42 protein-coding genes, 15 tRNA genes and 1 rRNA gene (1 of these 58 only partly in view) are annotated in these 42,058 nt (G+C 42.0%); 39 read left to right on the top strand and 19 right to left on the bottom strand.

All coding sequences use genetic code 11. The features are described 5' to 3' along the window. The 16 genes from E0485_RS16215 to E0485_RS16140 form a co-directional block, all read left to right on the top strand. A 23S ribosomal RNA gene (locus E0485_RS16215) occupies window positions 1–759 on the top strand; the annotation flags it as partial. Between the two features lie 146 nt (window positions 760–905). Beyond that, window positions 906–981 (top strand) — tRNA-Asn (locus tag E0485_RS16210). Window positions 982–984: 3 nt separating this feature from the next. Next, window positions 985–1,077, top strand: a tRNA-Ser gene (locus E0485_RS16205). Between the two features lie 36 nt (window positions 1,078–1,113). After that, window positions 1,114–1,188, top strand: a tRNA-Glu gene (locus E0485_RS16200). A gap of 17 nt (window positions 1,189–1,205) precedes the next feature. After that, window positions 1,206–1,281 (top strand) — tRNA-Val (locus tag E0485_RS16195). A 13-nt stretch (window positions 1,282–1,294) separates the two neighbouring features. Continuing rightward, window positions 1,295–1,368: transfer RNA gene (locus E0485_RS16190), tRNA-Met, on the top strand. Between the two features lie 41 nt (window positions 1,369–1,409). Further along, a tRNA-Asp gene (locus E0485_RS16185) sits at window positions 1,410–1,486 on the top strand. A 20-nt stretch (window positions 1,487–1,506) separates the two neighbouring features. Then, window positions 1,507–1,582, top strand: a tRNA-Phe gene (locus E0485_RS16180). A 21-nt stretch (window positions 1,583–1,603) separates the two neighbouring features. Further along, window positions 1,604–1,688, top strand: a tRNA-Tyr gene (locus E0485_RS16175). 4 nt (window positions 1,689–1,692) lie between these two features. Further along, window positions 1,693–1,766 (top strand) — tRNA-Trp (locus tag E0485_RS16170). Window positions 1,767–1,792: 26 nt separating this feature from the next. Next, window positions 1,793–1,868 (top strand) — tRNA-His (locus E0485_RS16165). Window positions 1,869–1,881: 13 nt separating this feature from the next. Next, window positions 1,882–1,953, top strand: a tRNA-Gln gene (locus tag E0485_RS16160). 6 nt (window positions 1,954–1,959) lie between these two features. Beyond that, a tRNA-Gly gene (locus tag E0485_RS16155) sits at window positions 1,960–2,034 on the top strand. 10 nt (window positions 2,035–2,044) lie between these two features. Then, a tRNA-Cys gene (locus E0485_RS16150) sits at window positions 2,045–2,118 on the top strand. Window positions 2,119–2,129: 11 nt separating this feature from the next. Beyond that, window positions 2,130–2,218 (top strand) — tRNA-Leu (locus E0485_RS16145). 21 nt (window positions 2,219–2,239) lie between these two features. Next, a tRNA-Leu gene (locus tag E0485_RS16140) sits at window positions 2,240–2,319 on the top strand. A 71-nt stretch (window positions 2,320–2,390) separates the two neighbouring features. On the opposite strand, the gene E0485_RS16135 is transcribed toward E0485_RS16140, so the two are convergent. Further along, complete coding sequence (locus E0485_RS16135; protein WP_132419095.1) at window positions 2,391–2,738, bottom strand: hypothetical protein; 348 nt, start codon at window positions 2,736–2,738, stop codon at window positions 2,391–2,393. Between the two features lie 157 nt (window positions 2,739–2,895). Here E0485_RS16135 and E0485_RS16130 point away from each other — a divergent pair, with 157 nt between their 5' ends. Continuing rightward, on the top strand, window positions 2,896–4,350 hold the full coding sequence (locus E0485_RS16130; protein WP_165921207.1) for a copper amine oxidase N-terminal domain-containing protein: 1,455 nt from the start codon (window positions 2,896–2,898) through the stop codon (window positions 4,348–4,350). On the opposite strand, the gene E0485_RS16125 is transcribed toward E0485_RS16130, so the two are convergent. The 5 genes from E0485_RS16125 to E0485_RS25540 form a co-directional block, all read right to left on the bottom strand. Further along, window positions 4,304–4,513, bottom strand: coding sequence for a DUF1450 domain-containing protein (locus E0485_RS16125; RefSeq protein ID WP_235857598.1), 210 nt, complete (start codon window positions 4,511–4,513; stop codon window positions 4,304–4,306). The genes E0485_RS16130 and E0485_RS16125 overlap by 47 nt on opposite strands. A gap of 146 nt (window positions 4,514–4,659) precedes the next feature. After that, a complete protein-coding gene (locus tag E0485_RS16120; RefSeq protein ID WP_132419093.1) occupies window positions 4,660–5,268 on the bottom strand; it encodes a superoxide dismutase in 609 nt (202 codons plus the stop codon). Window positions 5,269–5,406: 138 nt separating this feature from the next. Beyond that, a complete protein-coding gene (locus E0485_RS16115; protein WP_328591321.1) occupies window positions 5,407–6,051 on the bottom strand; it encodes a helix-turn-helix transcriptional regulator in 645 nt (214 codons plus the stop codon). Window positions 6,052–6,266: 215 nt separating this feature from the next. After that, the gene (locus E0485_RS25950; RefSeq protein WP_407944855.1) at window positions 6,267–6,371 is read right to left on the bottom strand and encodes a YjcZ family sporulation protein; all 105 of its coding nucleotides are present in this window, start codon (window positions 6,369–6,371) and stop codon (window positions 6,267–6,269) included. A gap of 31 nt (window positions 6,372–6,402) precedes the next feature. Next, window positions 6,403–6,495 (bottom strand): sporulation protein YjcZ, encoded by a 93-nt coding sequence (locus tag E0485_RS25540; protein ID WP_132419092.1) that lies wholly within the window; start codon window positions 6,493–6,495, stop codon window positions 6,403–6,405. A 322-nt stretch (window positions 6,496–6,817) separates the two neighbouring features. Here E0485_RS25540 and liaF point away from each other — a divergent pair, with 322 nt between their 5' ends. From liaF to E0485_RS16075, 7 genes are all read left to right on the top strand, one after another. Further along, entirely contained in the window at window positions 6,818–7,492 is a 675-nt protein-coding gene (liaF, locus tag E0485_RS16105) for a cell wall-active antibiotics response protein LiaF (RefSeq protein ID WP_165921206.1), read from the top strand. A gap of 47 nt (window positions 7,493–7,539) precedes the next feature. Beyond that, window positions 7,540–8,637 carry a sensor histidine kinase gene (locus E0485_RS16100; protein ID WP_132419090.1) on the top strand — a complete coding sequence of 366 codons (1,098 nt, stop codon included), beginning with the start codon at window positions 7,540–7,542 and terminating at the stop codon, window positions 8,635–8,637. Then, complete coding sequence (locus tag E0485_RS16095; RefSeq protein WP_132419089.1) at window positions 8,603–9,253, top strand: response regulator; 651 nt, start codon at window positions 8,603–8,605, stop codon at window positions 9,251–9,253. Before E0485_RS16100 ends, E0485_RS16095 begins: the two co-directional genes overlap by 35 nt. A 310-nt stretch (window positions 9,254–9,563) precedes the next feature. Next, a complete protein-coding gene (zwf, locus tag E0485_RS16090) occupies window positions 9,564–11,060 on the top strand; it encodes a glucose-6-phosphate dehydrogenase (RefSeq protein ID WP_132419088.1) in 1,497 nt (498 codons plus the stop codon). A gap of 30 nt (window positions 11,061–11,090) precedes the next feature. Continuing rightward, the gene (locus E0485_RS16085; RefSeq protein ID WP_132419087.1) at window positions 11,091–11,723 is read left to right on the top strand and encodes a cyclase family protein; all 633 of its coding nucleotides are present in this window, start codon (window positions 11,091–11,093) and stop codon (window positions 11,721–11,723) included. A 58-nt stretch (window positions 11,724–11,781) separates the two neighbouring features. Next, window positions 11,782–13,368 (top strand): peptide chain release factor 3, encoded by a 1,587-nt coding sequence (locus E0485_RS16080; protein WP_132419086.1) that lies wholly within the window; start codon window positions 11,782–11,784, stop codon window positions 13,366–13,368. Window positions 13,369–13,537: 169 nt separating this feature from the next. Next, window positions 13,538–15,040: an FGGY-family carbohydrate kinase gene (locus tag E0485_RS16075; RefSeq protein ID WP_132419085.1), complete on the top strand. Its 1,503-nt coding sequence runs from the start codon at window positions 13,538–13,540 to the stop codon at window positions 15,038–15,040. Window positions 15,041–15,115: 75 nt separating this feature from the next. Here E0485_RS16075 and E0485_RS16070 read toward each other — a convergent pair whose 3' ends face one another. Beyond that, complete coding sequence (locus tag E0485_RS16070) at window positions 15,116–16,276, bottom strand: YhgE/Pip domain-containing protein (protein ID WP_132419084.1); 1,161 nt, start codon at window positions 16,274–16,276, stop codon at window positions 15,116–15,118. A gap of 29 nt (window positions 16,277–16,305) precedes the next feature. Next, entirely contained in the window at window positions 16,306–16,827 is a 522-nt protein-coding gene (locus E0485_RS16065; RefSeq protein WP_132419083.1) for a PadR family transcriptional regulator, read from the bottom strand. Window positions 16,828–17,000: 173 nt separating this feature from the next. On the opposite strand from E0485_RS16065, the gene E0485_RS16060 reads away from it, so the two are divergent. After that, window positions 17,001–18,170, top strand: a complete 1,170-nt coding sequence (locus E0485_RS16060; RefSeq protein ID WP_132419082.1) for a glycosyltransferase family 4 protein — start codon at window positions 17,001–17,003, stop codon at window positions 18,168–18,170. A gap of 2 nt (window positions 18,171–18,172) precedes the next feature. Continuing rightward, window positions 18,173–18,937 carry a YheC/YheD family protein gene (locus E0485_RS16055; RefSeq protein ID WP_165921205.1) on the top strand — a complete coding sequence of 255 codons (765 nt, stop codon included), beginning with the start codon at window positions 18,173–18,175 and terminating at the stop codon, window positions 18,935–18,937. On the opposite strand, the gene sspI is transcribed toward E0485_RS16055, so the two are convergent. After that, entirely contained in the window at window positions 18,924–19,145 is a 222-nt protein-coding gene (gene sspI / locus E0485_RS16050) for a small acid-soluble spore protein SspI (protein ID WP_132419080.1), read from the bottom strand. The genes E0485_RS16055 and sspI overlap by 14 nt on opposite strands. A gap of 141 nt (window positions 19,146–19,286) precedes the next feature. On the opposite strand from sspI, the gene E0485_RS16045 reads away from it, so the two are divergent. From E0485_RS16045 to E0485_RS25945, 7 genes are all read left to right on the top strand, one after another. Beyond that, entirely contained in the window at window positions 19,287–19,949 is a 663-nt protein-coding gene (locus E0485_RS16045; protein ID WP_132419079.1) for a potassium channel family protein, read from the top strand. Between the two features lie 24 nt (window positions 19,950–19,973). After that, on the top strand, window positions 19,974–20,774 hold the full coding sequence (locus E0485_RS16040; RefSeq protein WP_132419078.1) for a TrmH family RNA methyltransferase: 801 nt from the start codon (window positions 19,974–19,976) through the stop codon (window positions 20,772–20,774). Between the two features lie 233 nt (window positions 20,775–21,007). Next, window positions 21,008–22,645: an Rqc2 family fibronectin-binding protein gene (locus E0485_RS16035; RefSeq protein ID WP_165921204.1), complete on the top strand. Its 1,638-nt coding sequence runs from the start codon at window positions 21,008–21,010 to the stop codon at window positions 22,643–22,645. A 552-nt stretch (window positions 22,646–23,197) separates the two neighbouring features. After that, complete coding sequence (locus E0485_RS16030) at window positions 23,198–24,232, top strand: Cfr family 23S rRNA (adenine(2503)-C(8))-methyltransferase (RefSeq protein ID WP_132419076.1); 1,035 nt, start codon at window positions 23,198–23,200, stop codon at window positions 24,230–24,232. 185 nt (window positions 24,233–24,417) lie between these two features. Beyond that, on the top strand, window positions 24,418–24,681 hold the full coding sequence (locus E0485_RS16025) for a CD3324 family protein (RefSeq protein ID WP_132419075.1): 264 nt from the start codon (window positions 24,418–24,420) through the stop codon (window positions 24,679–24,681). A gap of 322 nt (window positions 24,682–25,003) precedes the next feature. Next, window positions 25,004–25,627 carry a 50S ribosomal protein L4 gene (gene rplD, locus E0485_RS16020; RefSeq protein ID WP_132419074.1) on the top strand — a complete coding sequence of 208 codons (624 nt, stop codon included), beginning with the start codon at window positions 25,004–25,006 and terminating at the stop codon, window positions 25,625–25,627. A 64-nt stretch (window positions 25,628–25,691) separates the two neighbouring features. Next, window positions 25,692–25,895 (top strand): aspartyl-phosphate phosphatase Spo0E family protein, encoded by a 204-nt coding sequence (locus tag E0485_RS25945; RefSeq protein ID WP_132419073.1) that lies wholly within the window; start codon window positions 25,692–25,694, stop codon window positions 25,893–25,895. Here the strand turns inward: E0485_RS25945 and E0485_RS16010 are convergent. From E0485_RS16010 to E0485_RS15995, 4 genes are all read right to left on the bottom strand, one after another. Continuing rightward, window positions 25,881–26,498 carry a TetR/AcrR family transcriptional regulator gene (locus E0485_RS16010; RefSeq protein WP_132419072.1) on the bottom strand — a complete coding sequence of 206 codons (618 nt, stop codon included), beginning with the start codon at window positions 26,496–26,498 and terminating at the stop codon, window positions 25,881–25,883. The genes E0485_RS25945 and E0485_RS16010 overlap by 15 nt on opposite strands. Before the next feature lie 143 nt (window positions 26,499–26,641). Then, complete coding sequence (locus tag E0485_RS16005; RefSeq protein ID WP_132419071.1) at window positions 26,642–27,949, bottom strand: multi antimicrobial extrusion protein MatE; 1,308 nt, start codon at window positions 27,947–27,949, stop codon at window positions 26,642–26,644. 119 nt (window positions 27,950–28,068) lie between these two features. Beyond that, on the bottom strand, window positions 28,069–29,019 hold the full coding sequence (locus tag E0485_RS16000; protein ID WP_407944857.1) for an L-lactate dehydrogenase: 951 nt from the start codon (window positions 29,017–29,019) through the stop codon (window positions 28,069–28,071). A 25-nt stretch (window positions 29,020–29,044) separates the two neighbouring features. Then, the gene (locus tag E0485_RS15995; RefSeq protein WP_132419069.1) at window positions 29,045–30,385 is read right to left on the bottom strand and encodes a sodium-dependent transporter; all 1,341 of its coding nucleotides are present in this window, start codon (window positions 30,383–30,385) and stop codon (window positions 29,045–29,047) included. A 253-nt stretch (window positions 30,386–30,638) separates the two neighbouring features. On the opposite strand from E0485_RS15995, the gene yunB reads away from it, so the two are divergent. Beyond that, the gene (gene yunB, locus E0485_RS15990; RefSeq protein WP_132419068.1) at window positions 30,639–31,454 is read left to right on the top strand and encodes a sporulation protein YunB; all 816 of its coding nucleotides are present in this window, start codon (window positions 30,639–30,641) and stop codon (window positions 31,452–31,454) included. Between the two features lie 22 nt (window positions 31,455–31,476). Here the strand turns inward: yunB and E0485_RS15985 are convergent, their stop codons facing one another. After that, window positions 31,477–32,535 carry a M23 family metallopeptidase gene (locus E0485_RS15985; RefSeq protein ID WP_207910996.1) on the bottom strand — a complete coding sequence of 353 codons (1,059 nt, stop codon included), beginning with the start codon at window positions 32,533–32,535 and terminating at the stop codon, window positions 31,477–31,479. Between the two features lie 181 nt (window positions 32,536–32,716). On the opposite strand from E0485_RS15985, the gene lipA reads away from it, so the two are divergent. Both lipA and E0485_RS15975 read left to right on the top strand, forming a co-directional pair. Next, window positions 32,717–33,613, top strand: coding sequence for a lipoyl synthase (gene lipA / locus E0485_RS15980; RefSeq protein WP_132419067.1), 897 nt, complete (start codon window positions 32,717–32,719; stop codon window positions 33,611–33,613). Window positions 33,614–33,651: 38 nt separating this feature from the next. After that, window positions 33,652–33,969, top strand: a complete 318-nt coding sequence (locus E0485_RS15975) for a YutD family protein (protein WP_132419066.1) — start codon at window positions 33,652–33,654, stop codon at window positions 33,967–33,969. Window positions 33,970–34,042: 73 nt separating this feature from the next. Here E0485_RS15975 and E0485_RS15970 read toward each other — a convergent pair whose 3' ends face one another. Both E0485_RS15970 and ylbJ read right to left on the bottom strand, forming a co-directional pair. Further along, window positions 34,043–34,855 (bottom strand): NAD kinase, encoded by an 813-nt coding sequence (locus tag E0485_RS15970; protein ID WP_132419065.1) that lies wholly within the window; start codon window positions 34,853–34,855, stop codon window positions 34,043–34,045. 45 nt (window positions 34,856–34,900) lie between these two features. Next, complete coding sequence (gene ylbJ / locus E0485_RS15965; RefSeq protein ID WP_132419064.1) at window positions 34,901–36,187, bottom strand: sporulation integral membrane protein YlbJ; 1,287 nt, start codon at window positions 36,185–36,187, stop codon at window positions 34,901–34,903. A gap of 187 nt (window positions 36,188–36,374) precedes the next feature. Between ylbJ and E0485_RS15960 the strand changes: the two genes are divergently transcribed. Continuing rightward, window positions 36,375–36,764, top strand: coding sequence for a globin domain-containing protein (locus E0485_RS15960; RefSeq protein WP_132419063.1), 390 nt, complete (start codon window positions 36,375–36,377; stop codon window positions 36,762–36,764). Between the two features lie 31 nt (window positions 36,765–36,795). Further along, window positions 36,796–37,497, top strand: coding sequence for a DUF2225 domain-containing protein (locus E0485_RS15955; protein ID WP_132419062.1), 702 nt, complete (start codon window positions 36,796–36,798; stop codon window positions 37,495–37,497). A gap of 4 nt (window positions 37,498–37,501) precedes the next feature. Here the strand turns inward: E0485_RS15955 and E0485_RS15950 are convergent, their stop codons facing one another. Next, a complete protein-coding gene (locus E0485_RS15950; protein WP_132419061.1) occupies window positions 37,502–37,681 on the bottom strand; it encodes a YycC family protein in 180 nt (59 codons plus the stop codon). A 93-nt stretch (window positions 37,682–37,774) separates the two neighbouring features. On the opposite strand from E0485_RS15950, the gene E0485_RS15945 reads away from it, so the two are divergent. Beyond that, complete coding sequence (locus E0485_RS15945) at window positions 37,775–39,577, top strand: M3 family oligoendopeptidase (RefSeq protein WP_132419060.1); 1,803 nt, start codon at window positions 37,775–37,777, stop codon at window positions 39,575–39,577. 31 nt (window positions 39,578–39,608) lie between these two features. On the opposite strand, the gene E0485_RS15940 is transcribed toward E0485_RS15945, so the two are convergent. Both E0485_RS15940 and E0485_RS15935 read right to left on the bottom strand, forming a co-directional pair. Further along, window positions 39,609–41,450 carry an ATP-binding protein gene (locus E0485_RS15940; RefSeq protein WP_132419059.1) on the bottom strand — a complete coding sequence of 614 codons (1,842 nt, stop codon included), beginning with the start codon at window positions 41,448–41,450 and terminating at the stop codon, window positions 39,609–39,611. Between the two features lie 89 nt (window positions 41,451–41,539). Then, on the bottom strand, window positions 41,540–42,058 hold the final stretch of the coding sequence (locus E0485_RS15935; protein WP_132419058.1) for a methyl-accepting chemotaxis protein. 735 nt of this gene lie beyond the right edge of the window; the window shows 519 of its 1,254 coding nt (coding positions 736–1,254); its start codon lies off the right edge, out of view; its stop codon occupies window positions 41,540–41,542.

Genomic DNA, 42,058 nt, shown 5'->3' with positions numbered 1-42,058 from the left:
GAAGCATGAGCGCCAGCTTGTGTGGAGGCGACGTTGGGATACCACCCTGATCGTATTGGAGTTCTAACTCTCTACCATTAGCTGGTAGGAGGACCGTGTCAGGTGGGCAGTTTGACTGGGGCGGTCGCCTCCTAAAGAGTAACGGAGGCGTCCCAAGGTTCCCTCAGAATGGTTGGAAATCATTCGAAGAGTGCAAAGGCATAAGGGAGCTTGACTGCGAGACCAACAAGTCGAGCAGGGACGAAAGTCGGGCTTAGTGATCCGGTGGTACCGCATGGAAGGGCCATCGCTCAACGGATAAAAGCTACCCTGGGGATAACAGGCTTATCTCCCCCAAGAGTCCACATCGACGGGGAGGTTTGGCACCTCGATGTCGGCTCATCGCATCCTGGGGCTGAAGTAGGTCCCAAGGGTTGGGCTGTTCGCCCATTAAAGCGGTACGCGAGCTGGGTTCAGAACGTCGTGAGACAGTTCGGTCCCTATCTGTCGTGGGCGTAGGAAATTTGAGAGGAGCTGTCCTTAGTACGAGAGGACCGGGATGGACGTACCGCTGGTGTACCAGTTGTTCCGCCAGGAGCACCGCTGGGTAGCTATGTACGGAAGGGATAAGCGCTGAAAGCATCTAAGCGCGAAGCCCCCCTCAAGATGAGATTTCCCAATTAGTAAGACCCCTTGTAGACGACGAGGTTGATAGGCTTGAGGTGGAAGCGCAGCAATGTGTGGAGCTGACAAGTACTAATAGGTCGAGGGCTTAACCTACAAGCTTTCTGGCAGTAGTTTCGTAAGAAACTGCGAGAAGAAAGCTACTATGTAAGCATAATATGCATAAGGATGCATTTGTAAACAATTACCTTCGTTTTGCTACTAGTTTTCAGGGAACAAACCCTGTATAATGTATAAAGTATTCCCTGATAGCTCAGTTGGTAGAGCACTCGACTGTTAATCGAGTTGTCACAGGTTCGAGTCCTGTTCGGGGAGCCATATGGAGAGGTGTCCGAGTCTGGTCGAAGGAGCACGATTGGAAATCGTGTAGGCGCCACAAGCGTCTCAAGGGTTCGAATCCCTTTCTCTCCGCCACTATTTCAATAATATACATTATTGCAAAACAAATAAGGCCCGTTGGTCAAGGGGTTAAGACACCTCCCTTTCACGGAGGTAACAGGGGTTCGAATCCCCTACGGGTCACCATAAAGTTTACATGGTACGGAGGCTTAGCTCAGCTGGGAGAGCATCTGCCTTACAAGCAGAGGGTCAGCGGTTCGATCCCGTTAGCCTCCACCATTATAGATTACGACGCGGGGTGGAGCAGCCCGGTAGCTCGTCGGGCTCATAACCCGAAGGCCGCAGGTTCAAATCCTGCCCCCGCAATTAAATTTTCTTGAAGCTAATTTGTTTCTAGAAAAAAGTGTGGAGCCGTGGTGTAGAGGCCTAACATGCCTGCCTGTCACGCAGGAGACCGCGGGTTCGAATCCCGTCGGCTCCGCCATTATAATATAATAGTAGTATGGCTCGGTAGCTCAGTCGGTAGAGCAGAGGACTGAAAATCCTCGTGTCGGCGGTTCGATTCCGTCCCGAGCCACCATTCACTCTTAACAGTGAACGTGGAGGCTTAGTGAAGTGGCTAAACACGGCAGACTGTAAATCTGCTCTCTTCGAGTTCGGTGGTTCGAATCCATCAGCCTCCACCATTATAGGGGCATAGTTTAAAGGTAGAACAAAGGTCTCCAAAACCTTTGGTGTGGGTTCAATTCCTGCTGCCCCTGCCAGTAAAACTGTAGGACATTTGAATATGGCGGTCGTGGCGAAGTGGTTAACGCATCGGTTTGTGGATCCGACATTCGGGGGTTCAATTCCCCTCGACCGCCCCATTATTATCTTTAATGGGGATTAGCCAAGCGGTAAGGCAACGGACTTTGACTCCGTCATGCATAGGTTCAAATCCTATATCCCCAGTTTTATGCGGAAGTGGCTCAGCGGTAGAGCATCGCCTTGCCAAGGCGAGGGTCGCGGGTTCGATTCCCGTCTTCCGCTCCAATTATTTTATGGCGCCATAGCCAAGTGGTAAGGCAGAGCTCTGCAAAAGCTTTACCCCCAGTTCGAGTCTGGGTGGCGCCTCCACAATCTTTCGAGCCGGAGTGGCGGAATCGGCAGACGCACAGGACTTAAAATCCTGCGGTAGGTGACTATCGTACCAGTTCAAGTCTGGTCTTCGGCACCATGTAATCTTTATCCTGAATAAGCCGGTGTGGCGGAATTGGCAGACGCGCGCGACTCAAAATCGTGAGGGAAACCGTGGGGGTTCGAGTCCCTTCACCGGCATAATGGAAACACATGCGTGTAGCATAAGGATTTGCTTATAATGAGCAAGTCCTTTTTGCATTTTATAATGGTTATTTTTGCTTTACAAGCACCACACCGACTGCGATAAAGCCAAGACCGATCCACGTTTTCCACGAAGGAACCTCTTTTAGAAACCAATATCCCATCCATAGCGCGATCAGAATCTCCAGACACTTGGAAAAAACCAATACATAGGCTAGATTATGTGTTGCTTTTGAGCCGAATTTGACTCCATAGCCAATGCACATATTTGCTACGAAAAAAATGGGGATCATTGTGAGTTGAAAGAGAAAAGTAGTCCAAAATTGAGGATCTATATGTTTGCTTTGATAAGAAAAAATCAGATTGATAGCTGTTAACCCCACGAATAACAAAGCAAGACTGTATAAGTAAAGCATGCATACCTCCAGGATTGTGTGATATCTATAATGTTTCCTGAAGCCAATTTTTTTACCATAAGAAAACTTAACAACTTTTTTGTCGTATAAAGGAATATTATGGGGTTAAGTAGAATGGTTAGATAAGATTATAATGCTTAGGAGGTTGTTTATACGTATGAAGAAGATCAAACTAATGTTAAGTCTTCTGGCCGTGGTCTGCATGTTCTCTTTATTCAATTCTCAAGTTAAGGCAGCTGACAAGATTAACATTTTAGTATTTGGGGAGAAAGTTAATTTTTCAAATAAGCCAATGGAGATTAACGGAAGGATATTAGTCCCATTAAGGTCAGTATCAGAAGCCCTTGGTGCAGATGTATTTTGGGATGAGCAGACACAGAAGATCACGCTTGTTAAGGGCAATGTACAGAATGAACTATATCTGAATAATCTAATTGCGAACACATATGTAGCGGATAATCATTTTGATGCACCAAGTCCATTTACAAAATCGAGTACAACACTTGATGTGGCGCCTCGGGCTTATGATAATGTGACTTATGTGCCGCTCAGATACATCGCAGAAAGCTTTGGTATCGAAGTTGCGTGGAATGCAAACACTTCTACCGTTAGTTTAGGATTATATACTGTTCCAGGTACAGGTAAATATAGTTCTTGGAAGCTTCTTAAAGGACATGCTTTAGAATCCAAGTATAATTTATTTGTGAAAGAAGAGGTCAATGGTACGAATAAGAGCATTCAATTTACTTATGAGGATTTAAAGCCAGCCAATCTGAATGAAACGATAAAAATTACATACAACGGCAAAAGTTTTAAACTGACTAGACAAAAGATGTATGAGTATTTTTCTGATTCATTGGATTTTGCTACTGTGATGGAAAAGTTAGGTGATTCAAAGGCAATTAATAAGCAGTTAGATGAACATGATGAGGTATTTGGCAAGTATTTTGATGAATGGTTCAATCGGAAAGCGGATGAGAATAATCTACCGAGGTATTATGATGTGTTTGAGAGACAAGAGCAAGCACGGCAAGTAAAGATTACTAACATATCACCACTTGATTTTGACCAAATATTTGATGAACAAGCAAGAATGGAACAAGAAGAGCAGTTATATGCGAAAATAGAAGAACAGCTTAAGAAGCTGAATGATCAAGTTACAAACGAATGGGTACGATTGATGAATCAGAATACGAAACGAATTACAAAAGAATGGGTAGATGCAGAGGAGCTAGATAAAAAAGCGGATGGACTCTTCGTTGCTAGTGGAGACGGCCCTAGAACATGGAGATTCCAGCGAGTATACACACCAATTTACGAGTTTTCAATGACTGCCCAGCAGTACGAACTAGCCAAGACGGAACCAGTTGATATAGATGGTATTCGGATCAAAAGATGGGATAATTGGCTGACGTTTAATACGAGTGATCTTCTGAAGAAGAATATTATTCGCGCGGAGCATGTGAACATCCTTCCGGAGTGGGAGGAGATGTGGGATCAAGCGGTTAAATTGTTCCTGAATACGCAATATCCACAAGTGGATTATATTCAAATCAAGGAGAAGTTCAGAGCGCGTCAAAAGTCTGCAATTCCGACTCAATTGTGGCCTTAACGAGCTGCATGCATTCTTCTACAGTCTTGGCATAGATTTGTTTGCCGTTGACAATGACATAGGGTCTCGCTTTACAAATGCGGCAGAAGCTGAGGCAATAAGTACGGAGGACAGCCACACCCGGATATTCGTTCTCTAGCTCTTCTAGATCGACCTGACTCATTAGATTACTATCACATACTTCTACGACTACGATTCCGATGGTGAACACCTGCCTTTGGTGGGAAAGTTGAAGGGTTACGAATAAATTCGTAACCCTACTTGAGTTTTATAGAATGCTTAATCGATATTCTTCTGTATATCTACAGCTTACTTAGCTGCTTCGTAACGCTTGCCAACTTCAGTCCAGTTCACAACGTTCCAGAAAGCTGCAATGTAGTCAGGGCGTTTGTTTTGGTAGTTAAGGTAGTAAGCATGCTCCCATACGTCTAAACCAAGAATAGGCGTAACGCCTTCCATGATTGGGCTGTCTTGGTTTGGAGTGGAGGATACAACTAATTTGCCATCCTTCACGCTTAGCCATGCCCAGCCAGATCCGAAACGTGTAGCAGCTGCTTTAGCAAAATCTTCTTTGAACTTAGCGAATCCGCCTAGCTCATTGTTGATTGCTTCTGCAAGTGCACCAGTTGGCTCGCCGCCAGCGTTAGGTCCAATTACTTCCCAGAATAGGGAGTGGTTCGCATGTCCGCCACCGTTATTGCGCACTGCTGTACGGATTGACTCAGGAACTGCATTCAGATCTGCAATTAGATCTTCAATGGATTTAGCTTGTAAATCTGCATGTCCTTCAAGTGCTGCATTGAGGTTAGTAACATAAGCATTGTGGTGACGATCATGGTGAATCATCATCGTAGTTTCGTCGATATGTGGTTCCAAAGCGTTATTCGCATATGGTAATGCTGGTAATTGATGTGCCATCGTATAAATCCCTCCTAGGAATATGTAACTACAATTCTTATTATTACTCATTTTCATCATTAAATCAACATTGTTGTATATAAAGTATGTGAAGTTCTATACCTGTAAAAAAGCAGCCAGCTCTATAAGCTTGCTGCTTTAAGTAAGAATATGCTCTTTTTTGATTAAATAGGCGCATTTGTTGCCGTTCTTGGCTAGACATTCCGTGCGTTCTACCTCAGTATTTAATAAGGTTTGGAATAAGTTCAGCTCACATTGACAAGCGTAGCTATATTCATTGGCAACCTGCGCAATGGGACAGTTATGTTCTTTAATGAGATAATCCCCATCCGTTGTCTGCTCCCAGTCTGCCATATAGCCATTCTTTTTTTGAATTTCGGTAAGAGCGGCAACTTTGTCATGTAGGCTTTTGCCTTCTAGACTCGACTGATATTTATGAATAAGTTTATCATTGCGACGTTTAAATAATCGCTCAACTAGCTCTTCATCCACTTCATCTGCTAATTCCTGCAGCAGGTCTAGTGTAAGCGTGTGATAGTTTTTGGTAAAAACATCATCTGCCAGTTCAGTTAAATTAAATTGATATAACGGGCGCCCCATAGGCTGTCTAATCATTCGGGATTCGACCAAGCCGTCTAGTTCAAGTGATTGCAAATGTCTACGAACGGCCATTTCAGTAATTTCTAGATGTGCTGCAAGTTCTTTGGTGCTTTGAGGACCTTTTATTTTTAAGAAAAGAAGAACATTCTTACGTGTAGACGTGTTTTCATTCGGATTCATCATTTCACCACCTAGTGAATTCTGGTTTTATCGATAGTTTAACTGATTCTTAAAGATAAGTAAATTAATATACTAAAATGTATAAAAAAGAAGTAAAAAATAATCGCATATCTGAAATAAGTATGGGATAATGTTCAAGTATGTAAATGTATATAACCCCAGACCTAATGGTACTGGGGCTGATCATAGTTGTCATATCAATGGACAATTCTTGGGTGCTAGATGCAGAACGCCGAAAGAATGATTACAAGAAGGATAAAGAGTACAAGAATTTCTGTAGTACCCCAACCACATCTTACACCAGCTACTTCACCACATGACATATGAATTCCTCCTTATACAGTGATATGCTATTTAAATTACAAATAACCCGGAACGAAGAATTATAACTAGCAAAATGAAAAGTACCAGTATGGCACCAGTTGAAGTGAATCCGACACCACCCATAGTGACATCCTCCTTTCCGATGATATGTAGTAGTTTATGATGTAGAGGTATTCATTGATTGGACAATTGACCCGGTTATCATACGAAGTGGCAAACATCTATAAATGATACTGAATAGGGAGTGATCCATATGGAATTTCGGAATATTAGAGAAGATGTGAATAAAGTGGTTACAAAACCACCTTATTGATGATATACTGCCATTTATGTTTCCCTCGACTAAAGTAGGGGGGACTTGTAGCCCTTAGACTGTATCGAGTTTTGGTGTAATCGGCTACAATAGAATAAGCTATATAAAATGAGAAGGATCGGAGGTGGCAACATGGGGGAAGGGACACGCAATAATTACAATCGTAATCGCAATACTGCCTATTTACTTATTGGAACAGGTGTATATCTCTTAATTGAACATATAATCGGTCTATACCTTGTGATTGCCATTTTACTGATTGCGCTTGGGATTTATCAGATGCGAGTGGATCATAAACGCAAGGGCTATATATTGATTGGCATTGGTGTAATCTTTGTGTTACTGCGTGATGTATCCATATTGTTAGCGATTGTGCTTATCATTGGCGGTTATTTTTATTTTCAGTCGCGAAAGGTTGATAATCGGAATCCATCCGTACAGAAGAAGCATTCGATCATTGATAGCATCAAGTGGGGACATGAGCCTTGGCCGCTGCAAGACAGCTCGGTATGGTTTGTATTTGGAGAAGTCAATCTTGATCTAACGACAGCCATATTCGTTCAGGAGGAAACTACAATCCTTGTACAAGGCGTGATAGGTGATATCGATATTACGATACCTGAAGAAATAGGCGTGTGGATTGATGCCTCTTTGGCCATAGGGCCAATAGATGCTGTGAATCACAATGAGCATGGCATGATGAGCAAGGTAAATTGGCAATCATCCAACTATGCTACGAGCTCGAATCGTGTGAAACTAATTATTTCCTTTATCGTAGGAGATATTGATATCAAAATTCTAAATTAACGATATGCCATATAGGATGAAGACTACTCGTAGGAGGTTTACGGCTCATGCAAAGCAACAATAATACGAAGCTGACGAATATGATGTGGCGCAGCATGGGCGAAGGCATCGTCTTCAGTTCGATATTCGTTTGTTTAATGATCTATGGCTTACAATATTTTGGTCTTTTATTTAAAGTAGATACTTGGGATCGCATCTTAATACTGGTTATTTTAGCCGTGGTGCTAGTGCTGGTGTTAGGCAGTATATATGGATATTGGACAAGCGCACGAATAAAGAAGCGACTTGATCCGATTATGGCAAGAATGCAGCTATTAGAGAAGGGTAGCTTTGTTCGCAGCCAAATGAATTTGGGAGAAGATGAGATTGGCCGTTTAGGTGACCAGTTAGAGCGGATTATCAAAAAATGGGAAGAGCAGGTGACGTCTTTACAACGACTATCCAATCATAATGCAGAGTTAGCCGATAAAGCGAGATTCTCTGCCATTGTAGAAGAGCGTCAACGGCTTGCACGCGAACTGCATGACGCGGTATCCCAGCAATTATTTGCGATCTCGATGACAGCAACTGCTGTTGGGCGAATTATGGATAAAGATTTTGATAAGGCGAAGCGTCAAATATTTCTTATTGAAGAGATGGCCTCTGTAGCACAATCTGAGATGAGAGCGCTGCTAATGCATCTGCGACCTGTCCATCTAGAAGGTAAACGATTGTCTCAAGCAGTTGGAGATCTACTGCAAGAGCTGCGTGCCAAAGTGCCAATTGAGATCGAATGGGAAATGGATGATGGAGTTGCTCTTCCGAAGGGAATTGAGGATCATCTATTCCGGATCGTTCAAGAGGCATTATCGAATGCGCTTCGTCATTCCAAGGCAACGAAATTGGAGCTCAAATTAAAACATCTACATAGTCAAGAAGGTGTTAGACTATATATACGAGATAATGGTGTTGGATTTGACATGCAGGATAAGAAGCAATCTTCATATGGTCTTGCGACAATGCAGGAACGAGTCAGTGAAATTGGTGGATCTTTATCACTTGTAGCTGCACCAAATCAAGGAACCCGTATTGATATACGAGTACCTATTCTAGTAGAAGGAGGAGTATCAGATGGAGGAATCAGTCATCAAAGTACTTCTAGTTGACGACCATGAGATGGTAAGAATCGGTCTTGCCGCTGTTCTTGGAACTGAGGATGATATTGAGGTTGTAGGTGAAGCTAGCTCTGGAGAGGAAGGTATCCGGTTAGCTCAAGAATATGAGCCAGATGTCGTGCTGATGGATTTGGTAATGGAAGGCGGCATAGATGGAATTGAGGCGACGAGGAAGCTGCTTCAATTACGGCCTGATTGCAAGGTGATTGTGCTGACAAGTTATTTGGACGATGAGAAAATGTATCCAGTACTTGAAGCGGGAGCTATTTCGTACTTATTGAAAACTTCAAGAGCAGGGGAAATTACAGGGGCGATTCGTGCTGCCTCTAAGGGGCAATCCATTCTGGAATCGCAAGTTGCATCCAAGCTGATGAATCGCTTCCGTCAGCCTAAGCCTAAGGCCGCTCCTCACGAGGATTTGACAGAACGTGAAATGGAAGTATTACGACTGATCGCTGGTGGTAAGTCTAATCAAGAGGTAGCAGATGCTTTGTTTATTGGGATCAAGACAGTGAAATTCCATGTAACGAATGTTCTAGCCAAGCTGGGTGTGGAAGATCGTACACAAGCGGCAATTTATGCCCTTAAGCAAGGTTTAGTTGAGTGATGATAAAGGAGTCAAAGTAATGGAGTTATCAAATATTATCCTAATCATTGCAGTTGTGATCGGTTGTCTATGGTTCATGTGGCAGATGATTAAAAAATATCGTTCATAGAGGCTGTGCAAGAATAAGGTCTTGCCTTAACGAGTAGATATTAATCTGCTTGTCAGAGGTAAGACCTTGTGATTCGTTCATGACATGATTGTGTCAGATATTGGGTTATTGTGTAGTGCTCTTTGGAGAAAGAGTTGAATACATGAAATAATTTCGGTATGCTTAACATAACAAAATTCACATAGAAAGAATGATGTATAGATGATAGGAGCAGTTTTTCTGATATTTGGAGCGACTGGTGATTTAGCGAAGAGAAAGCTATTTCCCGCGATCTACAGTATGTACAGAGAAGGTAAACTTGGAGAGAATTTTGCTGTAGTTGGTTTGGCTCGTCGACCAAGATCGAATGATGAGTTCCGCAGCGATGTACGTGAAGCAATTGTTGAGTTCGCAAGACATGATGCTGCTGAGAATGGGGAATGGAATAAATTCGCTGAGCATTTCCAATATATGTCACTTGATATACATAATGTGGAGGGCTTCCGTCAGCTTAATGGTCTTGTGAATGAACTGGATCGTAAGTTTGATACGAATGGTAACAGGCTGTTCTATTTGGCGCTTGCACCTGAGTTATTTGGCGATGTATCGTTCAACCTGCGTGAAGGTGGTCTGCTTCAAACTACAGGCTGGCATCGTCTTGTAATCGAGAAGCCGTTCGGTTACGATTTACCGACTGCACAGAAGCTCAATGGACAGCTACGTCAAGTATTTGAAGAGTCCGATATTTACCGAATCGATCATTATTTGGGCAAAGAAATGGTTCAGAATATTGGCGTATTCCGTTTTGCTAACTCCTTTATTGAGCCTTTGTGGAATAACAAGCATATCGCGAATATCCAGATTACTTTAAGTGAGACAGTTGGCGTTGAAGAACGCGGCGGCTACTATGACCATGCTGGAGCTTTGCGCGATATGGGACAAAACCATATGCTGCAAATGATCGCCATGATGGCAATGGAACCGCCTAGCCGTATGCATCCAGAAGATATTCGGGATGAGAAGGTGAAGGTTCTTCGTTCACTTCGTGCTTTTGAATCAGATGAAGCGGTAAAAGAGGACGTAGTACGCGGCCAATATGTACAAGGTGAAGTGAATGGCAAAATGCTGCCAGCTTACCGTGATGAAGATAAAGTAAATCCAGATTCGCATACAGAGACTTATTTCATGGCTCGTGTATTCGTTGATAATTTCCGCTGGGCTGGAGTTCCGTTCTACATTCGTACAGGTAAGAGATTGCCATCCAAAACAACTGAAGTTGTTGTTGAATTCAAAAACATACCAGATGGCGTTTATTTAGCTGAGAAACAGAAGCTGGAACCGAACCTGCTTGTATTCCGCGTGCATCCAGAAGAAGGTATATACTTCAAAATGAATGCCAAGGATCAAGGTGCTTCTGGGGGTATTACGCCAATTGCACTTGATTTTAGCCATAGCAGTGAAGTGGGCTTTAATACGCCTGAAGCGTATGAGCGCCTGCTATATGATGCTGCTCGCGGTGACTCTACTTACTTTACCCGCTGGGATGAAGTTGCTCATGCTTGGGAATATGTCGATCGTATTGCACAAGCATGGAGAAATGCTGAAGAGGATCCAGAATTCTATGCTGCAGGCAGCTGGGGACCAGAACGTGCGAATGAGATTCTGGCTAAAAACGGCTTTAAGTGGTGGCCAATTTTTGGACAAGCAACACAAAGATAAGTTACGGATCAGAAAGGGAGCGATACTCGTATGATCAGCAGTTTTAGTCAAATTTACGATATATCTATGACAATTGAACCGGGTATGCAGGTTTATAAGAATAAAGAAGAGAAGAAGCCAGAGTTAATTAACATGGCTAATTTCTCTAACGCCAAGGTCCATGAGACTCGTGTTGCAATGGACGTACACTGCGGGACACATCTTGATGCGGCGCTGCATATGATTGAAGGCGGCGAGACGATTGAGGCTATTCCGCTGGAAGAACTTATCGGTATAGCTCGAGTAGTTGATTTAACGCATGTTAAAGAAGCGATTGAACGGGAACATTTAGAATCACTTGATTTGCAAAAGGGTGAATGGGTCGTATTCAAAACTCGCAACTCCTTGTCTGAGGAGTTCGATTTTGACTTTGTTTACTTAGCAGATAGTGGAGCGCAGTATTGCATTGAGCGTGGTGTACAAGGCGTGGGCACTGATGGGCTTGGAATTGAGCGTGCACAGCCTGAATATCCTACACATCGTTCACTACTTCGCAATCGAGTTCATATTGTAGAGGGGTTACGTCTGAAAGATGTTCCAGCGGGGACTTATACACTCGTTGTTGCACCGCTTAAACTTACGGGCATCGATGCTGCTCCTGCACGTGCTTTTTTGATGAAATAGCTTTTGACGCTTATCATCCTACATGTGAGCAGTTAATATAGAAGGGGTTTTAGCCTAAATGAATGAACAAGAACAAAGAAAATTAAATGAGGAAGTAGCTAAACGACGTACTTTCGCGATTATCTCTCACCCCGATGCCGGTAAAACGACTTTAACGGAAAAGCTGCTTTTATTCGGGGGCGCTATACGCTTAGCGGGTACAGTCAAAGGTCGTAAAGCAGCCAAATTTGCTACATCCGACTGGATGGAGATTGAGAAGCAGCGTGGTATCTCGGTTACTTCTTCCGTTATGCAGTTTGATTATAAGGGACATAAAGTCAACATCCTGGATACGCCTGGTCACCAGGACTTTTCCGAGGATACTTATCGTACGCTAACTGCAGCAGATGCGGCAGTCATGTTGATTGACGTAGCGAAGGGTGTCGAGGCTCAGACAATTAAGCTATTCCAGGTTTGTCGGATGAGAGGAATCCCGATTTTTACGTTTATTAATAAGCTTGACCGTGAAGGCCAGAACCCTTTTGACTTGTTGGAGGAGCTGGAGAACGTGCTTGGAATCCGTTCCTATCCGATGAACTGGCCAATTGGTATGGGGAAAGCACTATGCGGCGTATACGATCGTACGAAATCTCGCGTTGAGCTGTATCATAATGATGAGCATCGTGAAATTACGGTTCAGCCTGTTGCAGGATATGAAGATCCTCGTATTCGCGAAATGGCTGGCGAGCATTTGCATGATGAGCTTTGTCAAGATTTGCAGCTGCTAGATGTAGCGGGTGACCCTTTTGAGATGGATAAGGTGTTAGCTGGTGAATTAACGCCTGTATTCTTCGGTTCGGCAATTAATAATTTCGGTGTGCAGACGTTCCTTGAGAACTTCTTGCAGTTAGCTCCAAGTCCACAATTTCGGAAGAGCACGGAAGGAGAAGTGGAAGCAACTGAGCCGAAATTCTCTGGTTATGTGTTCAAGATTCAAGCGAACATGAATCCAGCTCATCGTGATCGTCTTGCTTTCTTACGTATCGTATCAGGTAAGTTCGAACGTGGCATGTCAGTTAAGCATGTAAGAGCAGGTAAGGATATTAAGCTGGCGCAGCCGCAGCAATTCTTGGCTCAGGATCGCGATATTGTCGATGAGGCGTATGCAGGAGATATTATCGGTTTGTTTGACCCAGGCATTTTCCGTATTGGGGATACGCTCGTACAGGGCGGAAGCTTTCAATATGATGAATTGCCAACCTTCTCACCTGAATTATTCTGTAAGGTAACGGTTAAGAACGCTTTGAAGCATAAGCAATATCAGAAGGGGATCGATCAGCTGACAGAAGAGGGTACGATTCAAGTATTCCATTCTGCGAGTGTGTTCGAAGAGACGATTCTAGGTGTTGTAGGACAACTGCAATTTGAAGTATTTGAACATCGAATGAAGGGTGAATATGGTGTAGATATTATGCTGCAGCGACTGAACTACCAATTCGCTCGATGGGTTGTCGGCAAGAATATTGATCCAGGCAAATTCCGTATTAATTCACAGCTTGTTAAGGATAAGAAAGGCAATTATGTCGCCTTATTCGAGAGTGAATATGCACTTCGCTCAGCACTGGAACGTAATAGTGATCTTGAATTTCTAACGAATGCGCCATAGGATGATGGTGCTTGTGAAGCAGTGCTCCTTAAGGGGGCACTGCTTTTGTATATGATAGAATTTATAACTTTGTACGCATGTCCATGAAGCGCATGAAATGTTGTATACTATTGGTTAAATAGTTGGAATCATCATACAAATATACACAACAAGGGGTGAGATAAGCGCTATGAAATTAATGGGGGTTGATGTTGGAACCACGAATATTAAAGCAGGATTATTCGATTATCATGGGTCGGCGGTTAAGCTTGCTAGCAGATCAACGCCAACTCGTCAGACAGAGGAAGGTTATTACTACTATGATCCTGAGGAACTTTGGAACACGGTCGCGGCTGTTATACAAGAAGCTGCACAGTCAGCAGCAGGCGAGGAAATTGTAAGCGTTGGGATTGCCAGCATGGCGGAAGCTGGTTTGCTTGTCGATCGCCATACGGGTGCTGCACGATCCCACATGATCCCTTGGTTCGATACCAGAACGATGGAGCAGATCGAGCAGATTAAGCAAGCAGGCGATCCTTTAGAGAGATTTGCAGCCTCAGGGCTCAGGGCGAACTTTAAACAAGGCCTGTCCAAAATATTATGGCTCCGTGATCGAGGCGGAGTTGATCTACAGGATACAAAGTGGCTCTCCATGGGAGACTACATCGCCTATCGCTTGACAGGTCGCATGGCGACTGACTATTCACTCGCTGCACGTACCTTTCTTTACCGAATTGATCGCAAATGCTGGGATGAGTCTTGGATTCGCCAGTTTGGCTTATCGCCTGATATGTTCCCTGAGGCTCTGCCAGCAGGTACACCACTTGGTACTGTACTGCCTGAGATGGCAGCTGGACTTGGATTAAGCAAGCAAACGACAGTAGCTATTGCGGGCCATGATCATGTATGCGCCTCGTTGTCCGTAGGTGCTGTTACACCAGGCATCGTGTTTGATTCGATGGGGACTGCAGAGACGCTTGTCGGCATGCTAAGTGAGCGGCCATTAGGTGAGGCAGAATATGCGACTGGATTATCCTATGGCTGTCATGTTGTGCCAGATCGGTATTTTTGGATGGGTGGGATCAATGCTTCCGGAGCTTCGGTCGAATGGCTCAGATCTAAGCTGTCGGGTTCAGAGTTAATGAGTTATGAGCGGATGTCGGAAATGCTGTCTCATACGAAACAGGAGCCGTCAGGGATTCTTTATTATCCGTATTTATCAGGCAGCGGTGCTCCGAATCCTGATCCGCAAGCCAAGGCTGCGTTCATTGGTCTTACGAAGTCTCATGAACAAGGAGATATGCTAAGAGCTGTACTTGAAGGTACATCTTATGAGCTGGAATCGATCAGATTGAAAGCTGAGCAAATCGCAGGTGAAGACATTGAACATTTGATCGCAGTGGGCGGAGGGACACGCAATCGCCACTGGATGAATATTAAAGCTGACGTAACGGGCTGCCGAATTACGGTATCACAAGTTGTGGAGGCTACCCTGCTTGGCGCAGCAATAACGGCAGGAATTGGAGTAGGGGTTTATAAGGATGCGAATGAGGCTGCTGCAAGTATCCGTGAAGAGCAACGTAATATTGTAGAGCCGCACGCAGCAAATCACGCTGCGTATAAGCGCATATTCAATCAAGGCTATATGCCACTGCAAGCACCACTTCGTCAATATTACAACCTTCATGAATAATCAAGAAGGGCATTATCTCGGCTGATCGTAGCAGAGGTAATGCCCTTTGTAGGTGGAACCACTTCTTCTTGTAAATTAAGCGATTTGTGAAGCGGGAAGCGATTGCTTGGTTCGTCTACCATCTTTGCGAATGGCAACGAGAATGACGCTGATGCCAATGACAGCTAACGTAATTCGGAGGAGCCACCAACAATCATTCGCAATGCTCGGTCCGCCAGAAACAAGGTTCATGATGCCATTAACGGCATAAGTGGAAGGCAGATAGCTGCTAAGGCCGTAATAGAAGCTTGAAAGTACCTCACGTGGGATTGTGGCACCAGATGTCAACAGCTGAATCGATAATAATGCGATGTTGATCCATGCGCCTGCATCCCCTAACAGCAGGAAGAACATCTGCGATAGGAATAGGAAGGAGAGTACGATGAGCGATTGGAACAACCACATGGCAATAAACCCTTGATCGGAATGAATGCCTAACAAATTAACCATTGATGTTCCGATGAGTGCGATAAAGACGGATGCTACAACATAGATAAGTGCTCTGGCTGCCAGCAGTCTCCATTTGCCAAATTGTTCTTTGATCTCATTAGCAGATTTGTTCATATTCATCGTCATGAGCATAGAGCCTGTGAAGGAGGCCATCACGAGAAGCATAGGAACCATCAGTTTGGCGAAGTTATTGACGGGGTTCACGCTCTCTATTTGCGTTGCAACCCGTTCGGATAAGCTCGTTGCCATTTGTTCAGATTGGCTGGAAGGCAGATGAAGCTGTTCGAGTGTTGATTGGAAGCTAGATTTAACCGATTGCTTGTTGATGGTAGCTGTAACCTCGGCAGCTATTCCTTGCATGACGGATTTAACCATAGAGGCATTCGAATCATTGACGATATAGTTGATCATGCCTTTGCTGGCAGGATCAGTCACATACTTGGTAAAATCGGAAGGAAAGTGGATTATTAGCTGAATTTGTCTATCTTCAAGCAATTGTTTAGCTTGATCTACCGAGGGGAGAATCTCTGTTTTAAAACTTAATTGGTTTGCTAACTGTTCCGCTGCACTTGCTCCAATTCCTTTATCCTCATTGACGATGGCAATCTTGAATTGATTCACATGATTATTAATTTGATCGTAGCCTGTTAACCAGATAATGCTAAAAAATAATTGAAAAATAACTGCTGTTATAATACCAATGATGCTAGCTGGTTTACGCAATAAAGCTATAATGGTTTTGATCATACAAACCAATCCCCTCTTTAAATGAAAATTCAATTCAATTCCTTTAATTGCTCCGCAAATTCATTCAGTAATTGTATTCTTTGCTTGAAGCTCTTGATCCCAATTCGGAAGCCAAGCTCTTGAGTAGGACTCATTCCATTGCGCCACACCTCAAAATTCGTTTCCAGTCTGCTAACCATACCAGACACTTCAGCGATATCCGCCTCTAGCCAGCCCATAATCGTATCCTTATCAGTAAACTCGCCAAAATATAGACGCATCAAAAGATCGGAACGCAATAGATCAGCTTCTAAGGAGCTTGATAAGTAAGCTTGAAAAACTTTAACGCCATGATCCGTTATGGAATACATATTCTTGTTCGGTTTGCCCTCTTGCACGACAACTTCTTTCGTAATATAGCCTGCTGCTTCCATTTTGCTCAAAGTCGGATAGATCGTACCGTAACTGGCATCGTAGAAGAAGGAGAATAACTGCTCAAAATTCTGCTTGATGTCATAGCCCGATAATGTATTCTTCATTAGCATACCAAGGATAATGTCTTGGCTGTTCATATCCTAACCACCTTTAATCATATTTCAATCTGATATATCTCGATTATTAATATAACAATCTGATATATAAAAATCAATCCCAATTTTCTAAAAAAACTTTGCAAATTCGTTCGCCTATACCAATTGTATAGGGATTTCATACAATATCGTGTCCCGATTGATGGGGTTGAAGAATGCCCACTAATTTACCTAAAAGGGGTGCTCAAGCCTTGCATATTTGTATGGTTGCTCCAGAACAAATACCTGTTCCACCCATCGTAGCTGGATCTGTTGAAATATGCATGTATGCTATTGCGAAAGAACTTGCTGAGCAGCATGAGGTCACAATCATATCTCGCAGTCACCCCAAGCAAGATCCAGTTACGATCCGAGGGAAACTAACGATCATTCGTGTTTCAAATCATAAACGGGGCTATATTGATTCTGTACTAAAAGTCATGCAGGGAAAGACATTCGATTTAATCCAAGTGGATAATCGGCCACAGTACGCAGCAAGAATTAAAGCGATGTTTCCTTGGACACCTGTGTCTTTGTTCATGCATTCCCTAACCTTTGTGACACCGCCTCATAGTACGCTTGAGCAAGCCAGAGCCTGTCTGGATCAAGTGGATCTGATTATTGCGAATAGCAGCTCGTTACAAGATGAACTACAACGCCATTTTCCTGAATGCCGTGTGCCCATATATAAAACCTTCCTAGGCGTAAATCCACAAGTGTTTCGTATGCCTTTGAGGGATGAAAAGCTGTTAATTCGTAAGAAGTATAAGGTAAGTCATACTTTTAATATTCTGTTTGTGGGTCGAATCATTCCTCGTAAAGGGATTCAGGTTCTCATTCAAGCAGTTCGTATGCTTAAGAGTAAAATACCTCATGTGCGTCTGATTATAGCTGGAGGAACCACGAGTAAGTCCTATTTTAATAAAATGAAAAAATATGCGGCAGCTATGCACGTACCAACTGTATTTACAGGATATATTCCACATCGGCATTTGCCTCAGGTGTACTGGCTTGGGGATTGTTTTGTCTGTCCTTCGCAAAGGCATGAGGCATTCGGACTAGTCAATGTGGAAGCTATGGCTTCAGGTGTCCCCGTAGTGGCATCCGCAAATGGTGGGATTAAGGAAATCATTCATGATGGTGTAAATGGGTTGCTTGTGCATCACTATCATCATCCAAGAGAATTTGCTCAAACCATCCATAAGTTAATAACTAGACCTGATTATGCAGAAAGCTTGAGTATGTATGCTCATCAGGATGTAATGAATAGGTTTACTTGGACACATACCGCTAGTCAGCTTGAGAAAATATATTTTCATTACTTGATGAATGGATGGGGTGATTGAATGTGCGTAAGATAATTAGCGACAAGTGGGAAAAGACAGAGGTGCTTAGTCGGCATCTTGACCTCCGAGAATTCGTTCCTGTTACGAAGCCCATTCAAAATAGGCACACGCTTAAAGAAATGCTAGAAATCTATCGAATGGTCTATGTAAAGCCTGTACATGGCATGCATGGCAAAGGTGTAGCACGGGTCGAATGGGATGAAACAAATGCAGAGCACCCCTATAAATATCAGCTTGGGCTGCAAATCGCCGAGTTCGCTGATTTTAACGAAATGTATGAAGATTTAAAGGTAAAAATGAAGGGCAAGAAATACTTGGTTCAGCAAGGTATTCATATGCTTCAACATAATGCGTGTGATTTTGACATTCGCGTTATGGTACAGAAAAGTCCCTCCCAAGAATGGAAAGTGACAGGGATGATCGGGAGGGTCGCGGAAGATGGTAGAGTTGTGACGAATGTTCATAGTGGAGGGAAGCTTAGGCCAATTGAATTGCTGCTTCAAAGCTATATGTCTAGTGAAGCACAGAAGACATTCATATCGTTGTTGAAGCAGCAAGGTCTACGCGTGGCTGAAGCAATGTATGAAGAATATCGTGGTGTTAATCAGCTTGGTCTGGATATTGCTACGGATAAATACTTGAAGCCTTGGATACTTGAGGTGAATACAACGCCTGATCCTTATATTTTTCTCAAATTACAGGATAAACGGATTTTTAGCCGCGTCATTCGGTATACCAAATATAATCGCAGGTTTAATTCACATTAGCTGGAGATTGTAAACTTGTGTGTAGGATTTGAAGAAGCTGCTGCCTAATTTCTGGTGCGGCATTGGTCCATATAAGCTCGAATAAGACACCCATGCCTGGAAGCACGGCATCCTCTCCACCAACTGATTCCTGGATAATTTCACCTAGTTGTTTGGCATCCGAATTTTTGACATTGTTGATGACTGCTTGTCTAAGATTTAGTTCCATAAATAATATCCGCTCCTTTGATGTCCTGTTCTACATTTATATAATATGCTTCAAGCTTCCATCAATCATCCAACTATGTGGATTTATACCGTTATCAAATTTATGCTATAATACAGGCAAATGGTGTAAGGAGAGCTTGATGTGAAGAAGAAACAATTTGCCATTATCGGAATGGGAAGATTCGGCTCTAGTGTAGCCAAAAGTTTATCTAAAGCAGGCTTTGAAGTGCTGGCAATTGATCGCAGTGAAGCAAGAACACAAGAGGTTTCTAACTTTGTTACCCATGCCATTCAGGCTGAATGTACAGATGAAGAAGCACTGCGTGCGATTGGAATTCGAAACTTTGACGTTGTTGTTGTGGCGATTGGGGCCGATATCCAGTCCTCTATTTTGACAACTTTAATATTGAAGGAAATGGGCGTTACGAATATAGTAGTTAAAGCATCAAATGATCTCCATGGTAAGGTACTCACGAGAATTGGTGCGGATAAAATCATTTATCCTGAACGCGATATGGGTCAGCGTGTAGCACATCATCTGATTTCATCCAATATTATTGACTATATCGAGTTCTCAAGTGATTACAGCATCATCGAAACCAAGGTATCTGGCAAAATGGTTGGGCATAGCTTGCGTCAGCTGGATTTTCGTGCTCGATATAATTGTAATATCATTGCGCTGAAGGTAGGAGAAAAGCTTATTATCCCGCCATCGGTTGATTCGCCGCTTAAACAAGACGATATTCTCGTTATCCTCGGGAAAAATGATGATTTACAGCGATTTGAAATATCATTGCCTGAATAAATAAAAGTGAAGGTAAACATTAATATGGGATTAAGTGAGATTATTTCGGTTCAGAACGCTCGTGTGAAGCTGTGGGTGCAGCTTCTCGGACGCAAAGGAAGAGACAAGCTGGGGCAATACATAATAGAAGGCACGCATCTTGTCGAAGAAGCGGTTAAGGCGAATGCTCCAGTAAAGACGATTGTCTATGATTTGGACAAAGGGCTGCCGAATGCGCTCTATCAAGCTACTCAGGATCATGTGGAATGGATAGGTGTCAGCCCGCAAGTATTAGCCAAATGCTCGGATACAGAAACGCCACAAGGGATCATGGCTATTCTGGATAAGCCCGAAAATACGCCAACTGATCTTCTATCCGCAAAGAATGCACTCGTGGTCGTTGTTGATGGTGTACAAGACCCAGGTAATCTTGGAACGATTATTCGCAGCAGCGATGCTGTGGGGGCTACAGGCGTTCTGCTGGGTAAGGGCACGGTGGATTTATATAATCCCAAAACCATTCGTTCCACGATGGGCTCTCTGTTTCATCTACCCATCATCAGCGGCGACTTACTTGAATGGCTGCCTAAGGCTGCTGCACATGGTGTTCAAGTCATCGGTACTTCGCTGCAAGCGACTGCCAGTTGCTATGACATGGATTACACCAAACCCACATGGCTCGTACTTGGTAACGAAGGACAAGGCATGTCCGCCGAGGTTGAGAACCTTGTAACACAGCCAATTATTATCCCCATGCAGGGCCAAGCAGAATCGCTTAATGTGGCGATGGCAGGAACAGTATTGCTGTTTGAAGCGTCAAGGCAGAGGATTTCACACCGACAATAAATAACGAAATCTTGAAATTTTGCAGGCATACGCTTCCGGTTCTTCACATAGAGGAGATATATCAAAGATGAATAATCCGAGGGAACAACATAGGAGTTGTTCCCTCGGATTATTTTGTTTATACAAAACGATACATAGACATTTTGTGTATAGGTGAGTTACGAAGTTATTTGATATTCTAAGTGTACGGAATGTATGACAGGCAAATATCTCTGATGAAAGGAGGAATATTCATGGCATTTGACGGATTACTAATGCATCAACTTGCCAAAGAAATCAAGACTAATCTACCGATGACAATCAATAAGATCTTACAAATTTCTGATACGGAGATTCTCCTGGATGGACAATCAAACGAGCGTAAACTTAGGCTGATTATCAGCATTCATTCACAAAATAACCGTATAAATTTCACAGAAGAAAATTATTCGGAATCGAAACAGGAAGATGAATTTTTGATATTACTGGCAAAACATCTACGCGCTGGTGTCATCCAAAGTATGGAACAGGTCGGTGTTGAACGAATATACTGCTTTCAAATCAGTGTTGAAGCAGTGTGCTTCTCACTTTACATTGAACTGCTAGGCAAAGATGCAAACATCATACTTGTCGATGAAGCGAATAACATTATTGGTGCAATGAAACAAACATCGCTCCGCAAAACCAGTGCGTGGACACTCTCGCCTGAAGCCGTTTATCACCTTCCATTTGATTATAGTGGAAAACAGAATCCTTTTCAGCCGTCTTCCATAAATGAAACAGAGTCATTTGTAACACAATTTCATGGTTTTTCGCCTCTGTTAAGCCGTGAATTTCAATACCGCATGCAACAAGGGCAGTCATTTTACGAAATTATGTATGAACTAAATAGAAGCGATAAGCTTTATTTGTCGGAAACAGAGCAGGGTATCCAGTTCCATTGCATTCCGCTTACACACTTGAGGGGAAAATTGAGTTTTTACCCAATTATGGAAGGCGTAGATATTGCCTTATATAAAATGCAAACTTGCCAGCAAACATACAGTTTATTCCAATTGGTACGCAATGAATTAATTAAACGATCTCGAAAACTTTCAAAATTGGAGCAAGCAGTTCTTGAAGTCGGGCCGTTTGAGCAATATCGTACCTATGCAGATCTACTTTACACATACTATCATCTGCTTCCCCGCAACGCTGCTTCTGCCGATCTCGAGGATTTTATGACAGGAGAACTGCTTCATATTCCGTTAGACACCAAACTGAGTGCAAAACAAAATGCTCAAAAATACTACGAAAAATACCACAAAGGAAAAATTGCTCATACCAAACTTAAGGAGCAAATTGTGCTTTGTAAAATGGAATTAGATTGTTTTTTTCGGCTTGAGTCCCGGCTTGAACTGGCTGATGGCATAGATGTATTAGAAATTCGCAGGGAGCTAGAAAGACACGGCTATTTCAAAGCAAAGCCAAACCAATCAACGAAGAAAAAGCAGAACAAGAAGCCTAACATTATGACTTTTCAATTCGAGCATGATATTAAAATCTTCGTAGGCAAGAACAGTATTCAAAATGATTACCTAACATTCCATTATGCCAAGAAAGAGGATTTATGGCTGCACGTGAAAAGTTATCACGGAGCACATGTTGTTATAAATACCGCAACACCTGATGAAGAGACGTTATATTATGGGGCCTTACTGGCTGCTTACTTTTCGCAAATCAAGGCCTCTGGTTCGGTCGAAGTAAACTATTGTCAAGTTAAGACTCTTAAAAAGCCCAAAGGCGCCCCAATGGGATTGGTATTACTTGGAGCCCATAAAACAATTTATGTCAGGCCAAAGGAAGAAGTTATTCAAAGGCTTCTTATCGAAAATTTAGTTTATAAGGTGTGACTTATTAAGTTATTTTATTTGCGAACAAATCTATTACCCAAAGACCATTCAAAGTTGAAATGTGAAATTGCTTGTGCTACAATGCAAGTAATTAATCAAAGGGAGATGATGGGAATAATGTAATATTTCTTGCTTATTTATGAATGATAAAACAATAACTGTTTTATTTTTTGTTAAGCAAGAAGGTTACTTATTCTCTTCACTCAAATAATAGTACAATTTCTAATCCATCAATTGGGTTAGATTTTAATATTTGTTTATTTGAGCTACAAGAAAGGTAACTTTCTTGTAGCTCTTTATTTTTTTAATTTAAATTAGGAGGTTGAAATAAATGTTTGAAGTTGTAGATGTTCATGTGAACCTTTCATTGTCCGTTGTTACGGTTCACGATCAAATTACACGGATGCCGGAGCATTATCCATCTATCGATAGATGCACGTAGCGATTCTGGCTGCAAGCTTCTTGGGTTTTAATATAGTTGGTTAATGTACATGTTAAGCACCCACCAAGGATGCTAAAGGCATTTTCTCCGGCTAAAGAGGAGAAAAAAACATGAAATTAACTTCGAAATACGAAATGATTCAACATATATTGACAGAATTGAAACAACCTGCATATCGGTTTGAGCAAATCGCTGAGGCAATTTTCAAGCAAAGAATTGGTGAATATGACCGAATGACCATACTACCTAAGGGCTTAAGAAACGAATTAATTATGAGGCTTGGCGAACACGTTTTGAACTTAACTCCTGTCATACAAAAGACATCCAGACAAGTGAATAAAGTGCTTTTTGCCATTGAAGGCGGTGAACATGTAGAAGCAGTTCAACTAAGCTATGAGCGCGGATGGAAATCATACTGCATTTCCAGTCAGTGCGGATGCGGATATGGTTGTAGCTTTTGTGCTACAGGTACAATCGGACTGAAACGAAATCTAACTGCTGATGAAATTACCGATCAATTGTTATACTTTCATTTAAATGGTGATGCCTTGGATAGTGTTTCGTTTATGGGCATGGGAGAGGCGCTAGCTAATCCTAATATCTTCGATACGCTTAAGATTCTTACAGATTCACGAACTTTTGGCTTGGGCCATAGAAGGATTACAGTTTCTACCATTGGAATTTTGCCGAACATCGATCGTCTAACAAAGGAATTTCCTCAAGTCAACCTGACTTTTTCACTGCACTCTCCGTTCGATGAACAGCGGAGCGAGCTAATGCCAATTAACAATCGATTTCCACTTCATGATGTGTTGAATAGGTTGGATCAGCATATTCATGATGCAGGTAGAAAAGTATATATTGCGTATATATTACTTCGAGGAAAAAACGATTCAAATGAACATGCGGAAGCCATTGCTGCTTTGTTAAAGGACAGAGGTCCTTGGGAACATTTATATCATGTCAATTTGATCCCCTACAATTCAACCGACGTGACGCCTGAAAGCTTTCATCAATCGGACAATGACCGGGTTCAAAGGTTTGTCAGTATTTTAAAGTCAAAGGGAATCAAAGTCACTGTGCGAACACAATTCGGAACTGACATTAATGCAGCATGCGGTCAACTATACGGACACAACAAGTAAATTCATATTTATTATCATTAGAAAATTGAGGGGGATGAATTTTGTCTCATAAGAATAATACAATTACCCATGCTCAATTCCATGCAAAGACAGATATTTGGTGATATTTGCATGGAATAACATCATCGCCAATCATGCTGGCTTTGCTACTTGAGATATAACATTTATTCAAGGAGTGAGTCTACATGAGATATATCAACGCTAATGAAATTCTCCCGAAAGAATTAGTTGATAAATTGCAAGATTTTGTACAAGGTGAATACATCTACATTCCCGCAATAAAAGATCAACATAAAAATTGGGGAGAATTATCCGGTTTTCGTGAAGAGATTGATAAACGAAATAATGAAATCATACAAGCATATGCATCTGGTCATTCGATTCAAGAACTTGCAGAATCATACTACCTTTCTGTTTATGCGATTAGAAAAATAATTTATAACAAATAAAAATCACTGAACTGTGATCCTAAATTTGTACGAAATAATAACATTACATCGTCAGAAGATGATTCCTGCACTAAATGGGATCATCTTTTTTAGTACGCCCAGCATGGTTATACCAGACATTACAGAAGCGTTTTGTATATAGTTTATGTGATTTCTATCTGTTACTTTTATAACTATGGGTTCTTCTAAATTGTAGCAGGACAAACGGAGGTTAAAATAATGGATGCTATTGTAAATATACAAAGAATGTTAACAAGTTTTCTAATACAATGAAGCTTTTATTTGGATGTATCGTGAAAGTTAGGATCTGGAGGAAAGAATTATGTTGAATGTTACTATTTTTAATATGGAAGGTATTCATGTTGGTGAAATGGAGCTTGAAGAATCTATCTTTGGTATTATTCCCAATGAATCGGTTATGTATGATGTAGTTATAAATCATCTGGCAAATAAACGCAGTGGGACACAATCTGCATTAACACGTGGTGAAGTTAGGGGCGGTGGCAGAAAACCGTATAAGCAGAATAAAATTGATAAATCTAGAGCAGGTTCGATTCGTATGCCTCATTGGCGTGGCGGAGGAGTTGTGTTTGCTCCTAAACCCCGCGACTACAGCTACAAACTCAATAAAAAGGTTAAGCGGCTGGCTATAAAATCTGCATTATCTAGCAAAGTACAGAACAAAGAATTCATTGTCGTTGACGATATCAAGTTAGAAAATTACAGGACAAAGTCTATAGTATCTATGCTTAATGCGCTTGGGGCAGATAAAAAGGTACTAATTGTTATACCTATGATAGATAACTTTGTTATTAAAAGCGCCAATAACATACCTAGTGTAGAAACCACCGTAGCTAATTCTATTAATGTATACAATATTCTGAATTGCGATAAAGTAATAATCGCTAAAGAAGCTGTCACTATGATAACGGAAATGTACTCGTAATGAAGGCAAATGGGACAGGAGATAGCTTCTAAGTTTTTCTTTAAGCTCTGAAATATATTTACAAATGGATAATTTATCGAATATCAAACAGAAGATTGAACAAAAAAGAAAAGAGCTGTATCAGGCCGTTATTGAATACGGATTCGAAATGACGGGGGCAATGAATAAAGAGTTGAATAGCACTCAATTAAAGAGTAGCACCTGGAGATTCCTCTTCAGGTGCTGTTTTGATATTGATAGGGGTAACTCTAACTTATTTACGCAGTAACCCATGTATAAGCACTTCAAAGTGATGATCAATCAGCCTTTCTTGCTGAGCTTTGGGTAGCTGGTTCTCCAGGATAAGTCTTGTGACAAGTCCATAGGTGGAAGTCCATATGATTTGGGCTGTAAGCTTTGGATCAAGGGTACGGAATTTCCCTGTGCTCATACCTAACTCTAGAATCTGGATGACAATGGAAAGGCCTTGTCTTTGATCGAAGCTGCCATCCTGTAATATGCCTGGCTGTTTATCAACATTCTCTACATCCTTAATCACGTTTGCTTTAAAATGATTAGGTTTACTCAGCATCAGCTTAATATAAGCCCTTAAGCTGGTTTCAAGTGTTTTATCTGGTTGCTCCTGATCAATAGGGGTTTCTTCTATTTGTTCAAGTAGCTTGGAGTAGCCTTGTCTCGTAATGAACGTAATAATTTCTGCTTTATCTTTAAAATAATGATAAATGACGCCGGGCGAATATTCGATTTGAGTCGCGATTTTGCGTATAGACAATTTATCATAGCCTTCTTTGGCTAAGATCCGACTTGAAGCAGCTAATATTTTCTCACGAATCATTTCTTTCTCAGCTTGTCTTCTTTCTGAAGCACTCATTGTTTCCTCCTGTAGATAAAAAATGATATGAACGCTGGTTAGTGAGTGAACGCTGTTTATCATAATTTTATATACTTTATTGGAATAGTCAACAATAATATAAATTATTCTAATAATTTGGTGTGGTATGCCTAGAACTAGCTTCAAACGGGGCGATCCGCAGTTAATTTTAGCGCGAATAAGATCACAGACAACTCTCCAAGTACGCCGAGAGATTGAGCAAGTGCGCCAATCATTCCATTCCAGCCTGGTGTTAATAGAATACAGATCACTAAGGTTAGAAATGTAAAAAGAACGTTAACGGATTGAGACCATACCATGACCTTCGTTCGCCCCTTCAGCATAATAAGACCATTAGAGAAATCAAGAAATGGGAAAAATAAATTGTAGATCATAAACACTTGAATGGTCTCGATACATGCTCTCATTAGCTCATTGTTAACTCCCATTACATGGCTTAGAAACCAAGGCCCAATTGGGGAGTGTCCCAGTAAACCGGAAAGGATTGCAGGTATAAAGCAAATGATAAGAGCAAAGCGAAGCACAGCTTTACGGTCTTTGTTATAGAAATTAAGAACAATTTGGTGCATATAGGAAAAAAAGCTAAGAACTAAGAAATTTACTGAGCTTGCTAATGCGTATGCGGCTATTGCTAGCGAAATATTCGAAGTTTTGCCCAACATCGCATTAATGCCAGGACCGATCATCGCCGCTAACAGTGTCGAATAGAGCAAGGGGCGATAGAACTTAAAAATATGCCGCTTCGTGGAAACCGGGTGATCAGGAAGCTTCTTAGGTATTTGTTTGTGGAGCAGGCTTCTGCCTTCCCACACTGCAATGGAGCATTCGATCATCATACCCATTAGAAAAATAATAGCCCCCACTTTACCGCTCGTTACTTGATTCGTCTGAATAAAATATACGGATAATAAATACATGGCAATTAGACGTATGATCATGCCAATAGTAAGCATTTTGGTTCGCATATTGTAAATGATCAGACCATGATATAAGCAGCGTAACCCTGAGAAAATATTGACATAGATCAGAATGCGATAGACTTCTAATATCGGATTTAGCATCGAATCTTCTACTCCGAATATGTAGAGGAATACAGCATGACCAAGTGGTGTATAAGATATAGCCAGACTCAGAATCATGATGCCTAGCAGCACATAGTTGCTGATGGCTGACATTGCCTTGAAGGATACTTGATCTCTAACAAGTGCTGAACAGGTTTGTCTTAATAAAACAGCGGGTCGTTCGGTTAAAGCTAGTAGGCTAAGTGGTATCGCGTATGTTGCGATAATGAATTCAGGGTTAGGGGATCTAGCTAATGTACTATTAATAATGACATGGGAGATCGTTACAAGCGTGGATGACAATCCTAGCGGGATAAAAAAGGCTAACAGTTGCTTAATCGATATACGAGATTGTGCCAGTGTATTCATTTTTGCTTCCTCTTGATTTCTTTAGAAGTAGATTTTGAACTCAGTATAGCAGAATAGACGGAATATTCACATATGTGTATTGGTAAAAAAAGCACCCTTGAAGTGGGTGCGATTATGGCTTAATAGCCGATTGTTTGCATATTGGAACGAAGCACATCATACGTAATGCCAAGTTGTTGAACCTCATGTGGGTTTAAGTTTAATTCAACGATATCTTCAATGCCATTCATGGTAATGATTGCAGGAACGCCAAGGCATACATCCTGCAGTCCATATTCCCCGTCGAGAATCGCAGATACAGCTGTTATCTGATGATCGTTATTCAGAATGGAGCGTGTCAGGTGCGTAAGTGCATTGGCTATACCAAAATAGGTCGTGCCCTTGCGATTATAAATTTCCCAGCCCGCTTTACGTGTCTTCTCCATAATTTCATCCAGACTGATGTTACCGAATCTTTCTTTATTCTCCTTTAATATCTCGGTAAGAGGCTTGCTGCCAATCGTCACATGCGACCATGCAACAAATTGGGAATCTCCATGCTCTCCAAGAGAATAGCCGTTAATGCTTCTTGGATCAACAGGAATGATGTCAGACAAAATACTTTTGAGCCTTGAGGAGTCTAACGATGTACCTGTACCAATTACACGATTACGGGGCAATCCGGATATTTTCCATACATGATAAGTGATAATGTCTACTGGATTCGTCGCTACAAGGAAAATACCGTTAAATCCACTAGCCATGACGTTAGCCACAATGCCTTCAATCATATTAGCAGCGCTCGCGAGTGTATCCAGTCTAGACTGCCCCGGCTTCGGAGGTGCGCCTGCGGTAATGATCACGATATCCATGTCCTTGCAATCAGCGTAGGTACCAGCGTATACTTTCGTCCTCGAATGTGTAAAATCACCGCAATGATTCAGATCCATAGCTTCACCGACTGCACGTTCATGACTTTTATTAATTAATAGCAGTTCATTGCAGATTCCCTGATTCACGATGCAGAATGCACAGGATGAACCTACCAAACCAGTTCCAACAATCGCAACTTTTTTGCTAAAAGCATTCATATTCATTAATTCGCTCTTCCTTTCCTTACAGAACGCCAAATATATTTAAAAATACAATGATAACGACGATTGGTATGATATAACGCAGCAGCATGACATAGTAGACGGTACCTTTGCGCCACCAAGCAGATTCCTTGCAAAGCTCTTCAACCAGGCGAGCTCTTGGAAAACGATAGCCAACAAAGATTGAAATCAGGAATACACCAATTGGCAGCAGAATGTAGCTGGCTAAATAATCGGCAAGATCGAAGAAGGTTTTGCCAAAAAGAGTCATGTCCGACATGGGACCAAAGGATAACGAGCACGGAATTCCCACAAGAAATACGCAGAAACCTACGATCCAGCTATATTTTTTACGTTTGGATGCATCACCTTTAACGATAACAGCGACAATGATTTCAAGTAAGGAGAAAGCGGATGATAGTGTAGCAAATAAGAATAATGCCATGAAAATAACAAGAAATACACTACCGAACGCCATTTGTTCAAAAATACTAGGCAATACAACGAAAAGCAGACCAGGACCTGCTGTTGGCTCCATGCCGAATGAGAAGACAGCAGGGAAGATAGCAAATCCGGCTAAAATCGTCGTTAGGAGGTTTAATGAAACAATCGAAATAGAAGATTTGGTTAAGGTTTCTCTTTTATCTAGGTAAGAGCTGTAGGTAACCATAACCGACACCCCAATACTGAGGCAGAAGAAGGATTGCCCCATCGCGTAAATAACCGCATCTTTCGTCAATTTATTAAAGTCAGGCATTAAGAAGTAGCGAACTCCTTCTGATGCCCCCTCAAGTGTTAGTGATCGCACCACAAGTACGAGGAACAGAATGAATAGTGCAGGCATCATAAATTGGCTTGCTTTTTCGATACCTGTACTAACCCCCTTGGCAACGACATAAATCGTAATAAGGATGAAGAGCAGCTGTGCGCTTGTGACTGCGAGTGGATTAGCTGTTATTTCTTTAAATAAATCGCTAAAAACAAGATTATGGTGCAGCAGGCTGCCTGTTAAGCTTCGTCCAAAGTAGAGGAGAATCCAGCCGCCGATTACGCTATAGAAGGAGAAAATAATAAAGGAAGTCGCTGTTCCGAGATACCCAAGCAAGTGCCAGTAGCCAGTAGGCGCTATCGTTTTGTAGGCTCGAATTGCGTCTTTGCCTGTACTTCTACCTATTATTAATTCAGCAAGAAGCAGAGGTAAACCTATGAATATGGTGAAAAGCAGGAAAATGAGGAAGAAGGCTCCGCCACCGCTAGTCGCCATAACATAAGGGAACTTCCAGATTGCGCCTAGCCCGATCGCTGATCCAGCGGCTGCTAGAATAAAGCCAATTTTAGATGACCATTGTTGTTCTTGCTTCATGTAACCTCCAAGATGTCAGAAAGATAGTTCTTCATGAAATATAAGAATGTATAAGTTTTACATCATACATGGATATTTTGATATTTCTCGCAGAAACGCATCCTTCGTTATAGACGATGAAATCGTTTCTACGTGTAGCCTGAGTATTATAGCACACAATGTGGTATACCGCTCTGAAACACCAGAATTTTCTTGATTACCTGACATGATGTTGGACGAGGTTACATAAATTAGCTTGGAGGGGATGAGGAGCATGCTGCAACGAAGACCAAGATGGAAAAGCCGTCGTACCACAGTAAGAAAAATGAGCAAGAAGCGGAAGTGGTTTATTATCCTTCTGATTTTTGTGCTTTTTATTATTCAGTCTTTTATTTTCATTGACCATAATTTAAAAAAGCCTATGATGTTTTTAGCTAAAGTCCGCTTGAAGCAAATTGCTACGGAATCCATCAATACAGCGATTACGCAGCAAATATCCGAAAGCTCAAATACGTATAAGCTATTGGATTGGAAATTGAACAAGGATGGGAAAGTAACAAGCTTCGTTCTTAACTATGCGGAGCATATGCGAATTACATCCGGTATGATTAGCTCCATCCAGAACACTTTAAAGACATTAGAATCGATTCCTGAGCATATACCACTTGGGCAAGCACTTGGAAGTCCCCTCATAGGCTCGTTTGGTCCTAACATTCCTATTCGACTAGTCCCGCAGGGTGCAGCTAAGGTTGAGATCAATACAAGACCCCGCGATATTGGAATTAACAATATTCTGTTCGAGGTGTATGCTCATGTCACAGTGGATGTACGTGTCATTATTCCATTTGATTCAGCGCCTGAGGTAGTCGAAACGGATATACCGATTTCTTATGCACTGGTTGTTGGCGATGTGCCAGCTTACTATTTTGATAATAAAGGCAATCCGGTCGGTGGCACCAATAATGGTCTGACAGCACCCAATATTTCGCTTCCAGACTTAAATCTTCCCAAAGGAGATAATTCAGCTGGAGCGGGAGGGGCGAACACCAAGGAGGAGCAGCAACCTGCTGAATCGGATGATTCCCATTAAGATTGGCCGCTGTCAGATCGTCTTATTTTGCTTTCGCCTTGAGATCATCGCGTTCCCATCTTTTTAAGTAATGGTACGGATCAAAGGACCAGTCTGCCAAGCCGCCATCTCGATACATACCGTAGTGTAAATGAGGTACGAATTTACCAGATGTTCCTGGCTTTCCATACCCTGATGAGCCTACAGCACCTATGACCTGCCCTGGTGCAACAATATCACCAGCTTTTAAATCCTTCTTGTAGCTCGATAGATGGGCATAGTAATGGTATACGTTTCCGATATCCCGAATGCCAATTCTCCAGCCCCCATATGGATTCCATCCTTTAACCTCAACGATTCCATAACATGTACTGCGCACGGGTGTACCATAATCTGCGAACAGATCTGTTCCCTCATGTATCCGATGGCCGCCCCAACCGCGACTTGCACCGTAGGAATCTGGATAAGAATAGGTTGCATTGACTGGCAATGGGAATGCACGTTCATATAAATCCATCGTACCTTTTACAGCATAGATAGCTGCGAATTGCTCAATCCGCTGAACGCTTCTCGAGTTCTGATAATGATTCCATAGCGAAATCCGAATATCCTCAAGCCTCTTGCCACGTTTAAGCATAATACTTGTCATTGTCGCGAGCCGATCCATCGGGTCTTGCTCATCCGCATAGCCATCACCAGATCCGTCTAAACCAATCCCTTTGAAAATCCGAATCGATTCCAATTCCTTATCATCAGGATCCGGATTTAGCATCCCTGCCCACATACGTTCAGGAAACTGAATGGAAATGAGCCCTTGCGGCTCTTTTGATTTTTTACGCTTCTTGAACTGATGAATGGTAAATTCATATTGATCCACGGCAGCGATTAAGTTCCAAGGGATGCCAGTAACAAGGCTAGTTTGATCGAATATTGCTTTGCGCTGATGATTTAATTTTTTGAGATCGAAAGAAGTTGAAACCGTGTTTGAATTGTTTGAAGATGGTTGATTTATGCTGGCAATTGCAGCGTGGTCGCTGCCAATCATCAGTGTACAAATCGTACCGAGGGAAAGTAATATTTTCCAACAAGCGGATCCTCTCATTCATATCATCCTTCCAGACCAATTGGTTTTAGGATGTATCAGGTTTCCTCATTTTAGTCATGTGTTGATCATTTTTACATTTAATTCTTATTTTTGGGATGTGCATGTTTGACTGTACTTTGCATTCATAGCTATTTGGTGTAACATGAGAATTATAGACTACGACAAAGGTGGAGAAACAATGTCATCCAAACAACATGAGAGAAAGCCAGAATGGTTAAAAATAAAACTGGAAACGGGCGATAACTTTAAGGAGATCAAGAATATGATGCGTTCCAGGACGCTGCATACGGTCTGCGAAGAAGCTAGGTGTCCGAATCTTCATGAGTGTTGGGCGAATCGTACGGCTACTTTTATGATTCTAGGAGATATTTGTACGAGAGCTTGTCGGTTCTGTGCCGTAAAGACGGGTAGACCAACTGAGCTAGATTTGCAAGAGCCCGGACGTGTTGCTGAAGCGGCAGAGCAGATGAATCTGCAGCACTGCGTCATTACTTCAGTCGCTCGCGATGATTTAGAAGATGGCGGTGCATCTGTATTTGCTGCAACTATTCGTGAAGTGCGTGAGAAATTGCCATTATGTTCAATTGAAGTTCTAATTCCAGACTTTATGGGTAATGAGGATGCATTGCGTACCGTACTCGAAGCTAAGCCAGCAGTACTGAATCACAATGTAGAAACAGTCGAACGTCTATCGGACACTGTACGTGCCAAAGCGAAATATGATCGTACGATGAATTTATTAGCACGTTCCAAGCAAATCGCTCCAACTATTCCAACAAAGTCCTCTATTATGGTAGGCGTTGGCGAAGAGTGGGACGAGATCTTGAAGACGATGGATGATTTACGCAAGGTGGATTGCAATATTATGACGATTGGTCAGTATTTGCAGCCTGGCCATAAGTACCTCAAAGTCCACAAGTACTATACACCAGAAGAGTTTAAATTACTGAAAGAAGAGGGCATGAAGCGTGGCTTCTCACACGTAGAATCAGGTCCATTAGTTCGTTCTTCCTATCATGCACACGAGCAGGTTAAGGCGGCAAACGAAACGATTGCAGCAGGTATAACGAAATAAATTAAGAAGATCCAGGTTATGGGAGAGCTGATACGTATATGATTCATATTGGCGGTAAAACATACGAACTTGTAATGGAAAATAAGAATGCTTGGAATCAGGAAGTGTTCCGTGAGCGTTATAGCGAGGTTCTTGAACGATATGATTATATCGTAGGTGATTGGGGTTATAACCAGTTAAGACTGCGGGGATTCCTGAAGGATTCACATCCCAAGGCAACCAAAGAGACATCGATTTCTGGTTTGCAGGATTACTTGCATGAGTATTGCAATTTTGGCTGTTCCTATTTTATTCTGGAGAAGGTCAGCAATAAGTCATCAGGCAAATCCCAGCTCTCAGAGCCTGAAACGAAATGATAATTATAACGGCACTTGTCATGAAACAGCGGTTAGCTGTACATGCAAGTGCCGTTTCTTTTGTATTATAAAATTAAAACTCAGTTCCGATAAAGGCTTCACGTACGCGCATCCAGAAAGGGAAAGGTCTAAATCTGGCAAATTTCACTTTCTTATCAGGTGACACTCTGCAGCGTATCGATTTCACATCATGAAGCTGCATCGCCTGATGATCGACCGTTAGGATGAATCCTTGCTGTGACTTAGGAACAATATCGATATGATGATGTTTAGGTAAAATAATCGGTGAACCGAGCGTTCGGAATACTCGATTATTAATCGATGCAATTTCAGTTATCTGGATCGCTTCAATAGCGGGATGTACAATGGCTCCACCTAAGCTTTTATTATAGGCAGTTGATCCAGAAGGTGATGAAATACAAATACCGTCCCCACGAAATGTCTCGAATGGCTCATCGTTGATGGACAGTTGAGCTACTAAGGTAATGAACATACTTTTGAATGTAATCTCATTTAGTGCATAACGCTTCTCTACGCCTTGCGCAGTCGTAATTTCAACCTCGACAACGGGGTATTCGACAACACGTAGTCCATGATCCTTTTCGCTTGAATGGTACATTAATGAGGCAACTTCTTCAATCTTATCTGGCTTCCAGTCTGCAAAGAATCCAAGTCTGCCTGTGTGAATGCCAACGAAGGAGATTTGATCCAATCGTTCAATATACTTATGAAAAGCTTGCAGCATGGTGCCATCTCCACCGATGGAAAGAACTATATCTGGTTTCTTCTCGTCATGAATTAATTCATGCGTATCTGCGAGCTCATGAAAATGCTCCGTTAGTTCACGAGAACGATTATCATCGCGATAAACTATTGCGTATTTCAACGAAATTTCCCCCTGCATGTTGTACATAACAAATTGACTTGCTGGTTATCTTTTTACATCATAATCAATTACTGTTCGGAAAACAATGCGAAAAATAAAGTGTACACAATAAAGACAGAATAGAAGAGCAAACGCGGCTCCAAATAGAAGAAGACTGATTGGGAAATAGTGAAGTAAATGGTCTAAACCAATTATTCCTGAGTGTATGGAAGGGCTATTAATTGACTGAAAGACAGATGACGTGAGCTGCATTTCAGTAAAAGGCTGCCATAGAAGAAGTACGAGAATCGCTGCAATAATGCCATGCAGGAATCTGGCTCTGAGGAAAGGACCATAACGCATGTTGGTATGGGAGAGTAGGGAGACAACCTGCGCATGCACGGACAATCCGCCCCATGATAGCACGAATGCTGCGGCAGCAAGTTTATATACGAGCGCAATGTTGCCTACGCTGCCTGCGGATTTGGCGCCAAGCGTAACCTCGAATAGTCCGTTTATGATCGGTTCTGCCAATGTATGCGGAATGCCAACTAAGGTGAGCAGCCGCTCAATGAAGGATAATAGCACTTGCATGGTTCCGATTGAGGTCAAGAGCTGTAATAGAACCGAGAAGAAGACGACGAGTCCGCCCACGACGATCATCAGATTCAGAGATTTGCCAATTGCTTCGCTGAGAAGCAGTCCTAGACTTCGGCCATCCTTGACTCGAGCCTCGTGCATGGCATTGAAGGCTTGAAGCCAGATGGAGGTGGTCCGCTTACGGCGTTCTTCTCTAGTATCGGAGCTTGCAGACAACTGACCTGTCTTGGCACCATGAAATCGCATGAGCAAAGCAATCAGCATTGCACCCCCATAATGTGCTGTTCCTAGTATAAGTGCCAGAGATGCATCATGAAAGAATCCAACAGATACCGCACCTATTAGAAAAATAGGATCTGAGCTTGTTGTAAATGCGACTAATCGTTCACCTTCTTCACGATTTACAAGCTTCTGTTCCCAGAGTGAGGCTGTTAGCTTAGCACCAATCGGGTAGCCTGAGGCGAACCCCATCGCCATGACAAACCCGCCAATTCCAGGAATGCGGAACAAGGGTCTCATCATTGGATCGAATAAGGTGCCGATAAAATGAACAATTCCAAAACCGAGCAGCAGTTCGGATATTACAAAAAAAGGAAATAAAGCTGGAAATAACACGTCCCACCATATAGAAATTCCTCTTAAAGAGGCTTCGAGACTTTGGTTTGGAAATGCAAAACCGATGACGATCAAGCTAAGGACAGCTAGTCCGATAAGTGATAATGAGACTAAGCTAGTTTGCCGATTGCGACTCATAAGTGGAGCTTCCTCCTCATAGCTTAATAAGTATGGAGATTACTACACACTTATATGATTCGATCAGGACAAACATACCTTTTAATTACTAGAGACGGATGCACTCGGGGGTTATCTTATGATAGTATGGGACTAATTGGATTATTTCAGTTACAATAGAGGTAAAGACACAGAAGGAAGGCTGAACATGGTTAACAATAACGAGATAAGCCTATATGATTATATGGGAGGAGCTGAAACGGTTCGAAAACTTGTAGAAGCATTTTATCCGAAGGTACAGCTTGACCCGCTGCTTGCACCTTTATTTCCGAAAGATATTATGCCTGTTCTTGAAAAGCAGTATTTATTTTTGTCTCAGTTTTTCGGTGGCCCTGCTCTTTATACCGAGCAAAATGGTCATCCAATGATGCGTGCAAGGCATATGCCGTTCCCTATTACGGACACGCACGCAGCAGCTTGGTTGAATTGTATGCAGCAAGCCATGCAAGACATTGAATTGCCTGACCCTCTAATTGAAGTGCTGATTGAACGTCTGAAGGGTCCTGCTTACCACTTTGTAAATACGCCAGAAGTGTAACTAACATGATCTAATGAGGTGAGTGAGATTGATGAATGTCGAGCCATTATACACAATTGAGATCAGGTGCATGAACTGTAAAACGCCATATCAGACCTCGAAAGTGCGTCCAAGCTTTAAGAAATCGACTGGTTCTGATAGTGATTTTTGTGTCCATTATAAGGAATATAATCCTGATTATTATGTTGTTCGCGTATGCCCCAATTGCGGGTTCGCATTTACGGAGAACTTCTCAAATAAATGGACGCCTCTCCAAACCCAAGAGATGAAAAGCAAAGTAACCGAGCATTGGAACAATCGAGATTATGGTGGGGAAAGAAGCTGGGAAGAAGCTTTAGAAACGTATAAGCTTGCTTTGCTATGCGCTCAGATTAAGGGTGAAAAGGAAAGGATTATTGCAGGTCTGCTCCATCATATCGCTTGGCTGTATCGTTATAAAGGCGAGACTGAGCTAGAGCTTAAATTTCTGCAATTTGCATTAGATGCTTATATTTCCGTTTATGAAACAGAAGAATTAGAGCTCAATAATGCTCGCTTAATGTACCTGATGGGGGAACTGAACCGTAGATTATGTAATTATCATGAGGCGGTGAAGTGGTTCTCTCGCGTAATTAATGATAAGCGGATCATGGATTCTGCTATGATTCACCATAGTCGAGAACAGTGGGCGGTTACTAGGCAAGAAATGATTGCTGCCAGACTTGAACTTCCAAGTGAACTGGCAGAGAACTGATTCGTTATTTGGTATTGTCTTGATCTTCTTTGTCCTGCGGATTATTGTGTGATAGTTCTTGATTCAGTTCAGTCAGCTTCTGCACGAGGATGTGCTTAGGCATGTGCATGATTTGCTCGAGCGGCATACCTAGCTTCTTCGCTAGAAGTTGTGCAGTCTCAGCAGATATTTGTAAAGGACCCATGAGAATAATCACTCCAATTATAAATTCAAATTTATCCATATAGTATATGCTTAATAAATTAGCTATACAAGAACCTGAGGAGGTATTTGGCAAATGAACACACCTTTAAAACAAACTTGGGATTTAGAAAGCATTTTTCCTGGAGGCAGCTCCTCTCCTGAATTTCTAGCATTCGTCGATGGGGCAGAGGCTGATGTTGCGGTATTCCGTCAAAGCTTAGATGGGGCTAGTGCGCCGACAAGCAGTGAGGATACAGAAGTTTTACAAAAATTAACTGATCTTGTACAAAGCATCCAAGTGAAGCTGCACGAATCTTATGCTTTCGTAGGCTGTTTATCTGCACAAAATCAGAATGATAAGAAAGCGATTCAGCTTGAAGGAAAAGTTAGAACGATTGCGGCTGATTATCTATCAGGCATGACTTTTTTTGATCAATTGCTGAAGAACACATCAGATGACGTGTGGAATGCAATCGTAGAGAAAGAACCATTCAAGTCAGTAGCATACCCGCTTAGCGAGCGTCGTGAGCTAGCCAAGGAAATGCTGTCTCCTGAAATGGAATCGCTGATTAATGAACTGGCGATTGACGGTTATCATGGTTGGAGCGATCTATACGATACAACAGTTAGTCAATTCCGCATTCCTTATGAAGAAGATGGTAAAGTTGAAGAATTATCCGCTGGCCAGGCGTTCAATAAGCTAAATGTTGCTGATTATGAAGCACGTCAAGCGATGATGAAGAAATGGGAAGATAAGTGGAGCGACAATGCTGATTTCTGTGCTGAAGCACTTAATCACTTGGCAGGCTTCCGTCTTAAAGTTTATAAACAACGTGGATGGGATACCGTACATAAAGAACCGCTTGATATTAACCGTCTGAAGAAAGAAACGCTAGATATCATGTGGGAAGTAATTGATCGCAATAAGGATGTTTTCGTAAAGTTCTTGAATCGTAAAGCACAGTTATTAGGTCTTGAGAAGCTTTCATGGGTTGATGTAGGCGCACCTCTTGGAGATGCTTCACAGAAAATCTCCTATGATGATGGAGCAAAACTAATTGTTGAGCAATTCCGTAATTTCTCACCGAAGATGGCTGACTTTGCTGTCAAGGCATTCGAATCGGCATGGATCGAAGCTGAAGACCGTGGAGGCAAACGTCCTGGCGGCTTCTGCACAGGCTTCCCAGTCGAACAAGAAACTAGAATTTTCATGACATACAGTGGGACAACTGATAATGTTGGAACATTAGCACATGAATTAGGACATAGCTATCATCAATATGTAATGGAAGGCATGCCTCCACTTGCACATAATTATGCGATGAACGTAGCCGAAACCGCTTCAACATTCGCAGAGATGATCGTTAATGATGCACTTGTTAAGAATGCTGCGACAGATGAAGAGAAAATTGTGCTACTTGAGGGCAAGATCGGAAACTCCATTTCTTTCTTCATGAACATTCATGCGCGCTTTATTTTCGAAACGAATTTCTATGCAGAACGCAGTAAAGGAATTGTTTCTGTAGAGCGTCTTAATGAATTGATGGTAGATGCCCAGAAGGCAGCTTATAAGGATGCGTTATCCGAGTATCACCCACATTTCTGGGCAGCGAAGCTTCATTTCTATTCAACGGGTGTACCGTTCTACAACTTCCCGTATACATTCGGTTACTTATTCTCAGCGGGTATTTATGCAAGAGCTGTTGAAGAGGGCATCGCTTTTGAAGATAAGTATGCGGCTTTGCTTCGTGACACGGGTTCGATGACAACTGAGCAATTAGCTGAGAAACACCTAGGTGTTGACTTGACGAAGCCAGACTTCTGGCAAGCGGCTGTTGACATGGCAATCGCAGATGTAGAGTATTTCTTAGAGCTTACTGCAGATAAAGTTAAGTAATAATAGACAAGAAAAGCAGAGCAGCTTCCTTCTAAGGGGAGCTGCTCTGTTTAATGATGGGAAAATGTATATGAAATGTTGTACCTTCTGAACTCGTATCTACTTGAATAACGGCATTGTGACGTTTGGCAATATTGTAGCAGACGGGTAGTCCAAGTCCCGTACCGGTCTCCTTTGTCGTCATGAAAGGTGTTCCAAGCTGTTTAATAATCTCTGGAGGGATTCCCGTCCCTTGATCTTGAATAGAAAGAACGACGTAAGCATTCTTCGTGTACGTTCGTATGGTTAAGACGCCACCTTCATTCATCGATTCAAGCCCATTGCGGATGAGATTGTGAAGAAGCTGCCGGATTTCTTTGTCATCCAGATAAATGAGCGGTATTGCTTCTAACTGAAGCAGTACACTTTGATTGTTCGCATTCGCATTCGCTTGCATTAAAGGATGTATCGTTCGAATAATGCCATTCAGATCTTGCAGCGTTAATTCGGAGTACTTATCTTGAGCAAGCGATAAATATTCGGTAATGATATTATTCGCTCTTGTAACCTCTTCAATCATCGTATCAAAATATACACGATCCGTTTGATACTCCTGCTTATTTCTAAGAATTTGAAGGAATCCTCGAATGGTTGTTAGCGGATTACGGATTTCATGTGATATCGAGGCTGCCATTTCTCCAACCGTATGAAGTGAACTAATCCTTTTTAACTTATTTTCTAAATCTAGATTTTGGATCAGTTTGTTATTCATCTCGTTTACTACGGTGACTAATTGCGTGATTTCATTATTTGTTTTCGGTAGGACAGAATAATCATCATTCGGTTGAAGCGTCTTGTTCGATTCCCTAATTAACTGGTTGAGCGGAAGAACAGCCTTGTGATTTATCCACCACACATTAATAAAAAATGATAATACTAATAGCAGAATATTTAGATAAATAGTTATCTTAAATGTTGTATAATACCCTTTGATCAGATCCTTCTCTGATATGATCGATACAATTTTCCACTGGGAATAAGGCAGGACAGTAGAGAAAAAGTAGGTTGGCTCCCCACGAAAATTCACATTTTGTATGAGTTCCTTCGTATCTCGAATATTGGCATAGATAGCTTGGAAGTCCGCATCACTATTGATAATAATATTCTCCTGATCGTTTACAAATGGGTAACTTGGTGTAAAGGCATGATTCCCATTTGAAGTAGTCAGTAGGGTATATCCATCCATGTTGAGCTCGATTCGATTCATGATGTTCTGCAATTGATCTAACGCGATATCTAGCCCTGCAACACCCATAAGGAGATGATTATTATCATAGATGGGTGTTGAGATGGAGATTATATTCTCTTGTAGGGTCTGGTCTTGATAGACTTCAGATATCGTTGTTTTACCGGATTTCTGGGGTCCCCAATAGTAGACAAAATTAGGATTGTCCTGATTCTCTACACGGGATGGATCCAAATCTGCAATCTCGTAGTACGTCATCAGCTTGCCATTCTTAACGCCATACCAAGCTACGAAAGGGCCTTGTCCCGTATATAACGAATTTGCAGCGAACCAGTATCCAAAAACATTGGGGTCGTGATTCTCAATCATGATTTTCGTTAGAGCATCAATATTAGTCCTGATATCTGTATTAGAAGAATAAATATTCGAGATGATCCGTCCATAGGTTTCGACAGCTTGTTTGTGTATAGAGAATTGATTGTCGATTTGCTCCGCGTACATTTTGATTTGATTCATTCTATTTGCTTCTGATGCCTTTAGATGATCGGCTCGTAATTCCCATACCGTTAGCAGATTGATGATCAGTAATACAAGGAATGTCCATAACATGATAGGGATCGAGAGCTGCCACTTTAAACTTCGTCTCATGTTTTACACCTCTTGATTCTTTGCATAATGCAAAAAACCGCGAATACACCTGGTGTAGGAAAGTATTGCGGTTAGTTTCTGAATTTACCTTAGAGTTTAAATATCTGAATTGTTTGTTGCAGCTTGGTTGCGCTTCTCGTCATTTCTTCGGATTGCTGAACAATCGCCGTAACAGCTGATATTTGCTCACTCATGGAAGCAGATACTTCCTCGGTGCCAGCAGCTGATTCTTCTGTGATAGCGGATATGTTCTCCATTGTTGCCGAGATATGCTGAGAGCTTGTCAACATAGCTTCGCTTTCCTTAGCAAATTGCGAGATTTGCTTCGATATAAACTCGACTGATTGAACGATTTCAGTAAATATCTTTTCTGTGCCTTGGATGAGATCGGTTTGTTTGTTAACAACTTCTTCATTAATTTGAATGTTCGTCAGCGCTTGCTTAATTCCTTTTTCAATCGATGTGACAAGCGAGAAAACCTCTTTGGTTAATGTGGTTGATTCTTCAGCAAGCTTACGGACTTCCTGTGCGACGACTGCAAATCCTCTGCCATGTTCGCCTGCGCGTGCAGCTTCAATTGAAGCATTAAGTGATAGCAGATTTGTTTG

Origin of the sequence: Paenibacillus albiflavus, assembly GCF_004344915.1 — a bacterium.
Taxonomy (GTDB): Bacteria; Bacillota; Bacilli; order Paenibacillales; family NBRC-103111; genus Paenibacillus_AM; species Paenibacillus_AM albiflavus.
This window is presented reverse-complemented; position numbering and strand designations above follow the sequence as displayed.

Coding starts and splice junctions, on each gene's coding strand:
- rplD (WP_132419074.1), top strand. CDS start 25,004: ATGTTGAATGTTACTATTTTTAATATGGAAGGTATTCATGTTGGTGAA.
- E0485_RS16060 (WP_132419082.1), top strand. CDS start 17,001: ATGCCCACTAATTTACCTAAAAGGGGTGCTCAAGCCTTGCATATTTGT.
- E0485_RS15950 (WP_132419061.1), bottom strand. CDS start 37,681: ATGGGTCCTTTACAAATATCTGCTGAGACTGCACAACTTCTAGCGAAG.
- E0485_RS16120 (WP_132419093.1), bottom strand. CDS start 5,268: ATGGCACATCAATTACCAGCATTACCATATGCGAATAACGCTTTGGAA.
- E0485_RS16075 (WP_132419085.1), top strand. CDS start 13,538: ATGAAATTAATGGGGGTTGATGTTGGAACCACGAATATTAAAGCAGGA.
- E0485_RS16135 (WP_132419095.1), bottom strand. CDS start 2,738: ATGCTTTACTTATACAGTCTTGCTTTGTTATTCGTGGGGTTAACAGCT.
- E0485_RS16085 (WP_132419087.1), top strand. CDS start 11,091: ATGATCAGCAGTTTTAGTCAAATTTACGATATATCTATGACAATTGAA.
- E0485_RS16025 (WP_132419075.1), top strand. CDS start 24,418: ATGAGATATATCAACGCTAATGAAATTCTCCCGAAAGAATTAGTTGAT.
- E0485_RS15985 (WP_207910996.1), bottom strand. CDS start 32,535: ATGAGAGGATCCGCTTGTTGGAAAATATTACTTTCCCTCGGTACGATT.
- E0485_RS16100 (WP_132419090.1), top strand. CDS start 7,540: ATGCAAAGCAACAATAATACGAAGCTGACGAATATGATGTGGCGCAGC.
- zwf (WP_132419088.1), top strand. CDS start 9,564: ATGATAGGAGCAGTTTTTCTGATATTTGGAGCGACTGGTGATTTAGCG.
- E0485_RS16130 (WP_165921207.1), top strand. CDS start 2,896: ATGAAGAAGATCAAACTAATGTTAAGTCTTCTGGCCGTGGTCTGCATG.
- E0485_RS25540 (WP_132419092.1), bottom strand. CDS start 6,495: ATGGGTGGTGTCGGATTCACTTCAACTGGTGCCATACTGGTACTTTTC.
- E0485_RS16125 (WP_235857598.1), bottom strand. CDS start 4,513: ATGAGTCAGGTCGATCTAGAAGAGCTAGAGAACGAATATCCGGGTGTG.
- E0485_RS16095 (WP_132419089.1), top strand. CDS start 8,603: ATGGAGGAATCAGTCATCAAAGTACTTCTAGTTGACGACCATGAGATG.
- E0485_RS15960 (WP_132419063.1), top strand. CDS start 36,375: ATGGTTAACAATAACGAGATAAGCCTATATGATTATATGGGAGGAGCT.
- lipA (WP_132419067.1), top strand. CDS start 32,717: ATGTCATCCAAACAACATGAGAGAAAGCCAGAATGGTTAAAAATAAAA.
- liaF (WP_165921206.1), top strand. CDS start 6,818: ATGGGGGAAGGGACACGCAATAATTACAATCGTAATCGCAATACTGCC.
- E0485_RS16065 (WP_132419083.1), bottom strand. CDS start 16,827: ATGAACAGCCAAGACATTATCCTTGGTATGCTAATGAAGAATACATTA.
- E0485_RS16030 (WP_132419076.1), top strand. CDS start 23,198: ATGAAATTAACTTCGAAATACGAAATGATTCAACATATATTGACAGAA.
- E0485_RS15995 (WP_132419069.1), bottom strand. CDS start 30,385: ATGAAGCAAGAACAACAATGGTCATCTAAAATTGGCTTTATTCTAGCA.
- E0485_RS15940 (WP_132419059.1), bottom strand. CDS start 41,450: ATGAGACGAAGTTTAAAGTGGCAGCTCTCGATCCCTATCATGTTATGG.
- E0485_RS15955 (WP_132419062.1), top strand. CDS start 36,796: ATGAATGTCGAGCCATTATACACAATTGAGATCAGGTGCATGAACTGT.
- E0485_RS25950 (WP_407944855.1), bottom strand. CDS start 6,371: ATGTCATGTGGTGAAGTAGCTGGTGTAAGATGTGGTTGGGGTACTACA.
- yunB (WP_132419068.1), top strand. CDS start 30,639: ATGCTGCAACGAAGACCAAGATGGAAAAGCCGTCGTACCACAGTAAGA.
- E0485_RS15975 (WP_132419066.1), top strand. CDS start 33,652: ATGATTCATATTGGCGGTAAAACATACGAACTTGTAATGGAAAATAAG.
- E0485_RS15945 (WP_132419060.1), top strand. CDS start 37,775: ATGAACACACCTTTAAAACAAACTTGGGATTTAGAAAGCATTTTTCCT.
- E0485_RS16010 (WP_132419072.1), bottom strand. CDS start 26,498: ATGAGTGCTTCAGAAAGAAGACAAGCTGAGAAAGAAATGATTCGTGAG.
- sspI (WP_132419080.1), bottom strand. CDS start 19,145: ATGGAACTAAATCTTAGACAAGCAGTCATCAACAATGTCAAAAATTCG.
- E0485_RS16115 (WP_328591321.1), bottom strand. CDS start 6,051: ATGATGAATCCGAATGAAAACACGTCTACACGTAAGAATGTTCTTCTT.
- ylbJ (WP_132419064.1), bottom strand. CDS start 36,187: ATGAGTCGCAATCGGCAAACTAGCTTAGTCTCATTATCACTTATCGGA.
- E0485_RS16035 (WP_165921204.1), top strand. CDS start 21,008: ATGGCATTTGACGGATTACTAATGCATCAACTTGCCAAAGAAATCAAG.
- E0485_RS25945 (WP_132419073.1), top strand. CDS start 25,692: ATGGATAATTTATCGAATATCAAACAGAAGATTGAACAAAAAAGAAAA.
- E0485_RS16040 (WP_132419078.1), top strand. CDS start 19,974: ATGGGATTAAGTGAGATTATTTCGGTTCAGAACGCTCGTGTGAAGCTG.
- E0485_RS16005 (WP_132419071.1), bottom strand. CDS start 27,949: ATGAATACACTGGCACAATCTCGTATATCGATTAAGCAACTGTTAGCC.
- E0485_RS16080 (WP_132419086.1), top strand. CDS start 11,782: ATGAATGAACAAGAACAAAGAAAATTAAATGAGGAAGTAGCTAAACGA.
- E0485_RS16000 (WP_407944857.1), bottom strand. CDS start 29,019: ATGAATGCTTTTAGCAAAAAAGTTGCGATTGTTGGAACTGGTTTGGTA.
- E0485_RS16070 (WP_132419084.1), bottom strand. CDS start 16,276: ATGATCAAAACCATTATAGCTTTATTGCGTAAACCAGCTAGCATCATT.